Consider the following 54,892-nt stretch of genomic DNA (forward strand, 5'->3'; position numbering starts at 1 on the left):
GGGAACAAGGGCGCGTCGGCTGATATCGACGGACACACCAAGGTCGGCGGCTTGCTGGTTCATACCCCACAGGGCGACCGCACCATCGAAATGCCGGATGAGCCCGGCCATCAGGAACTCTGCGATGCCGAACAGGCCTATATGCTGCGCGCCATCGCCGAAGATATCGATCTGACACGCCATATGAATGACGCTGTCCAATCCCTCGCCATTTGTTTGGCCGCGGATGAAAGCATCCGCACCGGCCAGCCCGTTTCCCTTGAGGAGCCCGCAAAATGACTGCCTTGACCCTGACCAACGTGAACAAGTCCTTTGGAAACGTGCATGTTTTGAAAGACATCACACTTGAAGTGGAAGAAGGCGAATTTGTCGTCTTTGTTGGCCCCTCGGGCTGTGGCAAGTCCACCCTGTTGCGCGTGATCGCGGGGCTTGAGGATGCGTCCTCGGGCGAGATCAATATTGACGGACAGCAGGTTAATCTGGTGCCGCCGTCCAAACGTGGGATCGCCATGGTATTCCAAAGCTATGCGCTCTACCCCCATCTCAGCGTGCGCGGGAATATGACGCTGGCCCTGAAGCAGGAAAGACAGCCCAAAGCAGTGATTGAGGAACGCGTGGCCAAGGCCAGCCGCATGCTGAACCTTGAACCCTATCTGGATCGATATCCGTCTGAACTGTCCGGCGGTCAGCGGCAGCGCGTGGCTATCGGGCGCGCCATCGTGCGCGAACCCAAGTTGTTTTTGTTTGACGAGCCGCTTTCCAATCTGGACGCGGCGCTGCGGATGAACACGCGGATAGAGATCGCAAACCTGCACCGGGCGCTGGATGCCTCGATGATCTATGTGACCCACGATCAGACCGAAGCGATGACGCTGGCCGATAAGATCGTCGTGCTGCGCGATGGGAGGGTTGAACAGATCGGCAGCCCGATGGAGCTTTACAACAACCCGGTCAATCAGTTCGTCGCGGGGTTTCTGGGCTCACCTTCTATGAATTTCCTGCCCGAGGGGCTTTTGCAGGGCGGCGGTCAAACCACCATCGGTATCCGCCCCGAAGACCTGTTTCTGTCAGATGACGGCCCATTGGTTGCACGGGTCAGTCACGTGGAAAAACTGGGCGGAGATACAAATGTAATCGCCAAGGTCAACGACCATGCCGTAACTGCACGCTTGTTTGGACAGCATTCAATTTCCGAAGGTCAGGAACTGCGCTTTGCCTATGCTGCGGACAAAGCCTATCGGTTTGATACGGAAGGGCACCGTTTAGGCTAAGTGTCTATGATTATTCGTTTTTCACAACGCGATCTCTGAAAGTTTCGCTACAACCCCGGACCTTTGCCGAGGGGGCAAAGCATCTTTCCGTTCGTCGCATTCTGGCATTTGGCAAATCTAAGCATATTTTTTACAGGGTTGTTATCAAGGCGTCACAATCCCGCCCTATGTCCGTCTCATCTTTTTTCAGACAGCCAGGAGCCATCCGTGAAAAACGTTGATCTCACTAATATGTCCGCCGACGACTGGGACGAGCTGCATTTCCCCCGCCCCGAAGAAAATGACTTTGACCGCGTTGTTGAACGCGCAATATCGCGTCGTAGTTTTTTGGGCGGCGTGCTGGCCTTTGGGTCGGGCGCCGCAGCCATGGGTGCCGGCCTTTTGGGGTCGACCGCAGCCCACGCCATCAGCGCCTCGCGCTTTGCTTTCACTCCGATCCCAGCACAGACAGACGGTGCCGTTCATGTGCCCGAAGGGTATGAGTGGAAAATGCTGATGCGCTGGGGCGACCCGCTGTTCGCGGCGGCCGATGGATATGACGTCACCGATGGTGGCCCGGTCGAGAATTCCGACATGGTTTTCGGCGAAAACACTGATGGTATGGAGACCTTTTCGTTCAAGGGTCATGAGCTGATTGCAATCAACCATGAATATCCGAACCGCAAGATCAACTTGCCCGCCGCGCAGGAAGGTGTCCCGGCCAGTGCCGATGATGTTCTGAAATTCCAGAACATTCAGGGCGTGACCGTTATGGAGATTACCGAAGGTGTCGACGGATGGTCGGTCGTCAAGGACAGCCGCTTCAACCGCCGTATTCACCACAATACCCCGATGAAGATCGTAGGTCCGGCTGCCGGGCATGATCTGCTAAAGACCAAGGCCGATCCAACCGGCACCGCATCGCTGGGCACCATGAACAACTGCGGTTCGGGCAAGACGCCGTGGGGCACCTATCTGACCTGTGAAGAGAACTTTAACGGCTACTTCGGCTCGACCGATGAAAACGCCAGCTACGACCCGAAAGTTGCGGATGGCTACAAGCGTTACGGCATCAAGGCTGAAAGCTGGAACGGCTACGAATTGTTTGATCCGCGTTTTGACACGTCGAAGAACCCGAATGAGCCACACCGCGCGGGCTGGATCGTGGAAATCGACCCGACAAAACCGGACAGCACGCCGGTCAAGCACACCGGTCTGGGCCGTTTCAAACACGAAAATGCCGAGGTGACACTGGCCGCTGACGGTCGCGTGGTCGTCTACATGGGCGATGATGAGCGCGGCGAATACTTGTTCAAATTTGTCTCAAATGGCACCTATCAACCGGGTGCTGAGACCGAGAGCCTGCTGAATGACGGAACGCTTTATGTCGCCAAGTTCAACGACGACGCGACCGGCGAATGGCTGCCCCTGACCCCGGAAACCACCGGTATGGACGCGGCCGAGATTCTGATTTTCACTCGTATGGCTGCATCGGCTGCGGGTGGAACGACGATGGACCGTCCCGAATGGGTGGCATCAAGCCCGGTCGCGGTCGAAGCTTACTGCTGCCTGACCAACAACAAGAATCGCGGTGTAAAACCCAACGCCGGTGGCGACGACACCGCAGTCAACGGACCCAACCCGCGAGAGGCCAACAAGTATGGTCAGATCGTGCGCTGGCGTCCGTCGAATGACGATCATGCCTCTGAGAGCTTTGACTGGGATCTTTATGTCATGGCGGGCAATCCGGCGGTGTATTCCGATGAGCGCGCCGGATCGGCAAATGTCAACGAAGGCAACCTGTTCAACTCGCCTGACGGCATGACCATCGACTCAACCGGCCTGGTCTGGATTCAGACGGACGGCAACGATGACAACGAAGAAGACTTCGCTGGCAACGGCAACAACCAGATGTTGGTCGGCGACCCGGTCACGGGCGAAATCGCTCGTTTCATGACCGGACCGAATGGCTGTGAGGTCACAGGTCTGGCCTGGTCAACCGATCTGAGGACTATGTTTGTTGGCATTCAGCACCCGGGCAGCAACTGGCCAGATGGCGGTACGCCGCGGTCGGCGGTGATTGCGATCAAGCGTTCTGACAACGGTCTGGTTGGTTAAGCCGATCTAAAACGCCCTCAAGCTGAGCAGCTTTGGGGGCGTTTTTTCATTAGATATCCTGACCGGGCGGCTCCAATGGTCCGCCCGTCGCCAGCAGGTGACGTTCCGATAGCCACGGGTTCAGCTCCAATGCATCGCTCAAAGCCTCCCGCGCCTCTTCAATCCGTCGCAAACCCAACAGGGTCAGCGCGCGGCCACTTATGGCAGCAACGTGGTTCGGGGACAGCTCAATGGCCTTGTCCAGATCGGGCAATGCAGCTTTAAAGTCGTGCCGCAAATAATTTGCAAATGCGCGCTGATTGTACCCTTCGGCGTAAGACGGGCAATAAGCGATCAGCTTGTTGAAATCTTCAATCGCACCCGACAAGTCCGATGCTCTGAGGCGCGACATGCCCCGGTCCAGCGCAGCCTGTGCACTTTCATCCGGCGCGTCGGCCCAGAATTCCCACAATTGGCTCGACAGAGCGCGGGCAGCCTGTTCAGTGTCGGCCTGTTGGATTTGCGCCAACACGCCGCTGATGTCATCGGTATGATCCGGGGCGGCGGGGCAATCCTGAGCAGTCGCGGCTGAGGACACGATGAGAAGGATTGAGGCGACGGCGATCTGTTTCATACACCAAAGGTGACGCCGCCAGCTCATTCGTCAACCCATCCCATCAAGCGCCCCTGAAACGCCTGTTTCTTTCACGGCCTCCATCGCCACAAAAGTTGACGTGTTGGCGACATGCGGAAGGGACGAAATCTTTTCAGCCAGAACCGCGCGGTATTCCGACATCGAGCCTGTTCGGATTTTCAGCAGATAGTCGAAATTCGATGCAATCATATGAGCTTGCTCGATCTCAGCCACTTTGCGCACCGCTGCATTAAACTCGGCCAGTGCCTTTTCGCGCGTGTCGGTCAGGCGGACCTCGACAAAGGCTACATGGTCCAGCCCGAGGCGGATTGGGTCAAGCAAAGCACGGTAACCGGCGATGATCCCTTCGGACTCAAGCCTTTTAACGCGCGCTTGAGTTGGCGATTTCGACAATCCGATGCGCCGTGCAAGATCAGCGACCGAGATGCGCCCATCCTCGGCCAGAATCTTCAGGATCAAACGGTCAAACCGATCCAGATCGGGACGGTTCATTTGCATTGCCACTCCTCGAAATTTCAGGTCAATCGCCTGTCAGAATCGAGATTTAAACCGACTGTCCTGAAAAATCGACTGTATACTTTACAAAAGCCCGGAGGATACATGACACACAGCCTGCGCACGCATATCGACGGTCAGACCTATGCCGATCAGTCCGCCATTCTGGATCATTTGTTCAAGCAGGCCGACCTGTCCAAGGCCGACCGCGCCGCCATTTGCGCATCTGCAGCGCAGTTGGTGCGCGACATCCGCTCTAGCACCTCGCCCGGAATGATGGAGGTATTCCTTGCAGAATACGGCCTGTCCACGGACGAGGGCGTCGCGTTGATGTGTCTGGCCGAGGCGCTGTTACGCGTGCCTGACGCCGACACGATCGACGCGTTGATCGAAGATAAGATCGCACCGTCAGACTGGGGCAAACATCTTGGCCGCTCGTCGTCTTCGCTGGTCAATGCATCGACCTGGGCGCTGATGCTGACGGGCAAGGTGCTGGATGAGGGGAAAACCTCTCCGGTCAGCGCGCTGCGAGGGGCGATCAAACGGTTGGGAGAGCCCGTTATTCGTACCGCTGTGGGCCGCGCGATGAAGGAAATGGGGCGGCAATTCGTTCTCGGCGAATCTATCCAGTCCGCTATGGACCGCGCCCGCGGGATGGAGGCAAAGGGATACACCTATTCCTACGACATGCTGGGCGAAGCTGCACGCACCGAGGCCGACGCGGCCCGCTATCACCTGTCTTACTCGCGCGCGATAGCGGCGATTGCGGACGCCTGCACCCATGACGACATCCGCGCAAATCCGGGGATATCGGTGAAATTGTCAGCCCTGCATCCGCGCTATGAATTGGCGCAGGAAAAACGGGTGATGGACGAGCTGGTCCCTCGACTGCGCGCGCTGTGCCTGCTAGCCAAGGCCGCCGGGATGGGATTGAACGTAGACGCCGAAGAAGCCGACCGCCTTTCACTGTCCCTACAGGTGATCGAGGCGGTGATGGCCGAACCTGCACTGTCCGGGTGGCACGGTTTCGGGATCGTTGTTCAGGCATATGGCCCGCGCGCCGGAATCGTGCTTGATACACTGTATGAAATGGCCGCGCGGCATGATCGGCAACTGATGGTGCGGCTGGTCAAGGGCGCTTATTGGGATACCGAGATCAAGCGCGCCCAAGTCGAAGGCGTCGATGGCTTTCCTGTGTTCACACAAAAGGCGGTCACTGATGTCTCGTATATCGCCAATGTGCGCAAACTGTTGGGCATGACAGACCGGATTTACCCCCAGTTCGCGACCCATAATGCCCACACAGTCAGTGCCATTTTGCATATGGCCGACGGGCAACCGTTCGAATTTCAGCGGCTGCACGGAATGGGCGAGACCTTGCATCGTATTGTGAAGGATCAAAGCAAGACGCGCTGCCGTATCTACGCGCCGGTAGGGGCGCATCGGGACCTACTGGCCTATCTGGTGCGGCGACTGCTGGAGAACGGCGCGAACTCGTCTTTCGTGAACCAAATTGTGGACGAGAATGTGCCACCGGAAACGGTGGCTGCAGATCCATTCGACGCAATCCATAAGCCGAAACCGCCCCTGACAACTGGCCCCGAATTGTTTCAGCCCGAGCGGCCAAATTCCAAGGGGTTCGACCTGCATCATACACCCACGCTTGACAAGATCGACGCCGCCCGTGATGCATTTCGCGCGCATCAGTGGTACGCGCAACCGCTCTTGTCGGAAAAGGCGCATCCAGAGGCTGACCAGCCCATTCTGAATCCGGCGCAACCCTTGGATCGACCCGGCGCAGTTGCCCCGGCCAGCGCGCGCGATGTTGAGCTGGCTCTTGCCTCTGCCTGCCCCTGGCAATCCCCCGCGGTCGAGCGTGCACGGATATTGAACAAGGCTGCCGACCTCTATGAGGACCATTTCGGCGAGTTGTTCGCCCTTCTGGCCCGTGAGGCGGGTAAATCCGTTCCCGATGCAGTTGCTGAACTGCGTGAGGCGGTCGATTTCTTACGCTATTACGCGGCAAATATCCCCGATGCTGAACCGGCAGGTACTTTTACCTGCATCAGCCCATGGAACTTCCCACTGGCGATTTTCACTGGCCAGATCTCGGCCGCTTTGGCAACTGGCAATGCGGTTCTGGCCAAGCCTGCTCCGCAGACGCCGCTGATCGCGCATCGGGCTGTGCAACTGATGCACGAGGCCGGAGTACCGCGCGACGCGCTGCAACTGCTTCCCGGTGGCCCGTCGGTCGGGGCCGCGCTGACATCTGATCCGCGCGTGTCGGGGGTGGCCTTTACCGGATCAACCGCCACCGCCCTGAAGATCCGCGCGGCGATGGCCGAGCATATGCAGCCGGGCACGCCCCTGATCGCGGAAACAGGCGGATTGAACGCAATGATCGTGGATAGCACCGCCCTGCCCGAGCAAGCTGTGCAAGCCATCATCGAAAGCGCGTTTCAGTCGGCGGGGCAGCGATGCTCAGCCTTGCGGTGCCTTTACGTACAGGAAGATATCGCCAAAGATCTGCTGACCATGCTGACCGGCGCGATGGAGGCGCTGACGGTCGGTGACCCTTGGCATTTGTCAACCGATTGCGGCCCGGTGATTGACGGGGATGCCCGTCAGGGTATTGCGGATCACATTGCGCAGGCACGGGCGAAGGGACAGGTCCTCAAAGAACTGAATACGCCGCCCGAGGGGACTTTCATCGCGCCAACCTTGATTGAAATCCCCGGCATTGCCGCGTTGGAGCGTGAAGTCTTTGGCCCTGTCCTGCATGTTGCACGGTTCAAGGCATCTGAAATTGATCAGGTCATTGCAGATATCAACGCCACCGGCTATGGGCTGACCTTCGGCTTGCACACGCGCATCGACGACCGCGTGCAGCACATCACCGAAGCCGTTCATGCGGGCAACATCTACGTCAATCGCAACCAGATTGGGGCAATTGTCGGATCGCAACCCTTCGGTGGTGAGGGTCTGTCAGGCACCGGCCCCAAGGCGGGCGGACCCAATTACATGACACGGTTCTGCAAGCCGGATCGCCAAAACAGTGCCGCAGATTGGGACAGCACGATGAGCACGCTACCCACCCCACAGGAGCGAGCCATTGGGGTGCGCACCCAATCCTTGCCCGGCCCAACGGGCGAGTCCAACCGGCTAAGCGAATTCCCTCGCGCGCCGCTTCTGTGTATGGGGCCGGGTGCTGATGCTGCACAGGCGCAGGCCAAAGCGGTCGAAGCTTTAGGCGGCGCCGCCATCCGGGCAACTGGCATGATCGACCTGCACAGGTTGGAAAACGTCACCGGAGTCTCGGGCGTACTGTGGTGGGGGGACGAAGATACCGCGCGTGAAATCGAACGTCATCTGGCCCGTCGCACGGGGCCAATCCTGCCGCTGATCCCCGGTCAGCCCGACCGCGCGCGCGTTATCGGAGAGCGTCACGTTTGCGTCGACACCACCGCCGCGGGTGGAAACCCGGCCTTGCTTGGCGGTGCGGCGTAACAGGACCTTGACGCTGGGCCGGGAAAAGCCCAGCGTCGCCCCATGTTTCCGATCCGTGACCATAACCCTTCGGGGCGCACGCCCTATGTCGTCTACCTGCTAATGGCCGCCAATATCCTGATTTTCTTCAGCTATGTCGGGATCATGGAGAACGCACGACTGATCAATCAGCTGTATTTTGACTACGCGATCATTCCAGCCCGGATTACCGATGGCTTCGCTTTCGAAACACTGGTGACCTCGATGTTCCTACACGGTGGATGGATGCATCTGGCGGGTAACATGCTGTTTTTGTGGATTTTCGGCGATAATCTTGAAGATGAGATGGGGCACCTGCCCTTTTTATTGTTCTACATGGCCGCAGGTATTGGCGCGGGTCTGATCCACATTGCCACCGCACCGGGTTCCGTCGTGCCGACCATTGGCGCATCCGGCGCGATCGCAGGGGTGATGGGGGGGTATCTGCTTCTTTTCCCCAAAGCCCGCGTGGACGTCCTGCTGATCCTGATCGTTTACTTTCGCGTTTTCACAATCCCGGCGTTTATCATGTTGGGCCTTTGGCTTGGCATCCAGTTCATTGGCAGCCTGGCCAGCAACCCTGACGCGGGCGGGGTCGCCTATTGGGCGCATACGGGTGGTTTCTTTGTGGGTCTGCTGCTGTGCATCCCCCTTTGGCTGAAACGCGGCGGACCGGGGTTTTGGAGCCGTACCCACGGCCATCCACCCCACCCCGAGCACAAATACCCGCTGACACAATCCCGCATACCCAAAATCCCGCGTAAATAGGTGCTAACCCTTCGACTTTTTCGGCAATCGGCCACCACTTAGCTCTGTGATCTCCTGCGCTGCACGGCTGACCAAGGCACCCAGCCCCGCTGCGCGGTCTTGGCTGAACCGGACAGAAGGACCCGACACAGAAACACCCGCACATGGTTCGCCGCGGTCATTGAAGATTGCTGCACCGATACAGGACATCCCCTCGTAGCGTTCCTGATGGTCATGCGACCAACCCCGCACGCGCGTTTTCGCCAGATCCGCCCGCAGCCCTTCGTCGGGCAATAACGTATAAGTCGTAAAACGCTCGGCGTCCGCCGACATCACCTTGCCTAACGCTGACTCACTCATCGCGGACAGGATCGCCTTGCCAGTGCCAGAGGCATACATAGGCGTCCGTGCGCCAGGCGGAAAAAACGCACGGATCGGATTGGGTGTTTCGACCTGCCCGACAAAGACAACCTCGGCACCATCCGGCACGGCAAGATTCGCCGTTTCACCGCTATCCTCCATCAATCGCCGCAGAATAGGACGCCCAACTTCAATCACGCTATTCCGGCGCAGGAACGAGGCACCAGAGCGATAAGCCTCAACCCCGATCATCCATTCCTGCCGGTCATCATCAAAGGCGGCAAAACTATGCTTTTGCAATGTCGCCAGAATGCGGTGCGTGGTGGCCGTTGGAACATCTACCTCTCGGGCCAGATCGCTGAGCACGGCCCGCTCCATCCGGGCCAAGGTGGTCAGAACGTTCAGCGCCCGATCCAGTGACTGCATGGTCCCGGCCGAGCTTTCCTTGAACAGCGATTTGGGTCTGCCGCGCGGTCTTTTCCGAGTTTCCATCGTTGGCTTCTCCATTTTCCGTCGCGGTAATTTTCTTACCGATGATCTTCACCGCAAAAGTGAAAAACAAAAAGTTTTTTATTATCATATCGCTAGCATTTAAAATCAATAAATGAAAATATTTTTCAAGAAAATTGCAAAAAGGAACCGAGTTCATCACACTCAGGCCAAAGCAAAGGATGTAGTGATGTCCAATCAGAACCCGGTTTTTATTCCCGGCCCCACAAATATTCCTGATCGGCTGCGTTTGGCGATGCAGGTCCAGACGCAAGACCACCGCGCGCCCGATTTTGTGAACACGCTTGCACCCGTTCTTGAGGGTACCAAAAAGGTATTCGGATCAGCCTCTGGCCAGATCATTACCTTTCCAGCCAGCGGAACCGGAGGATGGGAGGCTGCAGTGACCAATACGCTCAGCCCCGGTGATACGGTTCTGGTGGCGCGTTACGGAATGTTCAGCCATCGCTGGATTGACTTGTGCCAACGGCATGGTCTGGATGTGCGGATTATCGAATGCGCCTGGGGCAGCGGCGCCCCGGCGGATCAGTTCGCCAACGCTCTGGCTTCGGACACGGCTCATCAGATCAGGGCGGTTCTGGTGACACATAATGAGACGGCAACCGGCGTGCGTTCGGATATTTCGGCAGTGCGCAAGGCGATGGATGCCAGCGACCATCCGGCGATGCTGTATGTGGATTGTGTCAGTTCGCTTGCCTCGATGCCGTTTGCGTTCGATGACTGGGGCGTTGATATCGCGGTGTCGGGTTCGCAAAAGGGTTTCATGCTGGCAACAGGCATGGCGATCCTATGCGTCAGTCCCAAGGCGCTGGCGGCGATTGAGACCGCCAAGCTGCCGCGTACTTTCTTTGACTTTCGCGACATGATGAACGCCAACGCATCGGGCGGGTTCCCTTATACCCCACCACTGCAACTAATTTTTGGAATGCGCGAAAGCCTTAACATGCTGTTCGAGGAAGGCTTGGACAACGTTTATGCACGCCACTCCCGGCTGGCCGAAGGTGTACGAAAAGCCACTGCCGCATGGGGGCTGGATCTGGTTGCGCAATCGCCCGAGCTTTACTCGGATACGGTCAGCGCGATCTTTGTGCCCGAGGGCTTCGACAGCAATGCCCTGACCGATCACGCCTTTAACGCCTATGGCGTCAGCTTTGGCGTCGGCTTGGGTGAGATGAACGGCAAAGCCTTCCGCATCGGTCACTTGGGCAGTCTGACGGATGTCATGGTTCTAAGTGGTCTGGCCACGATCGAGATGGCGATGGCCGATCTGGATTACCCGATCGACCTCGGCAGCGGTGTTGCGGCGGCGCAGGAGTATTTCCGCTCGGGGCGCACGACCCCCATGAAAACCGCGGCATGAGGAGAAGCCCGATGTTGGACGCACTGACCACAGCCGATAGCCTGACCCTCGCCGATATGCGAGAGGCGCACGACCGTATCCGGCCCAATATCAACCGTACACCCGTGCTACGCTCGGACTATCTGGACGATCTGACCGGCGCGCGGCTGTTTTTCAAATGCGAAAACTTTCAGGAGGCCGGAGCCTTCAAGGTGCGCGGTGCTTGCAACGCGGTCTTTGGCCTGGATGAGGCGGCCGCCAAACGCGGTGTGGCCACCCATTCCTCGGGCAATCACGCGCTTAGCCTGTCTTACGCGGCCAGCCGGCGTGGTATTCCCTGCAACGTGGTCATGCCGCGAACGGCGCCACAGGCCAAAAAGGACGCTGTGCGCCGTTATGGTGGGATTATCACCGAATGCGAGCCCTCGACCACCTCGCGCGAGGCGGTGTTTGCCGAGGTACAGGCGCGCACGGGGGGTGAGTTCGTACACCCCTATAACGACCCGCGCGTGATCGCAGGCCAAGCGACCTGTTCGGCCGAGTTGCTGGAACAGACCGATGGTCTGGAGGCGGTGGTCGCGCCTATCGGCGGCGGTGGCATGATCTCGGGCACTTGCCTGACGCTTTCAAACCTTGCGCCCGACGTAACGATATATGCCGCAGAACCCGAACAGGCTGACGACGCCTATCGCAGCTTTAAAGCGGGTCATATCATCGCCGACGATGCGCCGAACACCATCGCGGATGGCCTAAAGGTGCCGCTAAGGGAAAACACGTGGCACTTTGTGTCGAACTTCGTCAGCGAAATACACACCGCCAGCGAAGACGAGATTGTCGCAGCGATGAAAACCACATGGAAGCACCTGCGCATCGTGATGGAGCCCAGCAGCGCCGTGCCGCTGGCAACGATCCTGAAGCACCCCGAGGTGTTCAAAGGCAAGCGCGTCGGCGTGATCATCACCGGCGGCAACGTGGATCTGGACAAATTGCCCTGGACCCGGGGTTGAGGAGGAAAACATGAACAAGCCCCTAAACATCGAACAGCTAGAGGTCGGCTTTGACATACCCGCCGCCATCGGCATGGACGCATCCGAAATCCAGACACCCGCGTTGGTCCTGGATCTGGACGCACTGGAACGCAACATCAAGAAAATGGGTGACTATGCCAAAGCCCACGGTATGCGCCACCGGGTGCACGGCAAGATGCACAAATCCGTCGATGTGGCGCGGCTTCAGGTCGAACTTGGCGACGCGTGCGGTATCTGCTGCCAGAAAGTGTCAGAGGCCGAAGTTTTTGCCCGTGGTGGTATCAAGGACATTCTGGTCTCGAACCAGGTGCGCGATGCGGTCAAAATCGACAGGCTTGCGCAAATGCCCAAGCTGGGTGCCCGGACGATCTGTTGTGTCGACGATATAGACAATGTGTCCGACCTGTCCGAGGCCGCGCAGCGCCATGGCACCCAGATCGAATGTCTTGTCGAAATCGACTGCGGTGCGGGTCGCTGTGGTGTGACCACCACGCCTGACGTCATCGCCATCGCCAAGGCTATCGACGCGGCCCCGGGCCTGAAGTTTGCAGGTATCCAAGCCTATCAGGGTGCGATGCAGCACTTGGATTTGTACGAAGACCGCAAGGCCAGGATCGACATCGCCGTAGCGCAGGTAAAGGACGCTGTAGACGGGTTGAAAACCGAAGGGTTGGAATGCGATATCGTCGGCGGTGGTGGCACCGGGTCTTACTACTTCGAAAGCACCTCGGGCGTTTACAACGAGCTCCAGTGCGGCTCTTACGCGTTTATGGATGCCGATTATGGCCGCATTCTGGACAAGGACGGCAACCGGATCGACCGGGGTGAGTGGGAAAACGCCTTCTTTATCCTCACCACCGTCATGAGCCATGCCAAAGCGGACAAAGCTATCGTGGATGCCGGTCTCAAGGCGCAATCGGTGGACAGTGGGCTGCCGGTGGTCTTTGGGCGAACGGATGTGGAATACGTCAAATGCTCGGACGAGCACGGCGTAGTCGCCGACCCCGACGGCGTTCTGAGGATCAATGAAAAGTTGCATTTGGTGCCAGGCCACTGCGACCCGACCGCCAATGTCCATGACTGGTACGTGGGTGTGCGTGACGGCAAAGTCGAAGCCCTCTGGCCTGTTTCTGCACGCGGCAAAGTCTTCTAGGCGAGGGGAGGATAATGAAAGATATGTCAGATAATGGCCTGCTGATTGTCAGCGAAGACCTTTGTCAGCAGTTGGTTGGCCGCAAAGAGGCGTTCGACGCGGTGCAAGACGTGTTCGCGGCTATGGCGCGCGGTGACGCGTACAACTTCCCTGTTATCCGCGAGGCGATCGGCTATGCCGATGCGCTCTACGGCTTCAAATCCGGGTTTGACCGCGCGGGTCAGGTGCTGGGCGTCAAATCCGGAGGATACTGGCCGGGAAACACCGAGAAAGGGTTGACCAACCACCAGTCCACGGTCTTTCTGTTCGACCCCGACACTGGGCGGCTGTCAGCGCTGGTTGGCGGCAACTACCTGACTGCTGTCCGCACAGCGGCGTCTTCGGCCGTGTCCATCGCGCATCTGGCCCGCAGAGACTCCAAAGTGCTGGGAATGGTCGGCGCGGGCCACCAATCCACCTTCCAGCTTCGGGCCGCCGCCGAACAGCGTGACTTTGAAAAGGTGGTCGCCTGGAACCCCCACCCCGAAATGCTGCCGCGTCTGGAAGCCGTCGCGCATGAGGTCGGACTGGAGTTTCAGGCCGTCACCCAAGAAGAGCTTGGCGCGCAGGCCGATGTCATCATTACGATCACCTCGGCTTTTGAACCCTTGTTGATGAAGGACTGGATCAAACCCGGCACCCATCTGTCATGTATGGGCACCGATACGAAGAGCAAGCAAGAGGTCGATGCCATGCTGGTGGCCCATGCCACCGTATTCACCGATGAGGTAGCGCAATCGATTACCATCGGAGAGACGCAGCACGCTGTCGCCGACGGTCAGCTGACCAAAGATCAGATTACCCCGATCGGATCCGTTATCAACGGCGACCACCCGGGGCGTGGGTCAGACGAAGAGATCACCCTCTTCGACGGCACCGGAGTCGGAATGCAAGACCTCGCCGTCGCATCAGTTGCCGCAAAACTCGCGGACAAAGCCGGATTGGCAGATCGGGCGATTCTGTAAAGCGAACCCGGGAAACGTGAAATCGCGCCTTAATCGGGCGCGCTTGCTATACCAGAATAAGCGATGGTCAACTGCGGATCACTTTGGCGAACTGGTCAAAGATCGGCTCGCTCGAACAGATCACCTCACCATCATCAATCACGCTTCCTTCCGGATTTAAGGCCTGAACAAGGCCACCGGCTTCTTTCACGATGATGATCCCGGCGGCCAAATCCCATGCGTTCAGGCGACGCTCCCAAAAACCTTCATAGCGGCCCGCAGCCACGTAGGCCATGTCCAGCGCCGCAGCACCCCAGCGGCGTACACCGGCACAAACCGGCATCAAGCGGGCAAGGTCCTGCAGAGTGGCAGGCAGGTCCGAGCGGCCACCAAAAGGCAGACCAGTCGAGAAAATGGACTCGATCATGCGGTGACGGCCCGAGACGCGAATGCGGGTGTCATTCATCCACGCGCCCTCGCCTTTTTCGGCAAAGAACATCTCATCCTTAGCGGCGTCATAGATCACGCCAGCCACGATCTTGCCCTTGTGCTCCAAAGCGATAGAGATCGCCCAATGCGGCAGGCCGTGCAGGAAGTTCGTGGTGCCATCCAGCGGGTCAACGATCCAGCGGCGGGTTGGGTCCTCACCGTCGATGGCGCCACCTTCTTCGGCCAGCCAGCCATAGGTCGGGCGCGCACCCAGAAGTTCCTCTTTCAGGATCGCCTCAGCGGCAATATCGGCCTTGGAGACAAAGTCGCCTGCGCCCTTCATCGACACCTGAAGGTTCTCGACTTCACGAAAATCCTTGACCAAAGAACGCCCCGCCTTGCGCGCGGCCTTGATCATGATGTTGAGGTTTGCACTGCCAACCATTGTCCAAAGGCTCCTGTCCGGTCAAACCGCGCGTATACTTGGGCAATGCAGCCTTGCCAAGAGGAATGATGCGCATAGCTGACCGGCGTTTGGCACCTACTGCGCTTGCAGCTTGCGCGCCTCGCTTCCAGCCAATTCGATCAGCTCTTGAACGTAAGGTTTTTCAAGGTCTTCGGAACGAACCGCTGCGTACAGCCTGCGGGTGATTCCGTTCTTGGTCAGCGGTCGCGTCACATAGTCGGAGTTGTATTTGACCTCACGCACTACCCAGTCAGGCAAGACTGATACACCACGGTTTGACGCGACCAGCAACAGGATCACCGCGGTCAGTTCGACTTGACGGATCGCCGCAGGCTCAACCCGCGCAGGGATCAGCAACTGGCTGAACACATCCAGACGTGTACGCTCGACCGGATAGGTGATCAAAGTCTGGCCCCGGAAATCATCGGCATCAATGTATTTTTTTTGCGCAAGCTTGTGTGACGAGGCGGCAACAAATACCGCTTCGTAATCAAACAGTTCAATGAACTCGACACCCGGCAGGCTTTCAGGGTCGGAAGAGATGACAAGGTCAACCTCTTCCTTTTGCAGTGCAGGCAGCGCGTCAAATGCAAGGCCGGGACGGATATCAACGTCAACATCCCCCCAGGATTTCCGGAAAGCCTCTAGCACGGGGAACAACCATTCGAAACAGGCGTGACATTCGATAGCGATGTGCATTCGACCTGTACGACCATCCCGAAGGGACGAAAATTCCTGTTGCGTCGCCTCGACTTGCGGCAAAATCTGCTCGGCCAAACGCAACAGCCGCAACCCTGCCGCTGACAGCTTCATCGGTTTGGACCGGCGCAGGAACAGCTCGACTCCGGCCTGATCCTCCAACCCCTTGATCTGATGGCTCAGCGCGGATTGGGTGATGTTCAACTGATCCGCAGCACGGGCCAGGCCACCGCATTCATGGATGGCCTTGATCGTACGCAGGTGCCGGAATTCAATGTGCATTGCTGTAAGACTCATGTTGTTCTTGAGTAATATGAGTTTGTCTCACAATGCTCAAACTGGCACAAGGGGTACAGATTGGACCTGTGAGGCAGACATGACGAAACCAGAGATTTCATTCGAGTTTTTCCCGCCTCAAACGCTTGAGGCCTCATTCCGCCTGTGGGATACCGTTCAGACATTGGCTCCGCTTGAGCCGCGCTTTGTGTCCGTTACCTATGGCGCTGGTGGCACGACCCGCGAACTGACCCGCGATGCTGTGTCCACCTTGCACAAATCTTCCGGCCTGCCAGTGGCAGCGCACCTGACCTGCGTTGATGCCTCGCGCCAGGAAACGCTCGAAATCGCAGATACTTTCGCAGCCGCCGGTGTGCAGGACATCGTTGCACTGCGCGGTGATCCGCCCAAAGGTCAGGACCGGTTCGTACCGCATCCCGACGGGTTTGCGCATTCGGTCGAACTGATCGAAGCCCTGGCCGACACCGGGAAGTTCAATATACGCGTCGGCGCTTATCCCGACCGGCACCCCGAGGCGCAGGATTTCGCCGCTGATATCGATTGGCTCAAAGCCAAGTTCGATGCGGGTGCCGACGAAGCCCTGACCCAGTTCTTTTTCGAGGCCGAGACTTTTTTCCGCTTTCGCGACGCGTGCGAGAAGGCCGGAATCGACAAACCCATCGTGCCCGGCATCCTGCCGATCGAAAACTGGAAAGGGGCCCGCAACTTTGCCCGCCGCTGTGGGGCGCATATTCCGGCGTGGATTGAGAATGCTTTTGACAAGGCACTTCGAGACGATCGCGAAGACCTGCTGGCCACTGCCTTGTGCACCGAACTATGCTCGGATTTGATCGAGGGCGGCGTTGACAAGCTGCATTTCTACACCCTGAATCGACCAGAGCTTACGCGTGACGTCTGCTTTGCCCTGGGCATTACGCCTAGGGCCGCCTTGCAGAACGTCGCCTGAGGCAATCCCCTGTTGGTCACTTTGCCCGGAACCCATTGAGTTCTGGGCTTTTTGCGACGTCTCGCATCATTTTTGGGAACCGCGAATATGTAAACAATCCCCGAAAACAAACAATTACTGTCCCCGTGGGGAGGATAAAAATTCGCTAAAGTTTGACAAATTCAAAGGCCTCCGCACACTGAGGGTGTTGTATTTGTTTAACGAGTTATTTGGGTATGGAGCCTGTTGAAAAAATTAATGCTCGCGCTGACGCGCTGGGGGCACTTGGACTGGACCAAACCGCCGGATCCGATGATATCCGGGATGCCTGGCGACACATCGCCTTTCACGCACATCCCGATCACAAGAATGGCGACTGCACGCATTTTGCCCGCGCCAAGGAAGCCTATGATTTCTTGCGCCGCGAAGGCCTGACAACCAAAGGCCCAACCACCGGCAAACCGCGACGCCCAAAGCTGCGCAAGCGTGTGATTGAGCTGGAGAGCGCAGATATCGACGCCTGCCGCGTGTTGTTGAACACAGCTCTGTCGCATAGTTCAGATCAATCTGACGTGACGTCGCCCACGCAAAACAAAACGGCCTCGGACCATGTTCCGGAAGCCGTGGGGTTTTATGGCCGTCACCTGACGTATTTTGTTCCCACGCCTGTCTGTGAAGGATCTAACCGGGTGGCGTTGCCGACCTCTTTCCTGGCCTCGGCACGGCGCACGGAAACCGAAGTACTGAACTTTCAGGCCAAAGATGCGGGCGCGGGCGAGGTCGTAGTGCCCGAAGCAATTATCACGTCCAAATTTCCGGGCGCAAAAAGCGTCCGCATAAAATTCGACGTGGATCAACAGATGCGAGACGATTTCTGGTTGCCGAACTGAATCGAAAAACCCGACCAAGAGACGGCCGGGTTTATCCTTCGCAAAGCCTCAGTTAGTTCGAAACTGGGCCTTCGGACGTAAACTTGGGGATAACCCTGGTCGATGCTGCATCACCTTCGAGTCCAGGCCAATTGCCTTCGGCAATGTTGATATTTCCGGGGACATCTTCTTCCCAGAAACCAACAACAACATCTGTAATATTTAGATAAAGTTTATCGTCAACGATCCGCCACAGGTTCGGATTTGCCGGAACCTTGCCTCCTTTTGATACGCCATATGCGCAGTGGCCATCATACTGGGGAGCGTAGTAAGCTGGATTTTCAAGGAATTTGTCGCGGTTTTCCTCGGTCGCGAACGCCCATGTCGCACCATTGTATTCCGCCGTGATATCGGCATGGCCGCGCACGGCCTCGGGCTGGGACTGACCGACAGGTGCCTGATCAAGGCTGCGATAGGCCACAACATCATATCCCGAAACAGCAAAGCCGGTGCCATCCACATATTGATCACCGGCAAATGCCGGAAAGGCGAGGGTCAGAGCAGTCGCGAGGGTCAGGGCAAAACGTTTCATGCGGTCAATCCTTTTGTCCACTGGGTTAGGCGTGTATCGGAAGGATACCCGTTTTCATCCATTTGGGCAGTCCCGCTCGCGTCGGTGTGACCAGGAATGAGGAAACGTTAGACCTGCGTACCCAAATGTTACAGAACTATCCTGGCGCCTGGGGTTGGACTCGGGCCGTTGCAGTATTAGCTGTTCGGTTTGACAGATCTGTAAACCGAACTTTGCCGAGAAAGAGACCAGATGACCGAGCAATCCCAATATGAGCCCCCCAAAGTCTGGACATGGGACAGCGAAAGCGGCGGACAATTTGCGAATATCAACCGCCCCATTGCTGGTGCGACCCACGACAAGGACCTTCCGGTCGGAAAGCATCCGCTGCAGCTCTACTCTCTGGCGACTCCCAATGGCGTCAAAGTGACAGTGATGCTTGAGGAGTTACTAGCACTGGGGCACGAAGGCGCAGAATATGATGCCTGGCTGGTCAAAATCGGTGACGGTGATCAGTTCAGCTCGGGTTTTGTCGAGGCCAACCCAAACTCGAAAATTCCTGCATTATGGGACCATTCAGGCGAAAAGCCTGTCCGTGTGTTTGAAAGCGCATCGATTCTCTTCCATCTGGCTGAGAAATTTGGCGCTTTCCTTCCAGAATCCGGACCTGAGCGCACAGAAGTCATGAATTGGGTATTCTGGCAAATGGGCAGCGCGCCTTACCTTGGTGGCGGGTTTGGTCATTTCTACGCCTATGCCCCAGAGAAAATGGAATACCCGATCAACCGCTTCACGATGGAAACCAAGCGGCAGTTGGATGTGTTGGACCGGCAGTTGGCCGATAACACTTACGTCGCGGGCGAAGACTACACTATTGCCGACATGGCAATCTGGTCCTGGTATGGCCAATTGGTTTTGGGTCGCCTCTACAGCGCGGCCGAGTTCCTGGACGCTGAATCCTACAAAAACGTGATGCGTTGGGCCAAAGCGATCGACGAACGCCCCGCTGTAAAACGCGGCCGGATGGTCAACCGCACGTTTGGTGAGCCTGAAACCCAACTGCATGAGCGTCACGACGCCAGCGATTTCGAAACCCGCACGCAGGACAAGCTGGAACCCGCTGCTGAATAGCATGAAAGCCCCGCGGTCTAATGGATCGCGGGGCATTGTTACTTCAGAATAGGTGGTTTTTCCGGATCACGACCCGGGGCAATTTGTTCCACAACACGCCGCTCAGGCTTTGGCAGATCGAACCGCAGACCAACCCGCGCCAGTGCTGCTGCCGCTGGCTCTTGCGGTTTAAAGAACCCAACATCCATCGCACCCGCTTCGATCCCCGAAAATGTCAGGGCTTCGGAGGCGGCTTTGGCCAATGCGGGTTCGGCCCCTTCGATCGCGCCGACAAATCCAAGCAAGTGCCCCGATCCCCCGTCTTCCGCCTTGGTTCCCACCAGAAACGCGGACTCGGCCAGACCAACGGCTGTTGCCAGCTTTGCGTCCAGCGCCTTTAGCAGGTCTTCCGGCAGGCCAACGGGCGGAAGGAACTGCGCCAGGCGTTGCTGAACCTCCTCCGGTGCATGCTCCAATGTAGACGCAAGCCACCCCAACGCCTCGACCGGGATCAGCATCGACGACGGCGCGACCTCAAGGTTCAGGCCCAGACCGATCCCCTGCCCCGACAGCATCGACGACAAGATCCGCCCCGACAGGGCCACATACGGCACGGGTCGTTCGGCGAAACGGGCCAGCCTGTCCTCACGGTCGAAGGCCAAAACAAAGCGGCCATCAGCGACATCGAACAACTCGGGCGAGATACTTTCGCCCTGCGCCTCTTCGGTCAGCATCAAAAACAGCTCACTATCTGCAAGTCGCTCAAAAAAGCGCAAGCGCGCTGCATCGTCTTGCGGGTTGGCTTCCATGGCGGCATGCGCTGAATCAAGCGCCGTTGTATCAGTCATTCAAAACCTCTTGGACCCGCGCGCGTAGAACTGGCAGAAGTTCTGCTTCGAACCACGGGTTTTTCTTCAGCCATGCCGTATTGCGCCAAGATGGATGAGGCAAGGGAAAGACATGCGGCGCATAATCCCGCCAGCGTTGCACCGTATTCGTCACCGACCCTTGAACACCCATATGAAACTTTTGCGCGTGGCCGCCGACCATTACTGTCAGTGGCACCTCTCCAAGCGTTTGCATAACCCGGTCATGCCACGTCTTTCCACAGATGCGCGGCGGGGGCAGGTCAGCTTTTCGTTCGTTATACCCCGGAAAGCAAAAGGCCATCGGAACAATCGACACGCGGGCGCGGTCATAAAAAACGGTTTCGTCAATCCCCAACCAGTCACGCAGGCGGTCGCCCGAAGGATCGGTGAACGGACGCCCCGAGGCATGGACGCGCGCACCCGGTGCTTGCCCAGCAATCAGCAAGCGCGCGCCAGAGCTGAACCAGACCACCGGTCGCGGCTCGTGCGCTGTATGCGTGGCGCGGAACTTTTCTGCACATATTTGGCAGGCCTCTATCTCTTCCTGTAACGAATTCATCAGATCGAAAGACTTCCTGCATCACATGGTTTGACGGTTGAAGGGAAAGATAGTCAACAGACAGCCAGGGGCCAACAGGTTCAAATGTCACAAAAACGAAAAGGCGGCTTTGCTGGACATTGATCATTTGTTTCAAAATTCGACATACTGTAGCCAAGACAGACCCATAAGGTGGCCGCGCTTGCCTCAGCCTGAGCGGTAAACCAAACAAACGTCGGGGCAGCAGGCCGAGAATGCTTGAGTTTGAGAATGTCAGTAAGTCCTTCTGGACCGGGACCCGCCGCAAGGTGATTCTGGACAGGGTCTCGTTCCGGATTGAGCTGGGGCGCTCAATTGGCATACTTGCGCCAAATGGAACCGGGAAAACGACGCTGATCAACATGATGGCCGGGCTTGAAAAACCGGATGAGGGCGTGATCAGAAAGAACTGCAGGGTTTCTTTTCCCATGGGGTTTTCGGGCGGTGTCGCAAAAAAACTCTCGGCTCTGGAAAACGCGCGCTACATCGCCAAAATCTACGGGATGGACCCCGATTATGTCGAAGCCTATTGCAACTGGCTGTGCAATCTGGGTGAGTATTTTACCCAACCGCTCGGGACATATTCAACCGGTATGCGGGCGCGTTTCACCTTTGCGCTCATGCTGGCGCTGGACTTCGACATGTATCTGATTGACGAAGGCATGCCCGCGTCGACCGATGTCGAATTCAACCAGAAAGCCGGTGACATTCTGAAAGAGCGGCTGCGGACGACGACATTGGTGATCGTGTCCCACAATCCCAAAGTTCTTGAAAAATTCGCGCAGGAAGCCGCCGTTCTTCTGAATGGCCATCTTTACATGTTCGACACCTTGGAAGAGGCGAAGCAGTTATATGACTACCAAACCCAAGGCTAAAAAATACCGCTGGCGCCGCAGCCGAAATGACCCGGCCTCGGCTGATGCCCGTGCTGACGCGATTTCGCGTATCAGAGCGGCGACGCAACCGGCCGAGGCGGCGAATGATTCAGCCCCGGCAACGGATATCGAGACGATCAAAAGCGAAGGTTTGACTGGCCGGCAGTTGCGCGTAGCAAGACGCCTTGCGCAGAAAAATGGGCTGCAGGCAACGTCGGACTATGACGCGGTGCGACTGTTGCGTTTGAAGGGGATAAATCCTTTCGAACGGGCCAACCTTCTGGATCTGGCTGCCAATAAGAAAACCCCCGAAGAACAGGCAAGGGACAAGATCAAGATTCAGCTGCCGCAGACGGTCACGGAACAGCCGCAGATCCTACCTGGCCCCAACCTAAGCCCTGCGGAACGGCGCAATCTTGAGATTGGACAGATACAAAAGGACATCGCGCGCCGCCGCAGACGAAAGCTGTTTGCCCTGTTTGCGAGGCTGACCGCCTTTGTCCTGCTACCGACGTTGATTGTGGGCACCTATTTCTACAGATACGCAACACCAATGTACGCCAGCAAATCTGCCTTTTCGATCTTGCAGGCAGATGGTGGTGGGGCTGCTTTTGGCGGGTTTCTTGCGGGCACGCAATTCGCCACGGCGCAGGATTCGGTCGCAACGCAGGAGTTTCTGGAATCCAAGGATGCGCTTGTACGGCTTGAGCAGGACACCAATTTCTCGGAAATCTTCAAGCAGGAGTGGATAGACCCGATCCAACGCCTTCCACAGGACGCATCGCTTGAAGAAACCCACAAGCTGTTCAGACGGATGATAACCATCGGGTACGACCCAAGCGACGGGATCATCCGCATGGAAGTCGCGGCGCCGAGTCCTGAAGTGTCGGTCAAGTTATCCGAGCGCCTGCTGTCCTACGCAGAGGAGACCATAAACGGGTTGAGCGAGTTGAAGCGCGAAGACCAGATGCGCGATGCAATCGCCACGTTCGACAGCGCACAGCAAGAACGCAGAAAAGCGCAGGAAGCCCTGATTGAACTGCAACTACAGGGGGCCGTTCTGGACCCTGAAAACGTGATTGCAGGCCTTCGCATGCGGATCAACGCGATCGAAGTTGAGCTGCAGGAAAAGGAACTGCAATTGGCCGCGCTGTTGGACAATTTGCGCCCAAACCAGGCCAAGGTGGATGGCGTTCGCGCCGACATTCAGCGCCTTGAGTCAGTTCTGGCCGAACTGAACGCCGAAATGGTTGACGTCTCGGCTGGCGAGAATTCATTGGCACGGCTGAGCGTTCGAATTCAGATGGCGCAGGCCGACCTCGCGGCGCGGGACTTGATGATGCAGACCGCCCTTGAGCAAGTGGAAAACACCCGCACCGAGGCAAACCGCAAAGTTCGCTATCTGACAGTGTCCGTGAACCCGGTTGCCAGTGAAGAACCCACCTACCCACGCAAGTTCGAAAATACGATTTTGGCTTTCCTGTTATTTGCTGGTATCTACCTGATGATCTCGCTTACCGCGTCGGTCCTTCGTGAACAGGTATCCTCGTAAGACACATGAAACATGTAAAAATCTCCGACCTCACGGTCGGCAATGATCTGCCTCTGACGATCATTGCCGGCCCTTGCCAGCTTGAAACCGCCGATCACGCCCGGATGATCGCCGGTAAAATGAAAGAGGCCTGCGATGCCGCCGGTGCGCAGTACGTATTCAAAGCTTCGTACGACAAAGCCAACCGGACGTCTTTGACCGGCAAACGAGGCATGGGGATTGATGCCGGGTTGAAGGTTCTGGACGACATCCGCAAAGGGATGGGTATTCCGGTCCTGACTGACGTTCATACCGAAGCTCAGTGCGCACAAGCCGCCGAGGCGGTGGATATTCTGCAAATCCCGGCGTTTCTATGCCGACAAACGGATATGCTGCTGGCAGCGGGAAACACGGGCAAAGCCGTGAACGTCAAAAAGGGTCAATTCCTCGCCCCGTGGGAAATGCCCAATATCGTTGAGAAAATCGAAAGCACGGGCAATCAGAATATTCTGTTGACGGAACGCGGCACGTCGTTTGGATATAACACTCTGGTCGCTGATATGCGGTCGCTGCCGCAGATGGCTCAAACCGGCTATCCTGTTGTGATGGATGCAACCCACTCGGTTCAGCAACCCGGCGGCAAAGGTGGGTCATCTGGTGGCCAGCGTGAGTTTGCTCCGGTCATGGCCCGCGCCGCAGTGTCGTTGGGTGTCGGTGCCGTGTTTATCGAAACGCACCAAGACCCGGATAACGCACCATCCGACGGACCCAACATGATCCCCTTGGACCAGATGCCACAATTGGTTGAAACGTTGATGCGTTTTGATGCGCTGGCCAAAGCCAACCCAATTCAGATTTAGTCAAGAGCGATAGCATGACCAAACCCATCCCAGAGGTGACCCCAAACACCTGGAGCTTTCTACGCGACCCGATGATCAAGCCCACCGGCTTCCGCGAGTATGACGCCCGCTGGAAATACCCTGACGAGATCAACTTGCCAGGTATGACAGCGCTGGGGCTGGGATTGGGCACGCAGATGCACAAACGCGGGATCGAGCCGGTGATCGCGGTTGGCAACGACTATCGCGACTATTCGCTGGCGATCAAGAACGCGCTGATCCTGGGCCTGATGCAGGCGGGTATTCAGGTCAAGGATATCGGCCCGGCGCTAAGCCCCATGGCCTATTTCGCGCAGTTCCATCTGGATGTTCCAGCGGTCGCCATGGTCACTGCCAGCCACAATCCAAATGGCTGGACCGGTGTGAAGATGGGCTTTGAACGCCCGCTGACCCATGGCCCCGATGAAATGTCAGAGCTGCGCGATATCGTGCTGAACGGCGAAGGCGCGCCTCGGGAAGGCGGGTCATACGAATTCGTGGATGGCGTGAAAGAGGCATATCTAGACGATCTGGTAGGCGATTTCAGAATGTCTCGGCCTCTAAAGGTTGTCTGCGCGACCGGCAATGGAACCGCTTCGGCCTTTGCACCCGAACTTTTCGAAAGGATGGGGGTCGAGGTTGTGCCCAGCCATAGCCGCCTCGACTACAGCTTCCCCAACTACAACCCAAACCCCGAAGCGATGGAGATGCTGCACGACATGGCCGACACCCTGAAATCCAGCGGTGCCGATCTGGCCTTGGGTTTTGATGGTGATGGTGACCGTTGCGGCGTTGTGGATGACGAGGGTGAGGAGATCTTCGCCGACAAAGTCGGTGTAATTATGGCGCGCGATCTGGCCAAGATTTACCCCAACTCGACATTCGTGGCGGACGTGAAATCGACCGGGTTGTTTGCCAGTGACCCCGAACTGAAAGCGCTTGGCGCAAAAGCTGATTACTGGAAAACCGGGCACAGCCATATGAAACGCCGGGTCAAGGAGATCAATGCTTTGGCAGGGTTCGAAAAATCGGGCCACTACTTTCTGGCTGAACCGATCGGCCGCGGCTATGACTGCGGTATGCGGGTGGCCGTTGAAATCTGCAAGCTGATGGACCGCAATCCGGACCAAAGCATGTCGGACCTGCGCAAGGCGTTGCCAAAGACATGGTCGACGCCCACCATGTCGCCCTATGCCGCCGATACCGAGAAATACGACATCCTAAAACGGTTGGTCGACAAGCTGGTTGCCAAGGCCGATGCTGGCGAAAAACTGGCAGGCCGTGCGATCAAAGAGGTTGTCACCGTCAACGGCGCGCGGGTCATTCTGGACAATGGCAGTTGGGGGCTGGTGCGCGCGTCCTCGAACACCCCAAACCTTGTTGTGGTCTGCGAAAGCAGCGAGAGCGAGGATGAAATGCGCGCGATCTTCGCGGATATTGACGCGGTCATCCGGACCGAATCCGGCGTTGGCGATTACGACCAGACGATCTGAGGGTTCGGGCCCAGGCCTAGGGTGCCTTTGGGCGCCCTAATCCGCACCAAGCAGTTTGAGCAGACCTTTCTTCGCCTCTTCCTCAAGCTTTTTCTTCAAGGCATCCTCGGCGCTTTCTCTGTCCGTCACCACGGTGTCCAACTCCTCGCTAACCTTTTCAAGAACCTTTTGCTTGGCATCGTCCTCAAGGTCTTTGAGCTGCCCTTCTGCGGCGGCCTCAATCACTTTGCTCAGGTCCGGTTTGATCGAGGGGCTGCTCCACGGTCCGACAATACGAACGGGCACTGACAGGCCTTGTCCGGAATTGGCCCGCAACGCTGTGGGCGTGAACAGATAGTCAATAGTGCGCGCACCTAGATTCACCTTTCCGGTTCCGTCTGCGCGGAAATTATCCAGCGACATCAACAGATCAGTGTTGGTCAACACACCCTGACCCATCGTGAAACTGGCCGAGAGGCTGTTGAAAACCGTGGTCCCGCCCACCTCCTCGCTACGCCCCATCAGACGATCCAGATCGACGCCTGAGATTACGCCCGGACCCACCTTCAGATTACCCTTGCCGCTGAGGGATCGCATGATCTGGTCTTCGGTTTGCCCAACGCCCAGGAATTCGAACTCACCCGACCCAGTACCTGACAGCCGTTCAACGCCGACCAGCGTAGTCAGGGCTTGCTGGACATCCATGTCCTGCGCCGTCAGCTTGCCGCCAACCGAAAGACCATTGCGGTTGTTGGCCACCACCTGCCCGTTTACTTTCCCCGAAAACAACGTAGCCGGGTTCATGCCAAGTACGGCGCGGGACCGATCAAGGCTCAGCGTCAGGTCGCTGGGGCCAAGTTTGATTTCGGGCATAACAATGGATGAGGCCGTCAGGCGAATCTCTCCGTTTGCCAGCGACAGGCTTGAAGCATCGATCGGTGTCGTTGACCATCCATCGCGTGGCGTTGACCCTGCGCCCGTGCCTGTCCCAGACGCCGCTGGCGCAGTATTGTATCTCGACAGGTCGATATCGCCACCATTGAGCCGCGCCATGACTTTCGGTGGGTCCGATATCTCGATATCTGCCTCACCGGTAAAACGGTTGTTGTCCAACTGCGCCACCATGTTGCGCAGCGAAATGCGTCCGGCACTGGTATAGGTCATCTGCCCTGACACATCGGCCACCCGACCCAATCCCAATGGCACCCCGACGCCTGCCTGTCCAAAAGCCGCCAGCATTTGTTCGGTGTTTGTCGTTTTCACCTCTAATGCGCCATCCATTTCACCCGCGAGGTTAACGCGCCCGTCAAACCCAATTTCACCGCCCGGTGCGGTCAACGCCAATTGAAGCGGCGTGACGGCACCCGCGGCATAGGCCGGCAGGTCGGGGATATTCAGGTCCACACTTACCTTGCCCCCTGGCACAGCCATCTGAGCCGCCATAACCATCGGCGACGCCGGCCCCGGCCAGCTTGCGGACAGATCGACATTGGCAAGGTCGAATTTGGCAACACCATCCTCAGCATAAATCAACCGCGCATTGGTGAGTTCCAGTTGATCCAGAGTCACAGCACGCTGCTGTGATGTATCAGGCGGTGAACTACCTACGCTGCCTGTCACGGCCTTCGGCTCAACCGGCTGAAGCTTCCAATTGCCACGGCCATCGGACAGCTCCAGCCGCAGCACCGGGTTGTCCGCGACCACGCGCCGAATCCTTAAATCTCCACTCATTAGCGCTGCGGCGTCTACACCCATTGCGAGGCTTTCAGCGCTCAACATCGGCTCAGATCCAGCCCAAGGCGCATTTCCAAAGGTCACCGGACCGGCCTCAAGCCCCAATACCGGCCAGAACGACAGTTTTACGTCTCCTGACAGCTTTAGCTCGCGGCCTGTTTCGTTCTTGACCTGTTCGGCCAGAATCGCCGCCAGTTTATCGCCCGGCATCAGCAACAAGGCGCCGATGACCAGCCCGAATGCCACGACGAAAATAAAAAGAATGCGCAATAGCCACTTCATTTAACTGCTCTCCGCTTATTCGGCATGCGTCGAAAAGATCATTCAAACCCTGCGCCGCATTTGCAAGAGGAAGCGTTCCCCACTATATGCCGCGCCATGACCACGAACCCGCCAAATCTCCGCCCGGACCTCGCGCCCGCCGCCCGGATGCCCGAGTCGCCACGTTCGAACCAGCCTACGATTGGTATGGTATCACTGGGCTGCCCGAAAGCATTGGTCGACAGTGAGCGTATTCTGACCCGCCTGCGCGCAGAAGGATACGGCATTTCGCCAGATTATTCCGGGGCAGATGCCGTAATTGTGAACACCTGTGGGTTCCTCGACAGCGCCAAAGCCGAGTCTCTGGACGCCATTGGTGAGGCTTTGGTGGAAAACGGCAAGGTCATCGTAACCGGCTGCCTGGGCGCGGACCCTGACTATATCCGCAAGCACCACCCGCGCATCATGGCCGTGACGGGGCCGCATCAGTACGAGCAGGTGTTGGATGCCGTCCATACGGCGGTTCCACCCAATCCCGACCCCTTTGTCGATCTTCTGCCAGCCAGCAGCGTGCAACTGACGCCGCGCCATTACAGCTATCTCAAGATTTCCGAGGGCTGCAATCACAAGTGTAAATTCTGCATCATCCCAGACATGCGTGGCAAACTGGCCAGTCGTCCGGCGCACGCTGTCTTGCGCGAGGCTGAAAAATTGGTTGATAACGGGGTGCGCGAGCTACTGGTGATCTCGCAGGATACCTCGGCCTATGGGTTGGACCGAAAATATGATGTGAACCCGTGGAAAGACCGCGAAGTGCGCAGCCATATTACCGATCTGGCCCGCGAACTGGGTCAACTCGATGCCTGGGTGCGTCTGCACTATGTCTATCCCTACCCGCATGTGCGCGATCTGATTCCCCTTATGGCTGACGCAGGTTGCAACGTTTTACCTTATCTGGATATCCCGTTCCAACACGCCCATCCGGATGTTTTGAAACGCATGGCACGCCCTGCCGCCGCCGCCAAAACGCTGGACGAGATTGCCGCATGGCGCGCAACCTGCCCCGACATCACGCTGCGCTCGACCTTTATTGTCGGCTATCCGGGTGAGACCGAAGCCGAGTTTCAGACCCTCCTCGACTGGATGGATGAGGCGCAACTGGATCGCGTCGGATGCTTTCAATACGAAAACGTCGATGGCGCGCGTTCGAACGACTTGCCGGATCATGTTCCAGCCGAAGTCAAACAAGACCGCTGGGACCGCTTTATGGAAAAGGCGCAGTCGATTTCCGAGGCGAAGCTGGCCGCCAAAGTTGGTCAAATCATTGATGTGATCGTGGACGAGGTCGATGACGAGGCCGCCACCTGCCGCACCAAATCGGATGCGCCCGAGATCGACGGCAACCTGTTCATTGATGAAGGGCATGAAAACCTGAAGCCCGGCGACATTGTCCGGGTTGAGGTTGACGAGGCCGGTGAATACGATCTGTGGGGTAAGCTGGCCTGACAACGCCACTTCAAACGGGTGAAACTTGACTGAATTGGCTGGCTTTTCACAACGGAACCGTTGATCACAACCGGGCAGCCAGCCAGGAAGGAGTGCTCAATGTCCTGTCTGCGCCTATTTGACCTCAGGAATGTAGTGGTGGTGATCCTTGCCGCCCAGCTTTGCGCCTTGCCCGCAATTGCCGAGAATTACCTATCGGGCGGATTCATAATCATAGGCTCCACGCCGCCAAGCCTTTTGGACCATAGCAAACACAAGGTGCATCGGTACTACGGTGCGCCACCTATCTATCGCCCGAAATCCAAGTCCGATTACAAAGCCAAGTCGGACCGCTAGCACCATAGGGTCAAGCCCAAACTCCGCTATTTCAAACCGGTCAGGCGTCACCATCAAACGGTACGCGGCTTCCGCAATAAACACGCCTCACCGTATTTCATTCAGAAGCGTTACGGTATTCAGCGACGCGGTTTACGCTATGGCGGCGACTGGCGAAGGCACTGAACCAACTACACCAGACTCAGCAGCCCGATCACCCAAGCCACCCCGGCTGCTACAGCCGTTACAGCAACAGCGGCACTGGCGGCATCTTTCGCTTGGCCCGCCAGCCTGTTGTGATCCGTTGAAGTGTGATCGACAGCACGCTCAATCGCGGTGTTGAACAGCTCGGCGACCAGAACAAGCAGCCCCAGAACCAGTATCAAAGCACGCATCCCGTCGCCCAACGGCAGCCAAAAAACCAGCAGCGCCGACAAGATGTTTGCCCAGACCCAAGTACGAAATGAATACTCTTCACGCCACGCGACAACCAGCCCCTGCCAGCTCCAGCGCGTGCGATTCTTGAGGCGGACAAAAAAGGTTCTCATTTGCCGTCGATATCCTGTTGTATTGAGTTCCGGCCCTCAACGCAGTGTATCAGGCACGAAAAAGCCGCCCGAGGGCGGCCTGATCTTTTGTGCGAGCGAACGGCCTGGCAGAGCCGCCCGCGTCATCCTTATTGCGAGACCGGGTTACAGACGGTCTGGCCCGCTTCGGTCGTTGCCAGCTCGGTCCCGGCCGGGCAGCTTGGCGTACCGAATTTGTCATACTCGGGGGTGATGAAAACCGGTGCCGGTTCCTCTTGTTGCGAGCAAGCCGCCAAAACTAGGGCAAATGCACCAACGGCGACAAATTTGAGTTTCATGTCCGTCATTCCTCTAATAATTTTCTGATATTGCCCGAGTATTTGGGGCCTCAGGTAGGATACGGTCTGAATGGTATTTTTGCAACGCAGTCAATCACAAAGTCGTGAATAAAGGCGGAACAACGCCGGTAACCCCCTCAGAAACTGCAAGTTTATGAGCAAACGCTACCGTTTTCCGTATGTTGCCCTAGACTGTTGTCATGACCTTTGCGAAAGACGGAGTAGCCACATGCCAGATCGCTCTACCATTGCGCAAAAAGGCCCCTACGCGGTCGATGTGACCGAAGGAAAAAGCTATTTCTGGTGTTCCTGCGGCCGATCCACACGCCAGCCATTTTGCGATGGGTCCCATAAAGATACCGACCTTGAGCCCGTCAAGTTCACGGCGGAAAGCAGCAGAAAAGTCTTTTTCTGTGGCTGCAAACGCAGTGCGAGTCCGCCCTTGTGCGACGGGTCACACTCTGGGCTGTAGTCAGGTTTTTAGCGGGTTTAAAAGATCGGCGCTGGCACAAAATTCCGGGGCCTCATGGGCCTCGGACTGCTGCTGTGACAGCCATAACGCACATCGATCACTGCACTGTGCCGCTCGACAACGACCGACCATTTCTGCGTAGCGGTCCGGCGTTAGTCGCCCTGTCGCCATAGCTTCGGACAGCGAGATATTCATGCATCGCGCCACCGAGCGGGTAAGCCAGAAATGTTGCTCAACATCCTCTAAACTGTCTTTTGCCATCAGACTTCCTGCCCTGAGCGGGTTTGCAACGCCGCAAACCGCTGCCGATTCCTACAGGTTTGCGGTGCATTTTTCACGATTTCATGCCGGTCCAGCCAATCAGGGCATCGATTTGCCCAATCGCAGCCCCGGCACTGATGAACCATCTCAGCCCAGTCCTGCTGTGTCAGATGCCCTTGTTCATGCGCCGCCGCGATATCTGTGCCAGTAACCTGCCCCATCCGCAGGACAAGTCGAAGATGGGTCATGATCTCTCCGAGATGGGGCATGGAACACTCCTGTCGTTAAGGGATCAGTTTGCTGAGCAACTCTTGATTACGGCAATACTCCGGCGTTTTGTCCACTTGGCCGGATTGTTTCAGATATCCCTCGCAATGTGCGGGGTTGGCGCATCCGGTGCATCGCAAGACGGCTTCGGAAAGCTCGTCGAGCGAAACGTCGCCATCTATCGCCGACTGTTGAAGGTCCACGCCAAGCTTGGTCGCCATTTGATCGACCAGACCCGCATGGTGTTTCAGAACTTCACGGTTGGGCATGAGCAGATATCTCCCTGTCGCACGTCCAGAACAGGGTATCGCAACCTTGCGCGCAGGCATTTGACTCAGGTCAAAGCCCGGCCCCGACGTGATCCAGATAGGTTCGGGTGGCATCCTGAACCCGGCGAAAACGGTCCCCACCCAGTTTTTTGCCACCATACCATCGGGTGACGACCACTACATGCCCGTCCAGTCCGGCCCGTTCCAGCATGCGCAGGATTACCATACCGGCACCACTTTCCCCATCATCCGCCTTGAGCGCACCCGTCGGCAAAATGGCTGCCCACGTGTTATGCGTCGCCTTGGCATAGGCTTTGTCAGACTTGAGATTCTGCAACACCGCGTCGACATCCGTGCGCGTACGTACAGGTGCACCCGAAACAGCGTATTTCGATCCTCGATCCGTCAGGATCACGCCGAGTCGTGTCAGAGATGTCATTCCGTCAGACCCAGCTGCCTTGCCGTTTCGACAACGATCTGAACACGCTCGGCGTTTGGGGGGTGGGTGCCCAAAAACTCGTCACCAGGGTCGGGAAGCCGATCAAAGTACTTTGCGCCGACCAAAGGATCATACCCGGCGTTGTGGGTTATTATCGTCCCCAACTGATCCGCCTCAAGCTCGAAGTCTTTCACATTCACCTGCACGCCAACCTCAGCGCCAAGTTTTTGTGACCGTTCAAGCTCTTTCCCGTCCTCGCCATGCAACTTGCCCAAATCATTGAAGATCGCGGCACTTTCCTGCGCGCTTTCGGTCTGTCGGGCAATATGTCCCAACACGTGATGCGCTGTCTCATGCGCCATTACAAAAGCCAGCTCATCCGAATTCTTGGCGGATTGAATCATCGAGCGGGTGAAGATGATGACTGGCTGATCCTGTTTGTCGAGGGTCTGGAACGCATTGACTGGGGCGCGGGGATTTAGGTCAACCAGAATTGTGAAATCGCAGTTGCTGACCTTGGACTGGCGCAGGCATTCGGCGCGGGCCGTTTTGCCGACGGCGCGGCTGATATCCTGAAACGCTGCGGCATCAACCGCAAATTCATCCGAATTTGGCGACCACTCCTCTGCTGGCTGCACGCGCAGAAAACCGGCGCTACAGGCCGCCAGCACCAGTGGAAACAGCAAAAAGGTCAGACGACGCATAGATATTCCTTTGAAACGGCTACCCGTTTTCAGAAGCATAGCTTTCTCCCGGCGGTTCCGCCACTGCCAGATTGTGCGGCAACGGGTTGCATTGCGGCGCGGCACCTTGCACTCTGCCTGCATGTTTTCGATTGAGCATGAATTCGACGCGACGGTTATCACCCTGGTAGACGAAGGCGCTGCGCCTTTGCAGGAGGACGTCGTCATCAACAGCTTCGCCGAATGTGTGACGCTTGAGCAGTTTGACCCACGGACAGAGCAGATACAGAAGATAACCCTGTCGCCCGAACAGGTTCGCGATCTAGCTGCTGCACTGGATTTGCCGGAAGGGGTGTATCAGATTCACGAACGGCCAAGTCAGGGCGCATAGACAAACAGCTTGTCACGCGCGGTATGCCCTTGTTTCAGGATCAGGTCGGACGGGGCAACGCCCATAGCCATCGCGAGCATCCGGCGTACAGCGTCATTGGCCTTGCCGTTTTCGGGCGGCGCGGTCACAGCTATGCGGATCACGCCTGCGTCTGAAACGATACTGTCCCTTGCGGCTTTTGGCGTTACCTTCACACGAAGCGCGGTGCCCGGCGTCGCGTGACTGCTAAGATCAGGTACATTGCGCAATTTTGGTTTGGCCAAGTTATCCCCCCTGCCTCCGATCACTGTTGCACAGGAGGCAGAGGCGTGAAATTGATCCCGAGCGTCCAGCGTAGTGCACTTGAAACGAGCCAGATGTTCAACCAGATACAGACTGTTTATGTGAAGGAAGTTAACATATGTCCTTGAAGAATCCAGCCGCTCTGGAATTTCTGCTCTCGCGTCGGTCGCGCCCTGCGAAGACACTGGTTGCCCCGGCGCCCTCACGGGACGAGCTGTTACCCCTGCTGACCGCCGCAGCCCGCAGCCCCGATCACGGCAAGCTGGAACCGTGGCGTTTTATCGTGCTTGAGAAAGGCGCAATGCCACGCTTGTCTGCGCTGACGCATGACCGGGGCGTTGCCTTGGGCAAAACCCCTGAGGAGATCACCAAGGCCCAAAGCCAGTTCGATATGGGTCATCTGGCCGTAGCAGTGATCGAAGTGCAAAAGCCATCGGAGAAGATCCCCGCAATCGAGCAGACCTATTCAGCAGGTGCTGTTTGTCTGTCCCTTTTGAACGCGGCCCTTGCAGCGGGTTGGGGCGCGAACTGGCTTTCCGGCTGGCAGGTTCACGACCCTGAATTCTGCCATCAGGCATTTAATTTGCAGGACAACGAACGTGTCGCTGGCCTGATCCACATCGCAACCGAAGGCACGACCCCGCCGGAACGTCCCCGGCCGGATGTTGCGGCCATCACAGAATGGGTCTCTGAGTGATGATACTGAGTGCGTTCTTCGCAGCACTGGGCCAGATTGGGGATCCCAAGTTTCGCGCCGTCCTGCTTCGGGGTGTTGGTCTGACGATCATACTGCTGATCCTCGCCTGCGCCGGGGCAATCTGGCTGATCAATCGGTTGTCTGGGGATGAGATAGCGCTGCCGTGGATCGGCACTGTGCCTTGGCTGAATGACGTTCTAAACTATTCTGGTGTCTTTCTCGTGCTGATCCTACCGGTGTTTTTGATGGTGCCGGTTGCCTCGGCGATTACATCCATGTTTTTGGAAGAAGTCGCGCAAGCTGTTGAGGACAAACACTATCCTACCTTGCCCGCAGTACCCGGCATCCCGTTCAGCGAAGGGTTAAGGGATGCGATAGGGTTTATGGGGGTGCTGATCGTGGCCAACCTTCTGGCCCTGATCCTCTATGCGATTTTCACGCCGTTGGCACCGTTCATATTCTGGGGCATGAATGGTTTTTTGCTGGGCCGTGAATACTTCACGCTGGCTGCGATGCGCCGCGTTGGGCGTGAAGGTGCGCGCAAGTTGCGGACCAAGCACTCCGCAACTATCTGGCTGGCGGGAACGTTGATGGCTATTCCTTTGTCGGTGCCTTTGGTGAACCTGTTGATCCCAATACTGGGGGCCGCAACTTTCACCCATTTGTATCACAAGCTGTCAGGGTCCACCGCCTGACAGCTACTCGCGCGGCTCCAACTGGTTCAGCCAGTCAAAATCGCGCACCGAAATCACACCCGAAATGATGATCCCTGCGATAATGGCCCAGAGCACCACCGAGATCCCGGTGGTGATCCACATTTTCTTCTTCATGTGATGAACTTCAGGCGCACCCGCATGTGTGCCCGGCACGATTTCGCCCAGGTCGCCCTGCGTTTTGATGCGGATCGGCAGTACGACCAACAACGTCATGAACCAAATGACGGCGAACAGTACTAAAGCAGCAGTGATCGTCATGACAGCCCCTTTTCAAATTAGACTTGCTCAAGCTCAACCAGGCAGCCGTTGAAATCCTTGGGATGCAGGAACAGCACCGGCTTGCCATGCGCACCAATCTTGGGCTCACCCGACCCCAGAACACGGGCACCGGTTTCCTTCAGATGGTCGCGGGCAGCGATGATGTCGTCAACCTCATAACAGACATGATGAATGCCCCCGGCGGGGTTCTTTTCCAGAAAGCCGTTGATCGGGCTGTCATCGCCCAGCGGATAGAGCAGTTCAATCTTGGTGTTCGGAAGCTCGATGAACACAACCGTCACGCCGTGATCAGGTTCATCCTGCGGTGCGCCAACCTTGGCACCCAGCGCACTCCGATACTGCTCGGACGCGGCTTCAAGATCAGGTACGGCAATGGCAACGTGGTTCAGACGACCAATCATAAAACTCTCCTCCGTTCTGCGTTGCAGCGGTTATGAGGGCTGCAGAGACAAAGAACAAGTGCGCCAAATTGCCGTTAACCCTGTGTTAGCCAGAAGTTCCTAGCTTGAGGCATCTGCTGATTAGGAGTTCTGCTATGGACGATTCGAGCCCCTTCGCCTCTCCCGCTCAGCCAACGGCCACACGGCCGCTGCTGGGTCAAACCATTCTGGTTGTTGAAGACAGCCGTTATGCCTGTGACGCCATCCGGCTGATGTGTTTACACAGCGGTGCACGCATCCGACGTGCGGATTGTCTGAAATCGGCACGCCGCCACCTGCAGCTTTATCGGCCTTCGGTCATTCTGGTGGATATCGGTCTGCCGGACGGCTCTGGCGACGAACTGATCGCTGAACTGTCGCAAGCTACGCCGCGTATCGGCGCCATTTTGGGAATGTCGGGCGATGACCACGCGCAGGATACAGCCCTTCGGGCAGGGGCGGATGGGTTTCTTGCCAAACCGCTAAAGTCGCTGTCATATTTTCAGCACCTTATCTTGAACAGTCTGCCCGAGGATCGCCGCCCCAACAGCCTGCACGCCGTTCGGGATGAAGTCATTTGCCCAGATCCAATGGCCTATCAGGATGATATGGCTCACATTGCCGAAGTGCTGACCGAGCCGAATGATCGCAGGACCCTGGATTATGCCGCGCAATTCCTTCGGGGGGTTGCCGAACATGCCGAAGACGCCGTGTTGGCGGATGCGGCGCAAAAATTGGCCGAATCCCGTGCCAGCAGCACACCCGTGACGGCCTTGACGGCTCAGGTTGCCGGCATCGTCCAGACACGGTTGCAACAACGCGAGGCGATTTGAAATGCTAACGGCCTATTTCCTGACGGTCACAATCGTAAGCATTTGGATATACTTTCAGGTCCGCGCCACGGCACGCGGCATCAGGGTTGCGCGCAGGTCGCTACCCTGCGCGCAGCACATCCTATCCGAAAACGGTCAGGATCACGCTTCAGCGTTGATGCCCTGCAACGCGCTTGAACGCCACACCCCAGGGAAGAAACCCGCCGCGGGGGATGCGGCGGGTCCGTGATCATTCCTGTGGGATGATGCGTAGCCCCAGTTCCATCAACTGATCCGAGGATGGGTCGGATGGCGCGTCCATCATCAAGTCTTCGGCCCGTTGATTCATCGGGAACATCATGACCTCTCGGATGTTGGCCTCATCAGCCAAAAGCATCACGATCCGATCAATTCCCGCGGCGCAGCCACCATGTGGCGGGGCGCCATAGTGGAACGCATTATAGAGCGCGCCAAAGCGGCTTTTCACCTCATCCTCGCCGTAGCCTGCAAGCTCAAAGGCTTTCAACATGATTTCAGGCTTATGGTTCCGGATCGCACCCGAGACAATCTCATACCCGTTGCAGGCAAGGTCATACTGATAACCTTTGACCTCAAGCGGATCGCCATTCAGCGCGTCCATCCCGCCCTGCGGCATTGAGAACGGGTTGTGTTCAAAGTCGATGGCACCGGTTTCTTCATCCTGTTCGTAAATCGGGAAATCCACGATCCACGCAAAGGCGAAGCGGTCTTTTTCCATCAGGCCAAGCTCTTCGCCGATCACATCACGTGCCCTACCAGCGACCTTTTCAAAGGTTTTCGGCTTTCCGCCAAGGAAGAACGCCGCGTCGCCTACGCCCAGACCCAATTGCTGGCGGATCGCCTCGGTGCGCTCAGGGCCGATGTTTTTCGCCAGTGGACCTGCCGCTTCCATCCCCTGGCCTTGATCCCGCCAGAAGATGTAGCCCATGCCGGGCAAGCCTTCTTTCTGGGCAAATGCGTTCATGCGGTCACAGAATTTGCGGCTGCCCCCGGTTGGCGCAGGGATGGCGCGAATTTCAGTGCCCTCCTGCTCAAGCAGCTTCGCGAAAATCGCGAAGCCAGACCCGCGGAAGTGGTCAGAAACCACTTGCATTTTAATAGGGTTCCGCAGATCAGGCTTGTCTGTGCCATACCACAGTGCCGCGTCCTTGTAGGAAATCTGCGGCCAGTCCTGATCAACCTTCCGACCACCGCCGAATTCTTCGAAAACGCCGGTCAGGACAGGCTGGATCGTGTCGAACACATCCTGCTGCTCGACAAACGACATCTCAAGGTCGAGCTGATAGAAATCGGTAGGTGAGCGATCCGCACGCGGGTCTTCATCGCGAAAGCAAGGCGCGATCTGGAAATACTTGTCGAAGCCCGACACCATGATCAACTGCTTGAACTGCTGCGGGGCTTGCGGCAGCGCATAGAATTTGCCCGGATGCAGGCGCGACGGAACAAGAAAATCGCGCGCGCCCTCTGGCGACGACGCGGTAATGATCGGCGTCTGATATTCGCGGAATCCCTGATCCCACATACGGCGACGCATCGAGGCGACAACGTCCGAGCGCAAAGTCATGTTGCGCTGCATCCCCTCGCGGCGCAGGTCCAGGTAGCGATGGCGCAGTCGCGTTTCCTCGGGGTATTCCTGATCGCCAAAAACCATCAGGGGCAGTTCATCTGCCGCGCCCAGAACCTCAAGCTCGCGCACATAAACCTCGATCTCACCGGTGGGCAGTTTCGGGTTCACAAGCTCCGGGTCGCGGGCTTTGACGGACCCATCGATGCGGATGCACCATTCAGAGCGCACTTTCTCAAGCTCTGCAAAGGCCGAACTGTCGCCGTCGCATAGTATTTGCGTCACACCAAAATGGTCGCGCAGGTCTATGAACAGGACGCCGCCGTGATCTCGAACACGATGCACCCAACCAGACAGGCGAACGGTTTCGCCAACATTGGCGGCGGTCAGAGCGGCGCAGGTGTGGCTGCGGTAGGCGTGCATGGATCATATCCCTTCGGGCGCAGAATTCGTCGCGCCGATACACCGCGTCAGGCAGCGAAAGTCAAGGCGGGTCTACCGCTCAAAACGGCCTTTGCACGTTACCTGAGTAGAAATAGACACCCAGACCGGCAGCAAAGATGATATTGCCTGCGATTGCGTGCAGCAGAACCGCGTAGAAAAACGATCCGCGCCTGCGGTAGGCCCAGGTGAACAGCAGCCCTCCGGCAAAGGTCATGGCGGCGACGATCCAGCTCCAGTACATCAAATGCGCCAGAGAAAACACTGCCGCATTCAGCAGATAGGCCGCCCATCCATTCGGCAGGATCGCGTGATAGCGGCGGAAGAACAAAGAGCGGAACAACAGCTCTTGCGGCAGGGCCGACAGCACAGGGTAGCCAAGCCAGATAACCAGCAGGAATTCCGGGCGGTTGCGCAGCAGGAAAAACGCCGCCTCCGGTCGTGTGACCATGACAACGGCGGCACAGAATGCGGTCATGACAACGGCAAACACGGCGAGTTCGGGCCAGGACCAGTTGCGCCAATTATACCGCAACTCGGCCCAGGCAAAGCCGCGTGTAAAATGCAGCAACACGATGCCAAGGGCCGTAAAGGTGAACAGAGACGGGAACATCCAGTTGGGTGGAAAGAACACCGCAATCAGCACAGGAGCAGCAATGAAAAACAGCCCAAACTCCAGCTGCAACCGAAATTGCGGCGCCGCGCTGTCGGCCCAATCGGTTTGTTTGCTCACTGTATTGCCAACTCCGCCCGGATCAGGCCACGCAACGAATTCCCTACGTAAAGCTTTTCCGCGTTTTTAAGGTCGGTCAAGGTCAGGGTGGCTTCGACAAACTGTTTGTTATCCAGCAATTCTTCCCGCAGGATGCCCGGCAGTACACCACAGGTCAGGGCGGGCGTCAGGCGGCGTCCGTCCGGCATGTGCACGAATAGATTGGTGATCGTACCTTCGCACAGCTCTGCACGTTCATTCAGGAAAACAAACTCGTCGATATCTTCTGGCAACGCCGCACGGGCGTTATCGTAGACAGAACGCTGTGTCGTCTTGTGCTGCAGCCACAAATCCGATGCAATTAGACGCGTTTCGGCAACAGTCACCCGCCAGACTGCGGGGTTATCGGCCAGCTCTGCGGTTGTCAGATCAAACTGCCCATCCACAGCCAAGGTCAGCCGGCACCTCAGCGGTATTTCTCCAGCGACCTTGTCGAGTTTTTCAACAGCAAGCCCCGCCTCGAATGGAATGCCGAATACGCCTGCCGTTCGTGCCATACGGGCCAAGTGGCGGTCACGCCGCACAAAGCCCTGCTCGGGCCGAAAGGCCATGGTTTCGATTATGCGGAAGTCAGGGTCAGTTGGTGGGCAAAGCGGGCTTTCCATAGCGCTTCCTCGTATTCTGATGGGGCCGTGCTGTCCCAGACCACGCCGCCGCCCACGTTAAGGGTGGCCTTGCCATCCTCGACCATCAAGGTTCGGATCGCCACGTTGAACTCGGACCGTCCATCAGGCGCTGCCCAACCAATCGCTCCGCAATAGATATCGCGGGGCCAGGGTTCTAGATCAGACAAAATCTCCATCGCGCGAATCTTGGGCGCACCGGTGATCGAGCCGCAAGGAAATAGCGCGGTCAGAATGGTCGAAAGCTCTGCGCCCAGATGCAATTGCGCCCGCACCAATGAGATCATCTGATGCACGGTCGCATAGGTCTCGACCTTGAACAGTTCAGGCACCTTGACCGAACCGGGTAGCGCAACGCGGCTGATATCATTGCGCAACAGATCGACAATCATCAGGTTCTCAGCCCGGTTTTTCGCATCGGTCGACAGAAAAGCACGGCGGCGGGCATCCTCGGCCATGTCCTCACTGCGCGGCTGGGTGCCCTTCATCGGACGGGTTTCGATCCCGCGCTCGGCGTCGGTGCGAAAGAACAACTCGGGCGAACGACTCAATAAGTCTGGCAAGCCGTCCTGCTGCACCAGAGCCCCGTAGCCAACCGGCTGACCGGCGGTCAGCGCGGCATAGAGCGACGCGCTGTCACCCTTGGCGATCAGGTCGATCGGAAAGGTCAGGTTTGCCTGATAGATATCCCCTGCCCCGATGGCGTCATGAACCTGTTGAAAGGCTTCTGTGTATCGCGCCTCATCCCAACGTGGTTCGAAACCGCTGACCTCACCATGTGCTGGCGGTAGGGCACGTTGCGTCGGCGCCTCATACGCGCCGAAGCACAACAAAGGCAGGCGGCGGCTCTTGGGTAGACGTTCGGCAAGGCGCGGTTCCAGTGTATAGCCAAGCTCATAACTGGCATATCCTGCCAACCACGCGCCGTTCGCGCGCGCCTGATCCAGCGCCGCCAAGGCTTGGGGCACATCGTCCGGCTTGTCCGCACGGATCACATCGGCTGGCCGGTCGAAACTGGTCCCTGGCCCGGCTGGCCCCTGATCGAAACGAATACGCAAGTGCATCCTCATTTGTCGTGTTGCGCGATATAGAGGATACCGCGGCGAGGGAAAGAGGGGAAAGCGGCAATTTCACCTCTGTTTCCGATACCTCTTGAACCTTTTCGCGCGGTCCCTATAACGCAGGACAATTTGGGCGCTTGGGGGTGCCCTGACTCGCGGATAATCGAAGGAACAAGGCCATGCCCAGAAGAACCGACATCCAGTCGATCATGATCATCGGAGCGGGGCCCATTGTTATCGGTCAGGCGTGCGAGTTCGACTATTCCGGCGCTCAGGCCTGCAAGGCGCTGCGCGAAGAAGGATACCGGGTCATTCTGGTGAACTCAAACCCGGCCACCATTATGACCGACCCGGGATTGGCGGACGCTACTTACATCGAACCAATCACCCCCGAGATTGTCGCCAAAATCATCGAAAAAGAACGCCCCGACGCGCTGCTGCCCACGATGGGTGGGCAGACCGGCCTCAACACCTCGCTGGCCTTGGAAGAGATGGGCGTGCTGGAAAAATTCGGGGTCGAGATGATCGGCGCCAAGCGCGACGCCATCGAAATGGCCGAAGACCGCAAGCTGTTCCGCGAGGCCATGGATCGCCTGGGGCTGGAAAACCCAAAGGCAACTATCGTGACCGCTCCCAAGCGCGATGACGGCTCCACCGATCTGGACGCAGGTGTGCAAACCGCCCTGGATGAGCTGGAAGAGATCGGCCTGCCCGCCATCATCCGCCCCGCCTTTACCCTTGGCGGCACTGGCGGTGGCGTGGCCTATAACCGAGAGGATTATATCCATTTCTGCCGATCAGGCATGGATGCCTCGCCCGTTAACCAGATCCTTGTCGATGAAAGCCTGCTGGGCTGGAAAGAATACGAGATGGAGGTGGTGCGCGACACCGCCGACAACGCCATCATCGTCTGTTCGATTGAAAACGTCGATCCGATGGGTGTGCATACCGGCGACTCGATCACTGTGGCCCCTGCCCTGACGCTGACCGACAAGGAATACCAGATTATGCGCAACGGCTCGATTGCCGTTCTGCGTGAGATCGGCGTTGAGACCGGCGGCTCGAACGTGCAATGGGCCATCAACCCCGATGATGGCCGCATGGTCGTGATTGAAATGAACCCCCGCGTGTCGCGTTCCTCGGCATTAGCCTCAAAAGCGACCGGTTTTCCGATTGCCAAGATCGCGGCCAAGCTGGCCGTGGGCTATACGCTGGATGAGTTGGACAACGACATCACCAAGGTCACCCCCGCCTCTTTCGAGCCCACCATCGACTATGTTGTCACCAAAATCCCGAAATTTGCGTTCGAGAAATTCCCTGGGTCCGAGCCCTACCTGACCACCGCCATGAAATCGGTCGGTGAGGCCATGTCAATCGGGCGCACTATCCACGAATCGATGCAAAAAGCGCTGGCTTCGATGGAGTCGGGGCTAACCGGATTTGATGAGATTGAAATCCCCGGACTGAACGTTGGTGTCTGGGACGAAGCCGACGACAAGGCCGCCGTGATCAAGGCGATCAGCCAGCAAACGCCCGATCGTCTGCGCACCATCGCGCAAGCCATGCGCCATGGCCTGTCAGACGATGAAATCTTTGGTGTCACAAAGTTTGATCCTTGGTTCCTCGCCCGCATCCGCGAGATTATCGAGGCTGAGCGTGAGGTTCGCAAAAACGGCCTGCCAATGACTGAAGATGGTCTTCGTCGGCTCAAGATGCTGGGCTTTACCGATGCACGTCTGGGCAACCTGACTGGCCGTGACGAAGACAACGTGCGCCGCGCCCGTCGGAACCTCGGTGTTTCTGCCGTCTTCAAACGCATTGACACATGCGCGGCCGAGTTCGAGGCTCAAACGCCCTATATGTACTCGACATACGAAGCGCCGATGATGGGTGAGGTCGAGTGTGAGGCCCGCCCCTCCGAACGCAAAAAGGTTGTCATCCTCGGCGGTGGGCCCAACCGGATCGGTCAGGGCATCGAGTTCGACTATTGCTGCTGTCACGCCTGTTTCGCGCTGACCGACGCCGGGTATGAGACCATCATGGTCAACTGCAACCCCGAGACGGTTTCGACCGACTATGACACTTCGGACCGTCTGTATTTTGAACCGCTGACCTTCGAACACGTCATGGAAATCCTGACGAAAGAGCAGGAAAACGGCAAGCTGCATGGTGTGATCGTTCAGTTCGGCGGCCAGACTCCGCTGAAACTGGCCAACGCGCTGGAGGCCGAAGGAATTCCGATCCTCGGCACCACCCCGGATGCCATCGACCTTGCCGAAGACCGCGAACGGTTCCAGGCGCTGGTCAATGAGTTGGGCCTGAAACAGCCCAAGAACGGCATCGCCGCGACGGATGCGCAGGCGCTGGAAATTGCCGAAGAGATCGGCTTTCCGCTCGTGATCCGCCCCTCTTACGTTCTGGGCGGGCGCGCGATGGAAATCGTCCGCGATATGGAGCAGCTAAAGCGCTACATCAACGAAGCCGTGGTGGTTTCTGGGGACAGTCCGGTTCTGTTGGACAGCTACCTTGCCGGTGCTGTGGAATTGGACGTAGACGCGCTTTGTGACGGAACCGACGTCCACGTTGCAGGTATCATGCAGCATATCGAAGAGGCTGGCGTTCATTCTGGCGACTCGGCTTGCTCGCTGCCGCCTTACTCCCTTTCCAAGGAAATCATTGCCGAGATCAAGGAACAGACATTCAAGCTGGCCAGAGCGCTGAACGTCGTTGGCCTGATGAACGTTCAGTTCGCGATCAAGGATGATGAGATTTATCTGATCGAAGTTAACCCGCGTGCATCGCGCACGGTGCCGTTTGTCGCCAAGGCAACCGACAGCGCGATTGCGTCGATTGCCGCGCGCATCATGGCGGGTGAGAAACTGTCGAACTTCCCGCAGCGCCCTCCGTATCAAGAGGGTCAGGATACAAAGATTGCCGACCAGATGACTTTGGCCGACCCGAACATGCCGTGGTTCTCGGTGAAAGAGGCCGTGTTGCCCTTTGCCCGTTTCCCCGGCGTCGACACCATCCTGGGGCCGGAAATGCGATCCACCGGCGAAGTCATGGGCTGGGACCGCGACTTTCCGCGCGCTTTCCTGAAGGCACAGATGGGTGCGGGCATGGTGCTGCCGTCCAAAGGTCGGGCGTTTATCTCGATCAAGGATGCCGACAAGACCCCTGCGATGCTTGAGGCCGCCCAAGTCCTTGCCGAACAAGGGTTTTCGTTGGTGGCCACACGCGGTACTCAGTCCTGGTTGGCCAAGCACGGCGTTGCCTGTGATGTGGTCAACAAGGTCTATGAGGGTCGCCCGGACGTGGCCGACATGCTGAAAGACGGTCAGGTGCAGCTATTGATGAACACCACCGAAGGCGCGCAGGCGGTTGAAGATAGCAAGTCCATCCGCTCAATTGCCCTATATGACAAAATCCCCTACTTCACCACCGCAGCTGCAAGCCATGCCGCAGCGCTGGCGATCAAGGCGCAGGCCGAGGGGGATGTTGAGGTAAAATCGCTGCAGGGCTGAACGGCCGTGTGAGTTGCCAGAGTGTCAAAGGTGTTGATCCAGCCAGTTCAGCACTGGCATTCTCGCGATTACGGCGTCGTCAGCGTGTGAGAGTGGTATTTGATCAAAATCGGCATATTCCCTTAGGTAACCATCCCTTGATCAAATCCCATTGTGACTGCATTTTAGGCAGATTCGAAACCTTCAGGACCCGCCATGTACACGCCCGCAATCACAGGCACAGGTGTTTTCACGCCCGAAAACATCATCACCAATGCTGAACTCGTCGCTGCCTTCAACGCCTATGCAGACAAGCAAAACGCTAAGAATGCAGACAAAATCGCAGCTGGTGAGATTGAGCCGCTGCAGCATTCCTCGGAAGAGTTCATCCTCAAGGCATCGGGCATCGAAAACCGGTACGTGATGGACAAATCCGGCGTGCTGGATCCTGACGTAATGCACCCCCTTTTGCGCCAACGCAGCGATGACGAACCGGGCATCATGACCGAGATGGCGGTAGACGCGTGCAAAAAAGCCTTGGCACAGGCTGGACGCACAGCCGAAGACGTTGATCTGGTGATTTGCGCAGCCTCGAACCATGAACGCGCCTACCCGGCGATTGCGATCGAAATTCAGCAAGCGCTGGGGATCAACGGCTTTGGATTTGACATGAACGTTGCCTGCTCGTCGGCCACGTTCGGCATTCAGGCCGCAGCGGACATGATCCGCTCGGGCTCGGTCAGATCGGCGCTGGTGGTGAACCCCGAAATCTGCTCGGGCCACTTGGAATGGCGGGACCGCGATTGCCACTTTATCTTTGGTGACGTCGCCACGGCTACCCTGATCGAACGGATCGAAGACGCGCAAGGGCCACATTTCGAAGTCCTCTCGACCCGCTGCGCCACGTCTTTTTCGAATAACATTCGTAATAACAACGGTTTCCTGCGTCGGTCGCGCCCCGCCGGCGTTATTGATCGGCGCGATATGCAGTTCATGCAGAACGGCCGCAAGGTGTTCAAGGAAGTGCTGCCGATGGTCAGCAAACACATCTCGGATCACATGGAAGCCGAAGGTGTAACCAGCAGCGACCTGAAACGCCTGTGGCTGCACCAGGCCAACAAGACGATGAACGATTTCATTGGCAAAAAGGTGCTGGGGCGTAAGCCTGAACCTGATGAGCAACCCAACATCCTTCAGGACTATGCCAACACGTCCTCAGCCGGATCCATCATCGCGTTCTCCAAATATTCAGATGATTTGGCTGACGGTGATATCGGGTTGATCTGCTCGTTCGGGGCTGGCTATTCGGTGGGGTCAGTGATTGTGAAGCGGCACGGTTAGACGAGCCGCTGACACGCGCGATTTCTTGCGGTCAGGGATTGAAGCTGGGGGGCGGCAAGCGAGCCTCAGCTCACGCTTTCCTCTTCCAAATGCAGCTTCATTTCGATCAACACCTGTTGCAGCAGACTGGTTTCTTTCAGCAGGCGCTTAGCTTCGTTGACCGTTATTATGCCGTCCTCGATGGCAGCCTGATATTCGGTCATCAGCATCGCAAAGCGTTGGCTCAGCGCGATGACGTCAGAATTTACCCCCCCGGTTCGCGGCTTAGTTGTGTTTCGACCATCATAAGACAGAGTAATGTTTTTCAAATCGGCCAGCGCCGATGTCACATGCGGGAAATTTGAAACAACCTCCAGCCGGGCCACGGCGTCGACGGGCATGAACCGGTCAGCGTGTTCGGCATTGTCTGAATAATACCGACCCAAGGTTGCCTTGGACTTTCCGGTAATCTCGCACGCAGACTCTATGCCAACGTCTTTGACCAACGCCTCTGTGTGCTTCTTCAGATAGGCACCGATATCTGCCATATTTTTACCTTTTCTGCCTGCGTCACCCACAACATCTGCCCGTGCGGGGGAAAGGGACAGGAAAATTCCCATACTCCAGTCATAATTGAAATGCCATAAATTGGCTATCCCTCAGATATGCAGGGGTTTTGTGAGTGAGTGGTGGCCCTTCCGGCCGGTAATGAGTGATTGCGAGGCACTATTTTAGCCCCGCTGTGTGAAGGCCCATGTTGGCCGATGACGTCGCTGGTGTGGGCGCAGGGGATCCATCCCCTTTGAGCGTAAGCTCTGCCCCTGCAACGACAGCGGCGACGTCACTTTTATGAACGGCTGTTATAGCCTTGCCGGGACACGTAAGGCCATTTAGACCCGGGCGCATGGCAAAGCTGTATTTCAACTATTCAACGATGAACGCGGGTAAATCGACCGTGTTGCTGCAAGCCTCGCACAATTATCGCGAACGGGGCATGGATACTTATCTGATGACCGCAGCGCTGGACGGGCGTGCCGGGATTGGAAAGATTGCGTCACGCATAGGCATTTCCGCCGATGCCGACACGTTTTCCTCAAACGACGATGTGTTTGCGATGATCCAACGGCGGCTGGACCAAGGTGAAATCGCATGCGTCTTTGTCGACGAAGCGCAGTTTCTTTCAGAAGAGCAGGTCTGGCAGCTGGCGCGCGCCGTGGATGACCTTAGCGTGCCAGTGCTTGCCTATGGTCTTCGGGTAGATTTTCAGGGTCGCCTTTTCCCGGGATCAGCAGCCTTGCTAGCCCTCGCAGACGAGATGCGCGAGGTGCGCACCATCTGCAAATGCGGGCGGAAAGCGACGATGGTGATTCGACAGGATGAGAACGGAAACACCATCATCGAAGGTGCACAGGTACAGATTGGCGGAAATGAAACCTACGTCTCGGTTTGTCGCAGGCACTGGCGCGAGGCGGTTGAACCCTAGACCGGGTTCGGCAGCGGTCGCCCTGCGACAAAGGCCGCAACGTTATCCAGTGCCATAAGACCCATGTTGCTACGTACCTCTTCTGTTGCAGTGCCCAGATGCGGTAGCAGGGTCACATTCTCCATCTCGCGCAGGGCCTGCGGGACAGCAGGTTCAAACTCATAGACATCCAGACCAGCACCGGCGATCTGGCCCGATTGCAGGGCGGCGATCAGGGCGGCTTCGTCGACAACCTCTCCGCGTGCGATATTGATCAGGATGCCCGAGGGTTTCATGACCTCCAGCACCTGTGCGTTGATCAGATGGCGCGTCTCAGCACCGCCGGGGACAGCAAGGACAAGAAAATCGACGTCTGCTGCCAGTGTGTTCAGGTCAGCGACATACTCGGCAGGGTAGTCCACCTGCTTCCGGCTGCGCGATTGATAGGCCACCTGCATTCCGAACCCAAAGTGGCACCGACGTGCAATGGCCTGACCAATCCGCCCCATGCCAACGATGCCGACTCGTTTGCCGGTGACGTGATGGCCCAGCATCTGCGTTGGATGCCAGCCCTGCCAATGCCCTGCACGGACCAAGCGCTCGCCCTCACCAGCCCGACGGGCGGTCGACAGCAGCAAGGTCATGGCGATATCCGCCGTCGCATCCGTCACGGCACCGGGCGTGTTGGTGACGGCAATACCCACGGCTTGCGCGGCGCCTACGTCGATGTGGTTGTAGCCGACGCCAAAATTCGCCAGCAGCCCACAGCGGGGGTCCGCGACTTCGGCAAAGACCTGAGCCGAGAACTGATCGCCCAAGGTCGGTACGACCACGTCGAACTCCTTCAACGCGCGCAGCATCTCATCACGCGTCATCGGTGCGGTCTCCTTGCCGATTTCCACGTCAAACTCAGCCCGGGCGCGGGCCTCGACGGCGGGAGTCATCGGGCGTGAAATCAGCACCTTCATCAATGCATCCGTCCACCGATGGGAACCTCGCCATCCGGGCCGATAAGGACAACCTCACCGTTTTCGTCTGGCAGGCCCAACACCAGAACCTCGGACATGAACCGGCCGATCTGGCGTGGGGGGAAGTTCACGACGGCCATCACTTGTTTTCCGACCAGAGTCTGCGGGTCGTAATGCGCCGTGACCTGAGCCGAGGTCTTCCGCTCGCCAATCTCATCCCCAAAGTCGATCCACATCTTGATCGCGGGTTTGCGGGCCTCAGGGTATGGCTCAGCACGGGTTACTTCACCTACGCGGATATCGACCTTGAGAAAGTCGTCCAATGTAATCTCACTCACGAGACAGCTCCTTGGATCGGTCTGTTGCAGCTTTGACTGCGCGGCGCAGCAGGTCAGGGAAACCGGTTTCTTCGTGCATCAACACCTCAAGAGCGGCCTGCGTGGTGCCATTGGGGGACGTCACGTTGACCCGCAGTTGAGAGGGGTCTTCTTCGGCAGCAACGGCCAGCGCACCGGCCCCAGCCACGGTAGATTTGGCCAGTTTCATCGCCAGTTCACCCGGCAATCCCTGGGCCTCGCCCGCCGCTGCCAGCGTTTCGATCAGGTGAAAAACATAGGCCGGGCCCGAGCCGCTCAGCCCGGTTACGGCGTCCATTTGCGCCTCATCATCCAGCCGGACGGTCTCACCAATTGCAGACAACAGGTTTTCCGCAAGGAGTACGTCTGCTTCTGATGCCTGTGTGTTGCCGATGAGAGCAGTGATTCCCTGGCGGATTGCAGCAGGTGTGTTCGGCATGGCGCGCACGATCGGGGTGTCTTTTCCCAACACGCTTTCAAATGTGGCAATAGGGGTTCCTGCTGCGACCGAAACAAACAGGGTGTCGCCACCGCCCAGCGCCTTGATCGCTGGCAGGGCCTCACCCATCATCTGCGGTTTGACTGCAACCAGCACCACGGCCGGGGCCTCGGGCAATGGAGTGTTGATGTTGACGCCCTGCGCCTTCAGCCAGTCCGAGGGATTCGGATCAATGACCCAGACGGCAGATGCGGGAAGGCCATGTTCTAACCATCCGGCGAGCATGGCTGATCCCATTTTGCCGCATCCCAGAAGAAAAAGCCCCTGTTCGGCGACGCGTGACATATCCATGATTGCCCCTCTCCTTGTTCGGTTCGGGGCAAAGCTTTACGCGCGGCCGTAGGCCTCTGCAATGGCGACTTGCATCGCATCTTCCGGATCACGGTTGCCCCAGGTGACCAGTTGGATCGCCGGGTAATACCGCTCAGCACTTAGCACTGCGGCTGTGATCATGGTGTCGATCTGCTCCGGGCTGGCCATCTGGCCGCCGGCCAGAACCAAACCATACCGATAGATCATCAGCTTCTGATTGGCCCAATACGTGAACGCCCCGGCCCAGCACTGATCATTCATCTTGTTCAGAAGTTCATACAGCTCGGTCTCACGCTCGGCAGGTGGCTCCATTTCAAACGAGCACACCATGCGTAGCGTTTCGTCATAGTTGGACCAGGCCAGAGTGATTGAGTATGTGCGCCACTGCCCTTCGACAGCCATTGCGATCTGGTCATCCCCGATCCGGTCAAAATCCCAGTCGTGATGCTCGGCCAAGTGCTCGACTATATCAATCGGATGAAGGTCTTCTTCGAGAAACTGCTCGGAAAGGGCCATAATGCCACCTCACTTTTCTCTAGCATTTCGGGGCTGGCAGTGCCCCAGCGCTAGTTGCCTGCTCTACAAGCCGGGCTTCCCCCTTGGGCCTGTACTAAATATGGTGCGATGCGAGACAGGGGTCTGGCAACCCTATTTCTTGGGGATAGCAGCAATAAGTTGTGGATAGTCAGCAACGGCACTCAAAATCTTGGCGCAGACCTCAGCTTTGTCTTGATTAAATTCCGCAAGGCGTCAGAATGCACCGCACCGTACAACCCAAGACGGGATTGCGCGGCGCGTCACTTTGCCCTGAAATTCAAGATCGTAAGAAACGGGACGGCTTTACTTGTCCAGCTTCGCCTCGAGCGCGGCGATGCGTGCTCCCAGCGCTGCGTTCTCTTCGCGGGCTTTTTGCGCCATCGCGCGGACGGCGTCAAACTCTTCACGGGTTACGAAGTCACGATCGGCCAGCCAACGATCAATCATTGACTTCATCGCATTCTCGGCCTCTTCCCGCGCGCCCTGAGCCACCCCCATGGCGTTGGTCATCAACTGGGAAACGTCATCCAGGATTTTGTTGCGGGTCTGCATATCTTTACTCCGGTCTGTCGGTTGGTCTTTATATGGGGGACGATTGGCCCGGACTCAAGGTTGACTTGCCCCTCAAACCCCGGGCAATGAGACGCACATGCAGGCTGTTCTGAATTTCCCCGATCTGTCACCCGAGCTTTTCTCGATCTCACTCTTCGGGATGGAGCTTGCCCTTCGGTGGTACGCGCTGGCCTATATCGCCGGTATCCTGATTGCATGGCGGATGGGGATTATAGCGTTGCGGCGCCCGGCCTTGTGGCCCGAGAAAACGCCGCCGATCAAGCCCGAACAGCTTGAGGACCTCATCACATGGAGCATACTCGGCGTGATTGTGGGTGGGCGACTTGGGTTCGTCCTGTTCTATCAGCCCGCATATTACCTTTCGAACCCTCTGGAGATTCTGAAAGTCTGGCAGGGCGGAATGGCATTTCATGGCGGGTTGCTTGGGGTTGTGATCGCCTCTTACCTATATGCGCGGCGTCAGCAAAGCCCGGTTCTGTCCTTGGCAGACTTGATTGCCCATACGGTGCCACCCGGATTGCTGCTGGGGCGGCTGGCGAATTTCATCAATGCCGAACTTTGGGGGCGCCCCAGTGACTTGCCCTGGGCCGTGATTTTCCCCGGTGGAGCCGCGCAGGATTGCCCAGGCGTTTTGGCCGGGATGTGCGCCCGGCATCCATCGCAATTGTATGAGGCCGCATTAGAGGGCTTGCTGCTGGGCATCCTGCTTTTGTGGCTGGCATATCGGCGCGGAGCATTCCACAAGCCCGGCCTGATCACCGGTGTTTTCCTGGCCGGGTACGGCGCGTCGCGGTTCTGCGTCGAATTCTTCCGGCAGCCCGACGCGCAGTTTATCTCGCCCGGCAATCCGTTGGGCTTGGCGCTGCATATAGGTGGGTACGGCCTGACAATGGGGCAATTGCTGTCGCTGCCGATGATTGGCCTTGGCCTGTGGCTTGCCCTGCGTGCAAGGCGGGTCGCATGACTTTGATGGATCATCTGCTGGAACGAATCGCGCAAGATGGCCCGATGAACGTCGCCGACTACATGACCGAATGCCTGCTGCATCCGACTTTTGGTTATTACACGACCCGCGATCCGCTTGGTACACAGGGCGATTTCATCACTGCCCCGGAAATCAGTCAGATGTTCGGAGAGTTGATCGGGCTGTCGCTGGCACAAAGCTGGCTGGATCAGGGTCGCCCAGACTCTTTTGTACTGGCCGAGCTTGGTCCGGGGCGTGGGACGCTAATGGCGGATATGCTACGCGCCACCGCTGGTGTGCCTGGTTTCACGGATGCCGCACAGATCGTACTGTTTGAAGCTTCGCCCACATTGCGCGACATCCAGGCACAGACGCTTACAGGCTATCAATCGCGCTGGGTCGACTCAGTGGCAGACCTGCCCGAAGCCCCGTTGTTTCTGGTCGCAAATGAGTTTTTCGACGCCCTGCCCATTCGCCAGTTTCTGCGTGATGGAACGGGTTGGCGCGAACGGCTTATCGGTGCCGATGGCAATACGTTGACCTGGGGGTTGGGCCCGCAATCAGATCAGGTTGCGCTTACGGATCGGCTGAACGAAACCAAGGACGGTGACCTCGTCGAGCTTTGTGCGGCGGCGATACCCATCATTGCCGTGATCGCCCGGCGGATCGGCACGCATGGCGGGGCTGGGCTGATCGTGGACTATGGTGACTGGCGTTCGCTTGGCGATACATTCCAGGCGCTTCACAGGCACACGCACACAGACCCTTTGGACAAGCCCGGTCAAGCTGATCTGACAGCGCATGTGGATTTCGAACCTTTGGCGATTGCGGCCCGTGCTGCAGGATGTGCGCATACGCGGCTCACCCCTCAGGGGATTTTTCTGGAACGGCTTGGTATCGCCACCCGTGCGCAATCCCTTGCAGCGACTCTCGGCGGGTCCAAGCTGGAAGAGCTGGTTGCCGCACATCGCCGGTTGACGCATTCGGACGAAATGGGAAACCTGTTCAAAGTGCTGGGCCTTTACCCCTCGCCCACTTCGCCGCCACCGGGACTTGAGTCATGACTTTGGAAATTTTGACCTCAGATTTGCTGAACCCCGTACGCCACGGGTTCTTCAGCCGCCGAGGCGGCGCGTCGTCGGGCATTTTTGCGGGACTCAATTGTGGCTATGGCTCATCCGATCAAACCGAAGCCGTAACGCTGAATCGAAAACGGGTCGCACAGGCGATGGAGGTTGCGCCAGACGCCCTGGTCGGCATCCATCAGGTTCATTCACCAACTGTTCTGACGGTCGACGCCCCGATAAATGGGGACAAGCCAAGGGCAGACGCCGTCGTCACCGCCACGCCGGGATTGGCCCTGACGATTCTGACCGCCGATTGTCAGCCAGTCTTGTTTGCAGATACGGAAGCAAACGTGATCGGAGCTGCACACGCGGGTTGGCGCGGCACTTTGGACGGTGTGTTGGAAGCCACGCTTGACGCAATGGAAGCCCTTGGTGCAACGCGGGAAAACATCACTGCGGTGATCGGCCCCTCGATCTCACAGTCAGCTTACGAGGTTGGCCCCGAATTTCTGGACGAATTCGCCGCTGATTCACCGGACAACCTGCGGTTCTTTGCAAACGGACACGGCGATCGGCTTCAATTTGATCTTCCCGCCTTTGGGCTGCACAGATTGCGTCAGGCGGGCGTGGGGCGGGCTGAATGGACACGTCATTGCACCTACTCCGATCCTGAAAGATTCTATTCGTACCGCCGATCTACCCACGCGAAAGAAGCGGATTACGGACGCCTGATTTCCGCCATAAAACTTTAAGCAAAACCCGAATTAAGGCAATTTCGCCGCTTTTTCGCCACAATTGTTTGGCTAGCTAAGTCACTACAATTTGATAATTTTTGTCCGCTCTCAGGTGTTTATCTGTCAGTACCCCCGCAGGGCGCGACGTATTTAAAGAAGAGGAATCGCAAAGTCTCGTTTGTCCTGAATTCATCCCGGATCAGCCTTATCGCCGCCGCAATAGCCAAGCAAATTAGGACCCCAGAGGAAAAGGGACGTCGGTCCCAAAACGAGCAGGACAACAAAATGAAGAGGAAATCACGCTTTCTCTGCGCCGTTCTTGCGGCCACCAAAGAGAATCAGCTGGAGATGCCGTGGAAACGGGTTTCCAGCCAATCAATCAGGGTCGCACGCCGCATGGCGGCACGTAGCTGACCATGAAAACCCCGCGAGCCAAGCTGCCGGTTCCGGGACGAGACGCACATCGGAAGGGTGCTCCGACCCGGTGTGTGGCTTGCCGCCGATATTTTGCGCGGTTCAGGTTCGGAGCCTGTTTGCGCAGGCAATTTCGCCTGCGTTTGTATGAGTTTGCAGGGGGGTCAATGTGATGACCAACAGCGCTGAGATTTCTGTCGCGGCTCGCGGTCGAGATGCCTGTTGTTCTGCGGTCATCGATTTCTTGCAAGGCAAAAGTAAATCCGATCAGGCGCGGCTGTACGGGGGTTCAGCTTACCTGTTCGTGTCTTAGAGGGGACGGAATTGTAATGACTATCCCAAATTCTTTATCGCGCGCTGCCAGGAATGCCGTTGAAACGTCGGCATTGCTGCGCGATGGGCCAAGGTCGAAAACACAGAAAAAAGCGCAGCTTAGGCGCTATGAAGTCAGCACACTGATGAAAAATGGGGAAGTCGTTCAAACACGTCACATCGCCCCTGCCCTGCCAATGTTCGAGGACGCGTTCTGTGCTTTTACGCGCGGAGCCTTGGTTGAAACCGAATCGGGCCCGATGGCCTTCGAAGACCTGTTGCCGGGCGATACTGTCCTGACTCAGACCGGCGCTTCGGAAACGGTCCTTTGGAAAGGGTCGGTTATGTTGATTCCCGGACGTCAGGATTCGCACGGCCGCACGCGCCCGTTGACAAGGATCATGGCCGACACATTTGGAATGCAAAAGCCGATGTCTGGCGTGATCGTTGGCCCTTCCGCGCGGTTACTAGGTACGCCGTCTCATTTGCGACATGTAAACGGAGAGGGACCGGTGCTTACACCCGTGCATGAATTCCAGGACGGTATGAGTGTAATCGAAACACTGCCACCAACACCCGTTGAGCTGTTCCATATCTGCTTGAAACGGCACGCTGTCATCAATGTGGATGGTTTGCAGTTCGAAACCTACCATCCTGGCGTCAACGCCGTGCGTAGGCTCAGCCATTCTCTCCGGTCGATCTACCTGAATTTGTTTGCGCATATCGACACGCTAAGTGACTTCGGGCCTTTGGTCATGCCGCGGGCTGGCGACGGACAGGTGGATGCGATAACCGCGTGAATCGCGTTACGATCTGCTATACGAGGGCAATATGCAGTTACTAATCAGTTGGGTGGTCTATGTTTCGGTGGCAGCGGTCCTGCCACCCATAAAACCACATCCTAAGCTTGTTGGCATCAGGCCGTCCGGCTCATCCGTTCTTCGAGGACGTCGAATGGCACGCCTGGTTCATCTTTTGCGCCGCGAATAACCA

Annotated in this window: 60 protein-coding genes (2 of these 60 only partly in view); 30 read left to right on the forward strand and 30 right to left on the reverse strand. The window is 57.5% G+C overall.

All coding sequences use genetic code 11. The features are described 5' to 3' along the window. From AC2FIT_RS12470 to AC2FIT_RS12480, 3 genes are all read left to right on the forward strand, one after another. Positions 1-279, forward strand: the 3' end of a protein-coding gene (locus AC2FIT_RS12470) for a Gfo/Idh/MocA family protein (RefSeq protein WP_496829886.1). The gene continues 756 nt to the left of window position 1, outside the view; only the last 279 of its 1,035 coding nucleotides appear in the window; its start codon lies off the left edge, out of view; the stop codon is at positions 277-279. Next, positions 276-1,271 carry an ABC transporter ATP-binding protein gene (locus AC2FIT_RS12475; RefSeq protein ID WP_068336031.1) on the forward strand — a complete coding sequence of 332 codons (996 nt, stop codon included), beginning with the start codon at positions 276-278 and terminating at the stop codon, positions 1,269-1,271. Before AC2FIT_RS12470 ends, AC2FIT_RS12475 begins: the two co-directional genes overlap by 4 nt. A gap of 207 nt (positions 1,272-1,478) precedes the next feature. Continuing rightward, on the forward strand, positions 1,479-3,368 hold the full coding sequence (locus tag AC2FIT_RS12480; RefSeq protein ID WP_496829888.1) for a PhoX family protein: 1,890 nt from the start codon (positions 1,479-1,481) through the stop codon (positions 3,366-3,368). Between the two features lie 49 nt (positions 3,369-3,417). Here AC2FIT_RS12480 and AC2FIT_RS12485 read toward each other — a convergent pair whose 3' ends face one another. Further along, positions 3,418-3,981 carry a tetratricopeptide repeat protein gene (locus AC2FIT_RS12485; protein ID WP_496829890.1) on the reverse strand — a complete coding sequence of 188 codons (564 nt, stop codon included), beginning with the start codon at positions 3,979-3,981 and terminating at the stop codon, positions 3,418-3,420. A gap of 30 nt (positions 3,982-4,011) precedes the next feature. After that, complete coding sequence (locus AC2FIT_RS12490; RefSeq protein WP_224890787.1) at positions 4,012-4,500, reverse strand: Lrp/AsnC family transcriptional regulator; 489 nt, start codon at positions 4,498-4,500, stop codon at positions 4,012-4,014. A gap of 102 nt (positions 4,501-4,602) precedes the next feature. Here AC2FIT_RS12490 and putA point away from each other — a divergent pair, with 102 nt between their 5' ends. Together putA and AC2FIT_RS12500 are read left to right on the forward strand one after the other, a co-directional pair. After that, positions 4,603-8,004, forward strand: coding sequence for a bifunctional proline dehydrogenase/L-glutamate gamma-semialdehyde dehydrogenase PutA (gene putA, locus AC2FIT_RS12495; protein WP_496829892.1), 3,402 nt, complete (start codon positions 4,603-4,605; stop codon positions 8,002-8,004). 42 nt (positions 8,005-8,046) lie between these two features. Beyond that, positions 8,047-8,790, forward strand: coding sequence for a rhomboid family intramembrane serine protease (locus tag AC2FIT_RS12500; protein WP_496829894.1), 744 nt, complete (start codon positions 8,047-8,049; stop codon positions 8,788-8,790). Positions 8,791-8,793: 3 nt separating this feature from the next. Here the strand turns inward: AC2FIT_RS12500 and AC2FIT_RS12505 are convergent, their stop codons facing one another. Then, complete coding sequence (locus tag AC2FIT_RS12505; protein ID WP_496829896.1) at positions 8,794-9,621, reverse strand: IclR family transcriptional regulator; 828 nt, start codon at positions 9,619-9,621, stop codon at positions 8,794-8,796. A gap of 187 nt (positions 9,622-9,808) precedes the next feature. On the opposite strand from AC2FIT_RS12505, the gene bhcA reads away from it, so the two are divergent. Genes bhcA through bhcD form a run of 4 tightly spaced genes read left to right on the forward strand, consistent with a single transcriptional unit; the run spans position 9,809 to position 14,163 of the window. Then, positions 9,809-10,999: an L-aspartate--glyoxylate aminotransferase BhcA gene (gene bhcA / locus AC2FIT_RS12510; protein WP_496829898.1), complete on the forward strand. Its 1,191-nt coding sequence runs from the start codon at positions 9,809-9,811 to the stop codon at positions 10,997-10,999. A gap of 11 nt (positions 11,000-11,010) precedes the next feature. Next, positions 11,011-11,985, forward strand: a complete 975-nt coding sequence (gene bhcB, locus AC2FIT_RS12515) for a beta-hydroxyaspartate dehydratase BhcB (protein WP_496829900.1) — start codon at positions 11,011-11,013, stop codon at positions 11,983-11,985. Positions 11,986-11,995: 10 nt separating this feature from the next. Further along, on the forward strand, positions 11,996-13,159 hold the full coding sequence (gene bhcC / locus AC2FIT_RS12520) for a 3-hydroxy-D-aspartate aldolase BhcC (RefSeq protein ID WP_496829902.1): 1,164 nt from the start codon (positions 11,996-11,998) through the stop codon (positions 13,157-13,159). A 14-nt stretch (positions 13,160-13,173) separates the two neighbouring features. Beyond that, positions 13,174-14,163 carry an iminosuccinate reductase BhcD gene (gene bhcD, locus AC2FIT_RS12525; protein ID WP_496829904.1) on the forward strand — a complete coding sequence of 330 codons (990 nt, stop codon included), beginning with the start codon at positions 13,174-13,176 and terminating at the stop codon, positions 14,161-14,163. 67 nt (positions 14,164-14,230) lie between these two features. Here bhcD and AC2FIT_RS12530 read toward each other — a convergent pair whose 3' ends face one another. Both AC2FIT_RS12530 and AC2FIT_RS12535 read right to left on the reverse strand, forming a co-directional pair. Then, a complete protein-coding gene (locus tag AC2FIT_RS12530) occupies positions 14,231-15,016 on the reverse strand; it encodes an inositol monophosphatase family protein (RefSeq protein ID WP_496829906.1) in 786 nt (261 codons plus the stop codon). A 96-nt stretch (positions 15,017-15,112) separates the two neighbouring features. After that, complete coding sequence (locus AC2FIT_RS12535) at positions 15,113-16,018, reverse strand: LysR family transcriptional regulator (RefSeq protein WP_496830073.1); 906 nt, start codon at positions 16,016-16,018, stop codon at positions 15,113-15,115. Between the two features lie 94 nt (positions 16,019-16,112). On the opposite strand from AC2FIT_RS12535, the gene metF reads away from it, so the two are divergent. Both metF and AC2FIT_RS12545 read left to right on the forward strand, forming a co-directional pair. Continuing rightward, positions 16,113-16,979, forward strand: coding sequence for a methylenetetrahydrofolate reductase [NAD(P)H] (gene metF / locus AC2FIT_RS12540; protein WP_496829908.1), 867 nt, complete (start codon positions 16,113-16,115; stop codon positions 16,977-16,979). A gap of 215 nt (positions 16,980-17,194) precedes the next feature. Continuing rightward, positions 17,195-17,848, forward strand: coding sequence for a DnaJ domain-containing protein (locus tag AC2FIT_RS12545; protein ID WP_496829910.1), 654 nt, complete (start codon positions 17,195-17,197; stop codon positions 17,846-17,848). Positions 17,849-17,900: 52 nt separating this feature from the next. On the opposite strand, the gene AC2FIT_RS12550 is transcribed toward AC2FIT_RS12545, so the two are convergent. Further along, positions 17,901-18,419, reverse strand: a complete 519-nt coding sequence (locus AC2FIT_RS12550) for a YHS domain-containing (seleno)protein (protein ID WP_496829912.1) — start codon at positions 18,417-18,419, stop codon at positions 17,901-17,903. A 231-nt stretch (positions 18,420-18,650) separates the two neighbouring features. Here AC2FIT_RS12550 and yghU point away from each other — a divergent pair, with 231 nt between their 5' ends. Beyond that, positions 18,651-19,529 (forward strand): glutathione-dependent disulfide-bond oxidoreductase, encoded by an 879-nt coding sequence (gene yghU / locus AC2FIT_RS12555; RefSeq protein ID WP_496829914.1) that lies wholly within the window; start codon positions 18,651-18,653, stop codon positions 19,527-19,529. 38 nt (positions 19,530-19,567) lie between these two features. On the opposite strand, the gene AC2FIT_RS12560 is transcribed toward yghU, so the two are convergent. After that, on the reverse strand, positions 19,568-20,356 hold the full coding sequence (locus tag AC2FIT_RS12560) for an SseB family protein (RefSeq protein WP_496829915.1): 789 nt from the start codon (positions 20,354-20,356) through the stop codon (positions 19,568-19,570). Further along, on the reverse strand, positions 20,349-20,936 hold the full coding sequence (locus tag AC2FIT_RS12565) for a uracil-DNA glycosylase family protein (protein WP_496829917.1): 588 nt from the start codon (positions 20,934-20,936) through the stop codon (positions 20,349-20,351). The genes AC2FIT_RS12560 and AC2FIT_RS12565 overlap by 8 nt, the downstream gene beginning before the upstream one ends. A 233-nt stretch (positions 20,937-21,169) precedes the next feature. On the opposite strand from AC2FIT_RS12565, the gene AC2FIT_RS12570 reads away from it, so the two are divergent. Genes AC2FIT_RS12570 through AC2FIT_RS12585 form a run of 4 tightly spaced genes read left to right on the forward strand, consistent with a single transcriptional unit; the run spans position 21,170 to position 25,731 of the window. Beyond that, positions 21,170-21,829: an ABC transporter ATP-binding protein gene (locus AC2FIT_RS12570; protein WP_068336081.1), complete on the forward strand. Its 660-nt coding sequence runs from the start codon at positions 21,170-21,172 to the stop codon at positions 21,827-21,829. Next, on the forward strand, positions 21,807-23,381 hold the full coding sequence (locus AC2FIT_RS12575) for a KpsE/RkpR family capsule polysaccharide export protein (protein WP_496829919.1): 1,575 nt from the start codon (positions 21,807-21,809) through the stop codon (positions 23,379-23,381). The genes AC2FIT_RS12570 and AC2FIT_RS12575 overlap by 23 nt, the downstream gene beginning before the upstream one ends. A 5-nt stretch (positions 23,382-23,386) precedes the next feature. Further along, positions 23,387-24,220, forward strand: a complete 834-nt coding sequence (kdsA, locus tag AC2FIT_RS12580) for a 3-deoxy-8-phosphooctulonate synthase (protein WP_496829921.1) — start codon at positions 23,387-23,389, stop codon at positions 24,218-24,220. 14 nt (positions 24,221-24,234) lie between these two features. Beyond that, a complete protein-coding gene (locus AC2FIT_RS12585) occupies positions 24,235-25,731 on the forward strand; it encodes a phosphomannomutase/phosphoglucomutase (protein WP_496829923.1) in 1,497 nt (498 codons plus the stop codon). Positions 25,732-25,767: 36 nt separating this feature from the next. Here AC2FIT_RS12585 and AC2FIT_RS12590 read toward each other — a convergent pair whose 3' ends face one another. Continuing rightward, positions 25,768-27,726, reverse strand: coding sequence for an AsmA family protein (locus tag AC2FIT_RS12590; RefSeq protein WP_496829925.1), 1,959 nt, complete (start codon positions 27,724-27,726; stop codon positions 25,768-25,770). Between the two features lie 96 nt (positions 27,727-27,822). Here AC2FIT_RS12590 and rimO point away from each other — a divergent pair, with 96 nt between their 5' ends. Together rimO and AC2FIT_RS12600 are read left to right on the forward strand one after the other, a co-directional pair. Next, positions 27,823-29,211, forward strand: a complete 1,389-nt coding sequence (rimO, locus tag AC2FIT_RS12595; RefSeq protein ID WP_496829927.1) for a 30S ribosomal protein S12 methylthiotransferase RimO — start codon at positions 27,823-27,825, stop codon at positions 29,209-29,211. 99 nt (positions 29,212-29,310) lie between these two features. Then, positions 29,311-29,547 (forward strand): hypothetical protein, encoded by a 237-nt coding sequence (locus tag AC2FIT_RS12600; RefSeq protein ID WP_496829929.1) that lies wholly within the window; start codon positions 29,311-29,313, stop codon positions 29,545-29,547. A 170-nt stretch (positions 29,548-29,717) separates the two neighbouring features. On the opposite strand, the gene AC2FIT_RS12605 is transcribed toward AC2FIT_RS12600, so the two are convergent. Then, on the reverse strand, positions 29,718-30,074 hold the full coding sequence (locus tag AC2FIT_RS12605) for a diacylglycerol kinase (RefSeq protein WP_496829931.1): 357 nt from the start codon (positions 30,072-30,074) through the stop codon (positions 29,718-29,720). A gap of 128 nt (positions 30,075-30,202) precedes the next feature. Beyond that, positions 30,203-30,391, reverse strand: coding sequence for a hypothetical protein (locus AC2FIT_RS12610; protein WP_068336397.1), 189 nt, complete (start codon positions 30,389-30,391; stop codon positions 30,203-30,205). A gap of 229 nt (positions 30,392-30,620) precedes the next feature. On the opposite strand from AC2FIT_RS12610, the gene AC2FIT_RS12615 reads away from it, so the two are divergent. Further along, positions 30,621-30,863 (forward strand): CDGSH iron-sulfur domain-containing protein, encoded by a 243-nt coding sequence (locus tag AC2FIT_RS12615; protein ID WP_496829933.1) that lies wholly within the window; start codon positions 30,621-30,623, stop codon positions 30,861-30,863. Here the strand turns inward: AC2FIT_RS12615 and AC2FIT_RS12620 are convergent, their stop codons facing one another. From AC2FIT_RS12620 to AC2FIT_RS12640, 5 genes are all read right to left on the reverse strand, one after another. Beyond that, a complete protein-coding gene (locus AC2FIT_RS12620) occupies positions 30,864-31,124 on the reverse strand; it encodes a DUF6455 family protein (RefSeq protein ID WP_496829935.1) in 261 nt (86 codons plus the stop codon). Further along, entirely contained in the window at positions 31,124-31,393 is a 270-nt protein-coding gene (locus AC2FIT_RS12625) for a DUF6455 family protein (protein ID WP_496829937.1), read from the reverse strand. Before AC2FIT_RS12625 ends, AC2FIT_RS12620 begins: the two co-directional genes overlap by 1 nt. A gap of 15 nt (positions 31,394-31,408) precedes the next feature. Continuing rightward, a complete protein-coding gene (locus tag AC2FIT_RS12630; RefSeq protein WP_496829939.1) occupies positions 31,409-31,660 on the reverse strand; it encodes a DUF6455 family protein in 252 nt (83 codons plus the stop codon). A 70-nt stretch (positions 31,661-31,730) separates the two neighbouring features. Beyond that, the gene (locus AC2FIT_RS12635; protein ID WP_496829941.1) at positions 31,731-32,099 is read right to left on the reverse strand and encodes a YigZ family protein; all 369 of its coding nucleotides are present in this window, start codon (positions 32,097-32,099) and stop codon (positions 31,731-31,733) included. Beyond that, positions 32,096-32,842, reverse strand: coding sequence for a M48 family metallopeptidase (locus tag AC2FIT_RS12640; RefSeq protein ID WP_496829943.1), 747 nt, complete (start codon positions 32,840-32,842; stop codon positions 32,096-32,098). Before AC2FIT_RS12640 ends, AC2FIT_RS12635 begins: the two co-directional genes overlap by 4 nt. A gap of 82 nt (positions 32,843-32,924) precedes the next feature. Here AC2FIT_RS12640 and AC2FIT_RS12645 point away from each other — a divergent pair, with 82 nt between their 5' ends. After that, on the forward strand, positions 32,925-33,173 hold the full coding sequence (locus AC2FIT_RS12645; protein WP_224890901.1) for a DUF8831 family protein: 249 nt from the start codon (positions 32,925-32,927) through the stop codon (positions 33,171-33,173). Here AC2FIT_RS12645 and AC2FIT_RS12650 read toward each other — a convergent pair. Next, entirely contained in the window at positions 33,161-33,436 is a 276-nt protein-coding gene (locus AC2FIT_RS12650) for a DUF167 domain-containing protein (protein WP_496829945.1), read from the reverse strand. The genes AC2FIT_RS12645 and AC2FIT_RS12650 overlap by 13 nt on opposite strands. Before the next feature lie 137 nt (positions 33,437-33,573). Here AC2FIT_RS12650 and AC2FIT_RS12655 point away from each other — a divergent pair, with 137 nt between their 5' ends. Together AC2FIT_RS12655 and AC2FIT_RS12660 are read left to right on the forward strand one after the other, a co-directional pair. Further along, positions 33,574-34,152: a nitroreductase family protein gene (locus tag AC2FIT_RS12655; RefSeq protein ID WP_496829947.1), complete on the forward strand. Its 579-nt coding sequence runs from the start codon at positions 33,574-33,576 to the stop codon at positions 34,150-34,152. Continuing rightward, positions 34,152-34,847 carry an EI24 domain-containing protein gene (locus AC2FIT_RS12660; protein ID WP_496829949.1) on the forward strand — a complete coding sequence of 232 codons (696 nt, stop codon included), beginning with the start codon at positions 34,152-34,154 and terminating at the stop codon, positions 34,845-34,847. Before AC2FIT_RS12655 ends, AC2FIT_RS12660 begins: the two co-directional genes overlap by 1 nt. Positions 34,848-34,850: 3 nt before the next feature. Here AC2FIT_RS12660 and AC2FIT_RS12665 read toward each other — a convergent pair whose 3' ends face one another. Next, entirely contained in the window at positions 34,851-35,126 is a 276-nt protein-coding gene (locus AC2FIT_RS12665) for a DUF1467 family protein (RefSeq protein WP_068336130.1), read from the reverse strand. Between the two features lie 17 nt (positions 35,127-35,143). Then, complete coding sequence (gene mce, locus AC2FIT_RS12670) at positions 35,144-35,548, reverse strand: methylmalonyl-CoA epimerase (RefSeq protein ID WP_170325901.1); 405 nt, start codon at positions 35,546-35,548, stop codon at positions 35,144-35,146. Positions 35,549-35,682: 134 nt separating this feature from the next. Here mce and AC2FIT_RS12675 point away from each other — a divergent pair, with 134 nt between their 5' ends. Further along, complete coding sequence (locus AC2FIT_RS12675; protein ID WP_496829952.1) at positions 35,683-36,399, forward strand: response regulator; 717 nt, start codon at positions 35,683-35,685, stop codon at positions 36,397-36,399. Positions 36,400-36,628: 229 nt separating this feature from the next. Here the strand turns inward: AC2FIT_RS12675 and aspS are convergent, their stop codons facing one another. From aspS to AC2FIT_RS12695, 4 genes are all read right to left on the reverse strand, one after another. Beyond that, positions 36,629-38,404: an aspartate--tRNA ligase gene (aspS, locus tag AC2FIT_RS12680; RefSeq protein ID WP_496829954.1), complete on the reverse strand. Its 1,776-nt coding sequence runs from the start codon at positions 38,402-38,404 to the stop codon at positions 36,629-36,631. A gap of 79 nt (positions 38,405-38,483) precedes the next feature. Further along, positions 38,484-39,155, reverse strand: coding sequence for a CPBP family intramembrane glutamic endopeptidase (locus tag AC2FIT_RS12685; RefSeq protein WP_496829956.1), 672 nt, complete (start codon positions 39,153-39,155; stop codon positions 38,484-38,486). Beyond that, entirely contained in the window at positions 39,152-39,799 is a 648-nt protein-coding gene (locus AC2FIT_RS12690; RefSeq protein WP_496829958.1) for an aminotransferase class IV family protein, read from the reverse strand. Before AC2FIT_RS12690 ends, AC2FIT_RS12685 begins: the two co-directional genes overlap by 4 nt. Continuing rightward, positions 39,754-40,881 (reverse strand): aminodeoxychorismate synthase component I, encoded by a 1,128-nt coding sequence (locus tag AC2FIT_RS12695; protein WP_496830075.1) that lies wholly within the window; start codon positions 40,879-40,881, stop codon positions 39,754-39,756. Before AC2FIT_RS12695 ends, AC2FIT_RS12690 begins: the two co-directional genes overlap by 46 nt. A gap of 176 nt (positions 40,882-41,057) precedes the next feature. On the opposite strand from AC2FIT_RS12695, the gene carB reads away from it, so the two are divergent. Both carB and AC2FIT_RS12705 read left to right on the forward strand, forming a co-directional pair. Continuing rightward, entirely contained in the window at positions 41,058-44,402 is a 3,345-nt protein-coding gene (gene carB, locus AC2FIT_RS12700) for a carbamoyl-phosphate synthase large subunit (RefSeq protein ID WP_496829960.1), read from the forward strand. A 195-nt stretch (positions 44,403-44,597) separates the two neighbouring features. Further along, entirely contained in the window at positions 44,598-45,722 is a 1,125-nt protein-coding gene (locus AC2FIT_RS12705; RefSeq protein ID WP_496829961.1) for a beta-ketoacyl-ACP synthase III, read from the forward strand. Between the two features lie 65 nt (positions 45,723-45,787). On the opposite strand, the gene AC2FIT_RS12710 is transcribed toward AC2FIT_RS12705, so the two are convergent. After that, positions 45,788-46,249 carry a hypothetical protein gene (locus AC2FIT_RS12710; protein WP_496830077.1) on the reverse strand — a complete coding sequence of 154 codons (462 nt, stop codon included), beginning with the start codon at positions 46,247-46,249 and terminating at the stop codon, positions 45,788-45,790. Positions 46,250-46,605: 356 nt separating this feature from the next. Between AC2FIT_RS12710 and AC2FIT_RS12715 the strand changes: the two genes are divergently transcribed. Further along, entirely contained in the window at positions 46,606-47,184 is a 579-nt protein-coding gene (locus AC2FIT_RS12715; RefSeq protein WP_496829963.1) for a thymidine kinase, read from the forward strand. On the opposite strand, the gene AC2FIT_RS12720 is transcribed toward AC2FIT_RS12715, so the two are convergent. The 5 genes from AC2FIT_RS12720 to AC2FIT_RS12740 form a co-directional block, all read right to left on the reverse strand. Beyond that, complete coding sequence (locus AC2FIT_RS12720) at positions 47,181-48,131, reverse strand: 2-hydroxyacid dehydrogenase (RefSeq protein WP_496829965.1); 951 nt, start codon at positions 48,129-48,131, stop codon at positions 47,181-47,183. The two genes, AC2FIT_RS12715 and AC2FIT_RS12720, sit on opposite strands and share 4 nt — an antisense overlap. Next, on the reverse strand, positions 48,131-48,469 hold the full coding sequence (locus AC2FIT_RS12725) for a tRNA-binding protein (protein WP_496829966.1): 339 nt from the start codon (positions 48,467-48,469) through the stop codon (positions 48,131-48,133). The genes AC2FIT_RS12720 and AC2FIT_RS12725 overlap by 1 nt, the downstream gene beginning before the upstream one ends. Then, on the reverse strand, positions 48,462-49,277 hold the full coding sequence (proC, locus tag AC2FIT_RS12730; protein WP_496829968.1) for a pyrroline-5-carboxylate reductase: 816 nt from the start codon (positions 49,275-49,277) through the stop codon (positions 48,462-48,464). The genes AC2FIT_RS12725 and proC overlap by 8 nt, the downstream gene beginning before the upstream one ends. Before the next feature lie 36 nt (positions 49,278-49,313). Next, positions 49,314-49,814, reverse strand: coding sequence for a type III secretion system chaperone family protein (locus AC2FIT_RS12735; RefSeq protein ID WP_496829970.1), 501 nt, complete (start codon positions 49,812-49,814; stop codon positions 49,314-49,316). A gap of 324 nt (positions 49,815-50,138) precedes the next feature. Beyond that, positions 50,139-50,387, reverse strand: a complete 249-nt coding sequence (locus AC2FIT_RS12740) for an accessory factor UbiK family protein (protein WP_496829972.1) — start codon at positions 50,385-50,387, stop codon at positions 50,139-50,141. A 97-nt stretch (positions 50,388-50,484) separates the two neighbouring features. Between AC2FIT_RS12740 and lgt the strand changes: the two genes are divergently transcribed. The 4 genes from lgt to AC2FIT_RS12760 all read left to right on the forward strand — a co-directional run bounded on the left by lgt (position 50,485) and on the right by AC2FIT_RS12760 (position 54,699). Continuing rightward, positions 50,485-51,372 (forward strand): prolipoprotein diacylglyceryl transferase, encoded by an 888-nt coding sequence (lgt, locus tag AC2FIT_RS12745; RefSeq protein ID WP_496829974.1) that lies wholly within the window; start codon positions 50,485-50,487, stop codon positions 51,370-51,372. Continuing rightward, a complete protein-coding gene (locus AC2FIT_RS12750; protein WP_496829976.1) occupies positions 51,369-52,436 on the forward strand; it encodes a class I SAM-dependent methyltransferase in 1,068 nt (355 codons plus the stop codon). The genes lgt and AC2FIT_RS12750 overlap by 4 nt, the downstream gene beginning before the upstream one ends. Continuing rightward, positions 52,433-53,191: a peptidoglycan editing factor PgeF gene (gene pgeF / locus AC2FIT_RS12755; RefSeq protein WP_496829978.1), complete on the forward strand. Its 759-nt coding sequence runs from the start codon at positions 52,433-52,435 to the stop codon at positions 53,189-53,191. Before AC2FIT_RS12750 ends, pgeF begins: the two co-directional genes overlap by 4 nt. A gap of 725 nt (positions 53,192-53,916) precedes the next feature. After that, the gene (locus AC2FIT_RS12760) at positions 53,917-54,699 is read left to right on the forward strand and encodes a Hint domain-containing protein (protein ID WP_496829980.1); all 783 of its coding nucleotides are present in this window, start codon (positions 53,917-53,919) and stop codon (positions 54,697-54,699) included. A 116-nt stretch (positions 54,700-54,815) separates the two neighbouring features. Here AC2FIT_RS12760 and AC2FIT_RS12765 read toward each other — a convergent pair whose 3' ends face one another. Then, a protein-coding gene (locus AC2FIT_RS12765; protein WP_224890832.1) for an Lrp/AsnC family transcriptional regulator crosses the window boundary here: on the reverse strand, positions 54,816-54,892 show its end. It continues 424 nt past the right edge of the window; 77 of the gene's 501 nt are visible here — the last part of the coding sequence; its start codon lies beyond the right edge, outside the window — the gene reads right to left on this strand; it ends in the stop codon at positions 54,816-54,818.

Source organism: Ruegeria sp. YTSA135, from assembly GCF_059610165.1.

Coding starts and splice junctions, on each gene's coding strand:
- AC2FIT_RS12475 (WP_068336031.1), top strand. CDS start 276: ATGACTGCCTTGACCCTGACCAACGTGAACAAGTCCTTTGGAAACGTG.
- AC2FIT_RS12485 (WP_496829890.1), bottom strand. CDS start 3,981: ATGAAACAGATCGCCGTCGCCTCAATCCTTCTCATCGTGTCCTCAGCC.
- AC2FIT_RS12490 (WP_224890787.1), bottom strand. CDS start 4,500: ATGCAAATGAACCGTCCCGATCTGGATCGGTTTGACCGTTTGATCCTG.
- putA (WP_496829892.1), top strand. CDS start 4,603: ATGACACACAGCCTGCGCACGCATATCGACGGTCAGACCTATGCCGAT.
- AC2FIT_RS12500 (WP_496829894.1), top strand. CDS start 8,047: ATGTTTCCGATCCGTGACCATAACCCTTCGGGGCGCACGCCCTATGTC.
- AC2FIT_RS12505 (WP_496829896.1), bottom strand. CDS start 9,621: ATGGAAACTCGGAAAAGACCGCGCGGCAGACCCAAATCGCTGTTCAAG.
- bhcA (WP_496829898.1), top strand. CDS start 9,809: ATGTCCAATCAGAACCCGGTTTTTATTCCCGGCCCCACAAATATTCCT.
- bhcB (WP_496829900.1), top strand. CDS start 11,011: ATGTTGGACGCACTGACCACAGCCGATAGCCTGACCCTCGCCGATATG.
- bhcC (WP_496829902.1), top strand. CDS start 11,996: ATGAACAAGCCCCTAAACATCGAACAGCTAGAGGTCGGCTTTGACATA.
- bhcD (WP_496829904.1), top strand. CDS start 13,174: ATGAAAGATATGTCAGATAATGGCCTGCTGATTGTCAGCGAAGACCTT.
- AC2FIT_RS12530 (WP_496829906.1), bottom strand. CDS start 15,016: ATGGTTGGCAGTGCAAACCTCAACATCATGATCAAGGCCGCGCGCAAG.
- AC2FIT_RS12535 (WP_496830073.1), bottom strand. CDS start 16,018: ATGCACATTGAATTCCGGCACCTGCGTACGATCAAGGCCATCCATGAA.
- metF (WP_496829908.1), top strand. CDS start 16,113: ATGACGAAACCAGAGATTTCATTCGAGTTTTTCCCGCCTCAAACGCTT.
- AC2FIT_RS12545 (WP_496829910.1), top strand. CDS start 17,195: ATGGAGCCTGTTGAAAAAATTAATGCTCGCGCTGACGCGCTGGGGGCA.
- AC2FIT_RS12550 (WP_496829912.1), bottom strand. CDS start 18,419: ATGAAACGTTTTGCCCTGACCCTCGCGACTGCTCTGACCCTCGCCTTT.
- yghU (WP_496829914.1), top strand. CDS start 18,651: ATGACCGAGCAATCCCAATATGAGCCCCCCAAAGTCTGGACATGGGAC.
- AC2FIT_RS12560 (WP_496829915.1), bottom strand. CDS start 20,356: ATGACTGATACAACGGCGCTTGATTCAGCGCATGCCGCCATGGAAGCC.
- AC2FIT_RS12565 (WP_496829917.1), bottom strand. CDS start 20,936: ATGAATTCGTTACAGGAAGAGATAGAGGCCTGCCAAATATGTGCAGAA.
- AC2FIT_RS12570 (WP_068336081.1), top strand. CDS start 21,170: ATGCTTGAGTTTGAGAATGTCAGTAAGTCCTTCTGGACCGGGACCCGC.
- AC2FIT_RS12575 (WP_496829919.1), top strand. CDS start 21,807: ATGACTACCAAACCCAAGGCTAAAAAATACCGCTGGCGCCGCAGCCGA.
- kdsA (WP_496829921.1), top strand. CDS start 23,387: ATGAAACATGTAAAAATCTCCGACCTCACGGTCGGCAATGATCTGCCT.
- AC2FIT_RS12585 (WP_496829923.1), top strand. CDS start 24,235: ATGACCAAACCCATCCCAGAGGTGACCCCAAACACCTGGAGCTTTCTA.
- AC2FIT_RS12590 (WP_496829925.1), bottom strand. CDS start 27,726: ATGAAGTGGCTATTGCGCATTCTTTTTATTTTCGTCGTGGCATTCGGG.
- rimO (WP_496829927.1), top strand. CDS start 27,823: ATGACCACGAACCCGCCAAATCTCCGCCCGGACCTCGCGCCCGCCGCC.
- AC2FIT_RS12600 (WP_496829929.1), top strand. CDS start 29,311: ATGTCCTGTCTGCGCCTATTTGACCTCAGGAATGTAGTGGTGGTGATC.
- AC2FIT_RS12605 (WP_496829931.1), bottom strand. CDS start 30,074: ATGAGAACCTTTTTTGTCCGCCTCAAGAATCGCACGCGCTGGAGCTGG.
- AC2FIT_RS12610 (WP_068336397.1), bottom strand. CDS start 30,391: ATGAAACTCAAATTTGTCGCCGTTGGTGCATTTGCCCTAGTTTTGGCG.
- AC2FIT_RS12615 (WP_496829933.1), top strand. CDS start 30,621: ATGCCAGATCGCTCTACCATTGCGCAAAAAGGCCCCTACGCGGTCGAT.
- AC2FIT_RS12620 (WP_496829935.1), bottom strand. CDS start 31,124: ATGGCAAAAGACAGTTTAGAGGATGTTGAGCAACATTTCTGGCTTACC.
- AC2FIT_RS12625 (WP_496829937.1), bottom strand. CDS start 31,393: ATGCCCCATCTCGGAGAGATCATGACCCATCTTCGACTTGTCCTGCGG.
- AC2FIT_RS12630 (WP_496829939.1), bottom strand. CDS start 31,660: ATGCCCAACCGTGAAGTTCTGAAACACCATGCGGGTCTGGTCGATCAA.
- AC2FIT_RS12635 (WP_496829941.1), bottom strand. CDS start 32,099: ATGACATCTCTGACACGACTCGGCGTGATCCTGACGGATCGAGGATCG.
- AC2FIT_RS12640 (WP_496829943.1), bottom strand. CDS start 32,842: ATGCTTCTGAAAACGGGTAGCCGTTTCAAAGGAATATCTATGCGTCGT.
- AC2FIT_RS12645 (WP_224890901.1), top strand. CDS start 32,925: ATGTTTTCGATTGAGCATGAATTCGACGCGACGGTTATCACCCTGGTA.
- AC2FIT_RS12655 (WP_496829947.1), top strand. CDS start 33,574: ATGTCCTTGAAGAATCCAGCCGCTCTGGAATTTCTGCTCTCGCGTCGG.
- AC2FIT_RS12660 (WP_496829949.1), top strand. CDS start 34,152: ATGATACTGAGTGCGTTCTTCGCAGCACTGGGCCAGATTGGGGATCCC.
- AC2FIT_RS12665 (WP_068336130.1), bottom strand. CDS start 35,126: ATGACGATCACTGCTGCTTTAGTACTGTTCGCCGTCATTTGGTTCATG.
- mce (WP_170325901.1), bottom strand. CDS start 35,548: ATGATTGGTCGTCTGAACCACGTTGCCATTGCCGTACCTGATCTTGAA.
- AC2FIT_RS12675 (WP_496829952.1), top strand. CDS start 35,683: ATGGACGATTCGAGCCCCTTCGCCTCTCCCGCTCAGCCAACGGCCACA.
- aspS (WP_496829954.1), bottom strand. CDS start 38,404: ATGCACGCCTACCGCAGCCACACCTGCGCCGCTCTGACCGCCGCCAAT.
- AC2FIT_RS12690 (WP_496829958.1), bottom strand. CDS start 39,799: ATGGAAAGCCCGCTTTGCCCACCAACTGACCCTGACTTCCGCATAATC.
- AC2FIT_RS12695 (WP_496830075.1), bottom strand. CDS start 40,881: ATGCACTTGCGTATTCGTTTCGATCAGGGGCCAGCCGGGCCAGGGACC.
- carB (WP_496829960.1), top strand. CDS start 41,058: ATGCCCAGAAGAACCGACATCCAGTCGATCATGATCATCGGAGCGGGG.
- AC2FIT_RS12705 (WP_496829961.1), top strand. CDS start 44,598: ATGTACACGCCCGCAATCACAGGCACAGGTGTTTTCACGCCCGAAAAC.
- AC2FIT_RS12710 (WP_496830077.1), bottom strand. CDS start 46,249: ATGGCAGATATCGGTGCCTATCTGAAGAAGCACACAGAGGCGTTGGTC.
- AC2FIT_RS12715 (WP_496829963.1), top strand. CDS start 46,606: ATGGCAAAGCTGTATTTCAACTATTCAACGATGAACGCGGGTAAATCG.
- AC2FIT_RS12720 (WP_496829965.1), bottom strand. CDS start 48,131: ATGAAGGTGCTGATTTCACGCCCGATGACTCCCGCCGTCGAGGCCCGC.
- proC (WP_496829968.1), bottom strand. CDS start 49,277: ATGGATATGTCACGCGTCGCCGAACAGGGGCTTTTTCTTCTGGGATGC.
- AC2FIT_RS12735 (WP_496829970.1), bottom strand. CDS start 49,814: ATGGCCCTTTCCGAGCAGTTTCTCGAAGAAGACCTTCATCCGATTGAT.
- AC2FIT_RS12740 (WP_496829972.1), bottom strand. CDS start 50,387: ATGCAGACCCGCAACAAAATCCTGGATGACGTTTCCCAGTTGATGACC.
- lgt (WP_496829974.1), top strand. CDS start 50,485: ATGCAGGCTGTTCTGAATTTCCCCGATCTGTCACCCGAGCTTTTCTCG.
- AC2FIT_RS12750 (WP_496829976.1), top strand. CDS start 51,369: ATGACTTTGATGGATCATCTGCTGGAACGAATCGCGCAAGATGGCCCG.
- pgeF (WP_496829978.1), top strand. CDS start 52,433: ATGACTTTGGAAATTTTGACCTCAGATTTGCTGAACCCCGTACGCCAC.
- AC2FIT_RS12760 (WP_496829980.1), top strand. CDS start 53,917: ATGACTATCCCAAATTCTTTATCGCGCGCTGCCAGGAATGCCGTTGAA.